Source organism: Anoxybacillus sp. ST70 (genome assembly GCF_019553625.1).
GTDB lineage: Bacteria > Bacillota > Bacilli > Bacillales > Anoxybacillaceae > Anoxybacillus > Anoxybacillus gonensis.
Genome location: NZ_JAHZOF010000002.1, coordinates 230,687 through 288,357 on the forward strand (window position 1 = coordinate 230,687; position 57,671 = coordinate 288,357).

Annotated in this window: 62 protein-coding genes and 2 other annotated features (2 of these 64 running past the window's edge); of the genes, 54 read left to right on the forward strand and 8 right to left on the reverse strand. The window is 42.0% G+C overall.

Annotation, left to right across the window (positions count from 1 at the left end):
* Nucleotides 1–595: the 3' portion of a LysM peptidoglycan-binding domain-containing protein gene (locus K1I43_RS04275; RefSeq protein WP_136260283.1), read on the forward strand. The gene continues 311 nt to the left of window position 1, outside the view; the window shows 595 of its 906 coding nt (coding positions 312–906); the start codon falls outside the window, past its left edge; its stop codon occupies nucleotides 593–595.
* A 15-nt stretch (nucleotides 596–610) separates the two neighbouring features.
* Nucleotides 611–1,519: a protein kinase family protein gene (locus tag K1I43_RS04280; RefSeq protein WP_020424504.1), complete on the forward strand. Its 909-nt coding sequence runs from the start codon at nucleotides 611–613 to the stop codon at nucleotides 1,517–1,519.
* Here K1I43_RS04280 and K1I43_RS04285 read toward each other — a convergent pair.
* A complete protein-coding gene (locus tag K1I43_RS04285) occupies nucleotides 1,504–1,695 on the reverse strand; it encodes a hypothetical protein (RefSeq protein WP_009361757.1) in 192 nt (63 codons plus the stop codon). The genes K1I43_RS04280 and K1I43_RS04285 overlap by 16 nt on opposite strands.
* 133 nt (nucleotides 1,696–1,828) lie before the next feature.
* Nucleotides 1,829–2,051, forward strand: a binding site (T-box leader).
* Between the two features lie 41 nt (nucleotides 2,052–2,092).
* Between K1I43_RS04285 and K1I43_RS04290 the strand changes: the two genes are divergently transcribed.
* The 4 genes from K1I43_RS04290 to K1I43_RS04305 all read left to right on the forward strand — a co-directional run bounded on the left by K1I43_RS04290 (nucleotide 2,093) and on the right by K1I43_RS04305 (nucleotide 10,424).
* Nucleotides 2,093–4,717, forward strand: a complete 2,625-nt coding sequence (locus K1I43_RS04290; RefSeq protein WP_019416767.1) for a valine--tRNA ligase — start codon at nucleotides 2,093–2,095, stop codon at nucleotides 4,715–4,717.
* Between the two features lie 62 nt (nucleotides 4,718–4,779).
* Nucleotides 4,780–6,084, forward strand: coding sequence for a bifunctional folylpolyglutamate synthase/dihydrofolate synthase (locus K1I43_RS04295; RefSeq protein WP_019416768.1), 1,305 nt, complete (start codon nucleotides 4,780–4,782; stop codon nucleotides 6,082–6,084).
* A gap of 59 nt (nucleotides 6,085–6,143) precedes the next feature.
* Nucleotides 6,144–9,557, forward strand: a complete 3,414-nt coding sequence (locus K1I43_RS04300) for an Ig-like domain-containing protein (protein WP_019416769.1) — start codon at nucleotides 6,144–6,146, stop codon at nucleotides 9,555–9,557.
* A gap of 18 nt (nucleotides 9,558–9,575) precedes the next feature.
* On the forward strand, nucleotides 9,576–10,424 hold the full coding sequence (locus K1I43_RS04305; protein WP_019416770.1) for an ankyrin repeat domain-containing protein: 849 nt from the start codon (nucleotides 9,576–9,578) through the stop codon (nucleotides 10,422–10,424).
* Between the two features lie 9 nt (nucleotides 10,425–10,433).
* On the opposite strand, the gene K1I43_RS04310 is transcribed toward K1I43_RS04305, so the two are convergent.
* The 3 genes from K1I43_RS04310 to K1I43_RS04320 are packed head-to-tail and all read right to left on the reverse strand — an operon-like array spanning nucleotide 10,434 to nucleotide 13,227.
* Entirely contained in the window at nucleotides 10,434–12,071 is a 1,638-nt protein-coding gene (locus K1I43_RS04310) for a hypothetical protein (protein WP_019416771.1), read from the reverse strand.
* Nucleotides 12,072–12,083: 12 nt separating this feature from the next.
* Nucleotides 12,084–12,653 carry a PulJ/GspJ family protein gene (locus K1I43_RS04315; RefSeq protein ID WP_019416772.1) on the reverse strand — a complete coding sequence of 190 codons (570 nt, stop codon included), beginning with the start codon at nucleotides 12,651–12,653 and terminating at the stop codon, nucleotides 12,084–12,086.
* A complete protein-coding gene (locus K1I43_RS04320; RefSeq protein WP_019416773.1) occupies nucleotides 12,637–13,227 on the reverse strand; it encodes a type IV pilus modification PilV family protein in 591 nt (196 codons plus the stop codon). Before K1I43_RS04320 ends, K1I43_RS04315 begins: the two co-directional genes overlap by 17 nt.
* 87 nt (nucleotides 13,228–13,314) lie before the next feature.
* Between K1I43_RS04320 and K1I43_RS04325 the strand changes: the two genes are divergently transcribed.
* The 29 genes from K1I43_RS04325 (at nucleotide 13,315) to pheA (ending at nucleotide 36,828) form a co-directional block, all read left to right on the forward strand.
* Nucleotides 13,315–14,511: a hypothetical protein gene (locus K1I43_RS04325; RefSeq protein ID WP_019416774.1), complete on the forward strand. Its 1,197-nt coding sequence runs from the start codon at nucleotides 13,315–13,317 to the stop codon at nucleotides 14,509–14,511.
* A complete protein-coding gene (locus tag K1I43_RS04330; RefSeq protein ID WP_026011517.1) occupies nucleotides 14,508–15,254 on the forward strand; it encodes a PRC-barrel domain-containing protein in 747 nt (248 codons plus the stop codon). The genes K1I43_RS04325 and K1I43_RS04330 overlap by 4 nt, the downstream gene beginning before the upstream one ends.
* A 13-nt stretch (nucleotides 15,255–15,267) precedes the next feature.
* Nucleotides 15,268–16,509: a VanW family protein gene (locus K1I43_RS04335; protein ID WP_019416776.1), complete on the forward strand. Its 1,242-nt coding sequence runs from the start codon at nucleotides 15,268–15,270 to the stop codon at nucleotides 16,507–16,509.
* Nucleotides 16,506–18,167, forward strand: coding sequence for a GspE/PulE family protein (locus K1I43_RS04340; protein ID WP_019416777.1), 1,662 nt, complete (start codon nucleotides 16,506–16,508; stop codon nucleotides 18,165–18,167). The genes K1I43_RS04335 and K1I43_RS04340 overlap by 4 nt, the downstream gene beginning before the upstream one ends.
* A 10-nt stretch (nucleotides 18,168–18,177) precedes the next feature.
* Nucleotides 18,178–19,212, forward strand: a complete 1,035-nt coding sequence (locus tag K1I43_RS04345; RefSeq protein ID WP_026011518.1) for a type IV pilus twitching motility protein PilT — start codon at nucleotides 18,178–18,180, stop codon at nucleotides 19,210–19,212.
* A gap of 5 nt (nucleotides 19,213–19,217) precedes the next feature.
* Entirely contained in the window at nucleotides 19,218–20,429 is a 1,212-nt protein-coding gene (locus tag K1I43_RS04350) for a type II secretion system F family protein (protein WP_019416779.1), read from the forward strand.
* A gap of 75 nt (nucleotides 20,430–20,504) precedes the next feature.
* Entirely contained in the window at nucleotides 20,505–21,020 is a 516-nt protein-coding gene (locus K1I43_RS04355) for a prepilin-type N-terminal cleavage/methylation domain-containing protein (RefSeq protein WP_019416780.1), read from the forward strand.
* A gap of 56 nt (nucleotides 21,021–21,076) precedes the next feature.
* The gene (locus K1I43_RS04360) at nucleotides 21,077–21,826 is read left to right on the forward strand and encodes a prepilin peptidase (RefSeq protein ID WP_019416781.1); all 750 of its coding nucleotides are present in this window, start codon (nucleotides 21,077–21,079) and stop codon (nucleotides 21,824–21,826) included.
* A 12-nt stretch (nucleotides 21,827–21,838) separates the two neighbouring features.
* Nucleotides 21,839–22,807, forward strand: coding sequence for a type IV pilus biogenesis protein PilM (pilM, locus tag K1I43_RS04365; protein ID WP_019416782.1), 969 nt, complete (start codon nucleotides 21,839–21,841; stop codon nucleotides 22,805–22,807).
* A complete protein-coding gene (locus tag K1I43_RS04370; RefSeq protein ID WP_019416783.1) occupies nucleotides 22,791–23,372 on the forward strand; it encodes a PilN domain-containing protein in 582 nt (193 codons plus the stop codon). Before pilM ends, K1I43_RS04370 begins: the two co-directional genes overlap by 17 nt.
* Nucleotides 23,369–23,995 (forward strand): type 4a pilus biogenesis protein PilO, encoded by a 627-nt coding sequence (locus K1I43_RS04375; protein WP_019416784.1) that lies wholly within the window; start codon nucleotides 23,369–23,371, stop codon nucleotides 23,993–23,995. The genes K1I43_RS04370 and K1I43_RS04375 overlap by 4 nt, the downstream gene beginning before the upstream one ends.
* A 13-nt stretch (nucleotides 23,996–24,008) precedes the next feature.
* A complete protein-coding gene (locus K1I43_RS04380; protein ID WP_009361738.1) occupies nucleotides 24,009–24,449 on the forward strand; it encodes a type II secretion system protein in 441 nt (146 codons plus the stop codon).
* Between the two features lie 106 nt (nucleotides 24,450–24,555).
* A complete protein-coding gene (locus tag K1I43_RS04385) occupies nucleotides 24,556–25,329 on the forward strand; it encodes an SPOR domain-containing protein (protein WP_019416785.1) in 774 nt (257 codons plus the stop codon).
* A 114-nt stretch (nucleotides 25,330–25,443) separates the two neighbouring features.
* Nucleotides 25,444–26,013, forward strand: a complete 570-nt coding sequence (locus K1I43_RS04390; protein WP_033383219.1) for a Maf family protein — start codon at nucleotides 25,444–25,446, stop codon at nucleotides 26,011–26,013.
* 28 nt (nucleotides 26,014–26,041) lie between these two features.
* Nucleotides 26,042–26,716, forward strand: coding sequence for a RadC family protein (gene radC, locus K1I43_RS04395; RefSeq protein WP_009361735.1), 675 nt, complete (start codon nucleotides 26,042–26,044; stop codon nucleotides 26,714–26,716).
* 85 nt (nucleotides 26,717–26,801) lie between these two features.
* The gene (locus K1I43_RS04400) at nucleotides 26,802–27,824 is read left to right on the forward strand and encodes a rod shape-determining protein (RefSeq protein ID WP_006320433.1); all 1,023 of its coding nucleotides are present in this window, start codon (nucleotides 26,802–26,804) and stop codon (nucleotides 27,822–27,824) included.
* Between the two features lie 19 nt (nucleotides 27,825–27,843).
* A complete protein-coding gene (mreC, locus tag K1I43_RS04405) occupies nucleotides 27,844–28,704 on the forward strand; it encodes a rod shape-determining protein MreC (protein ID WP_019416787.1) in 861 nt (286 codons plus the stop codon).
* The gene (mreD, locus tag K1I43_RS04410; protein WP_019416788.1) at nucleotides 28,701–29,225 is read left to right on the forward strand and encodes a rod shape-determining protein MreD; all 525 of its coding nucleotides are present in this window, start codon (nucleotides 28,701–28,703) and stop codon (nucleotides 29,223–29,225) included. Before mreC ends, mreD begins: the two co-directional genes overlap by 4 nt.
* 79 nt (nucleotides 29,226–29,304) lie before the next feature.
* A complete protein-coding gene (minC, locus tag K1I43_RS04415; RefSeq protein WP_218610409.1) occupies nucleotides 29,305–29,955 on the forward strand; it encodes a septum site-determining protein MinC in 651 nt (216 codons plus the stop codon).
* A gap of 2 nt (nucleotides 29,956–29,957) precedes the next feature.
* Nucleotides 29,958–30,764, forward strand: a complete 807-nt coding sequence (gene minD / locus K1I43_RS04420; RefSeq protein WP_009361731.1) for a septum site-determining protein MinD — start codon at nucleotides 29,958–29,960, stop codon at nucleotides 30,762–30,764.
* 88 nt (nucleotides 30,765–30,852) lie between these two features.
* Entirely contained in the window at nucleotides 30,853–31,584 is a 732-nt protein-coding gene (locus tag K1I43_RS04425; protein ID WP_136260281.1) for a M23 family metallopeptidase, read from the forward strand.
* Entirely contained in the window at nucleotides 31,577–32,440 is an 864-nt protein-coding gene (locus K1I43_RS04430) for a M50 family metallopeptidase (protein WP_136260280.1), read from the forward strand. The genes K1I43_RS04425 and K1I43_RS04430 overlap by 8 nt, the downstream gene beginning before the upstream one ends.
* A 44-nt stretch (nucleotides 32,441–32,484) precedes the next feature.
* Nucleotides 32,485–32,563 (forward strand) — a sequence feature (ribosomal protein L21 leader region).
* A 14-nt stretch (nucleotides 32,564–32,577) separates the two neighbouring features.
* Entirely contained in the window at nucleotides 32,578–32,886 is a 309-nt protein-coding gene (rplU, locus tag K1I43_RS04435; protein WP_009361728.1) for a 50S ribosomal protein L21, read from the forward strand.
* A 10-nt stretch (nucleotides 32,887–32,896) separates the two neighbouring features.
* Entirely contained in the window at nucleotides 32,897–33,232 is a 336-nt protein-coding gene (locus K1I43_RS04440; protein WP_009361727.1) for a ribosomal-processing cysteine protease Prp, read from the forward strand.
* Nucleotides 33,233–33,245: 13 nt separating this feature from the next.
* Nucleotides 33,246–33,536 carry a 50S ribosomal protein L27 gene (rpmA, locus tag K1I43_RS04445; RefSeq protein WP_003396301.1) on the forward strand — a complete coding sequence of 97 codons (291 nt, stop codon included), beginning with the start codon at nucleotides 33,246–33,248 and terminating at the stop codon, nucleotides 33,534–33,536.
* 89 nt (nucleotides 33,537–33,625) lie between these two features.
* Nucleotides 33,626–34,174, forward strand: coding sequence for a Spo0B C-terminal domain-containing protein (locus tag K1I43_RS04450; protein WP_009361726.1), 549 nt, complete (start codon nucleotides 33,626–33,628; stop codon nucleotides 34,172–34,174).
* A 25-nt stretch (nucleotides 34,175–34,199) separates the two neighbouring features.
* Nucleotides 34,200–35,486 carry a GTPase ObgE gene (gene obgE / locus K1I43_RS04455; RefSeq protein ID WP_009361725.1) on the forward strand — a complete coding sequence of 429 codons (1,287 nt, stop codon included), beginning with the start codon at nucleotides 34,200–34,202 and terminating at the stop codon, nucleotides 35,484–35,486.
* Nucleotides 35,487–35,509: 23 nt separating this feature from the next.
* The gene (locus K1I43_RS04460) at nucleotides 35,510–35,950 is read left to right on the forward strand and encodes an ACT domain-containing protein (RefSeq protein ID WP_009361724.1); all 441 of its coding nucleotides are present in this window, start codon (nucleotides 35,510–35,512) and stop codon (nucleotides 35,948–35,950) included.
* Nucleotides 35,951–35,964: 14 nt separating this feature from the next.
* Nucleotides 35,965–36,828: a prephenate dehydratase gene (pheA, locus tag K1I43_RS04465; RefSeq protein WP_136260279.1), complete on the forward strand. Its 864-nt coding sequence runs from the start codon at nucleotides 35,965–35,967 to the stop codon at nucleotides 36,826–36,828.
* A 10-nt stretch (nucleotides 36,829–36,838) separates the two neighbouring features.
* Here pheA and K1I43_RS04470 read toward each other — a convergent pair whose 3' ends face one another.
* Nucleotides 36,839–37,372, reverse strand: a complete 534-nt coding sequence (locus K1I43_RS04470; RefSeq protein WP_019416793.1) for a transcription repressor NadR — start codon at nucleotides 37,370–37,372, stop codon at nucleotides 36,839–36,841.
* Complete coding sequence (locus tag K1I43_RS04475; protein WP_136260278.1) at nucleotides 37,369–38,505, reverse strand: IscS subfamily cysteine desulfurase; 1,137 nt, start codon at nucleotides 38,503–38,505, stop codon at nucleotides 37,369–37,371. The genes K1I43_RS04470 and K1I43_RS04475 overlap by 4 nt, the downstream gene beginning before the upstream one ends.
* A gap of 92 nt (nucleotides 38,506–38,597) precedes the next feature.
* Here K1I43_RS04475 and nadB point away from each other — a divergent pair, with 92 nt between their 5' ends.
* The 14 genes from nadB to yajC all read left to right on the forward strand — a co-directional run bounded on the left by nadB (nucleotide 38,598) and on the right by yajC (nucleotide 50,476).
* Complete coding sequence (gene nadB, locus K1I43_RS04480; RefSeq protein ID WP_035065559.1) at nucleotides 38,598–40,130, forward strand: L-aspartate oxidase; 1,533 nt, start codon at nucleotides 38,598–38,600, stop codon at nucleotides 40,128–40,130.
* The gene (gene nadC / locus K1I43_RS04485; RefSeq protein ID WP_136260277.1) at nucleotides 40,127–40,957 is read left to right on the forward strand and encodes a carboxylating nicotinate-nucleotide diphosphorylase; all 831 of its coding nucleotides are present in this window, start codon (nucleotides 40,127–40,129) and stop codon (nucleotides 40,955–40,957) included. Before nadB ends, nadC begins: the two co-directional genes overlap by 4 nt.
* 12 nt (nucleotides 40,958–40,969) lie before the next feature.
* Nucleotides 40,970–42,073 (forward strand): quinolinate synthase NadA, encoded by a 1,104-nt coding sequence (gene nadA, locus K1I43_RS04490; RefSeq protein ID WP_136260276.1) that lies wholly within the window; start codon nucleotides 40,970–40,972, stop codon nucleotides 42,071–42,073.
* A 138-nt stretch (nucleotides 42,074–42,211) separates the two neighbouring features.
* Nucleotides 42,212–43,132 carry a LysM peptidoglycan-binding domain-containing protein gene (locus K1I43_RS04495; RefSeq protein WP_136260275.1) on the forward strand — a complete coding sequence of 307 codons (921 nt, stop codon included), beginning with the start codon at nucleotides 42,212–42,214 and terminating at the stop codon, nucleotides 43,130–43,132.
* Nucleotides 43,133–43,207: 75 nt separating this feature from the next.
* Complete coding sequence (gene nadE, locus K1I43_RS04500; protein ID WP_009361716.1) at nucleotides 43,208–43,948, forward strand: NAD(+) synthase; 741 nt, start codon at nucleotides 43,208–43,210, stop codon at nucleotides 43,946–43,948.
* Between the two features lie 78 nt (nucleotides 43,949–44,026).
* Nucleotides 44,027–44,722, forward strand: coding sequence for a YhcN/YlaJ family sporulation lipoprotein (locus K1I43_RS04505; protein WP_009361715.1), 696 nt, complete (start codon nucleotides 44,027–44,029; stop codon nucleotides 44,720–44,722).
* 84 nt (nucleotides 44,723–44,806) lie between these two features.
* The gene (locus tag K1I43_RS04510; protein ID WP_009361714.1) at nucleotides 44,807–45,544 is read left to right on the forward strand and encodes a YebC/PmpR family DNA-binding transcriptional regulator; all 738 of its coding nucleotides are present in this window, start codon (nucleotides 44,807–44,809) and stop codon (nucleotides 45,542–45,544) included.
* A gap of 64 nt (nucleotides 45,545–45,608) precedes the next feature.
* Nucleotides 45,609–46,064, forward strand: coding sequence for an intercompartmental signaling factor BofC (locus K1I43_RS04515; protein WP_240688421.1), 456 nt, complete (start codon nucleotides 45,609–45,611; stop codon nucleotides 46,062–46,064).
* A gap of 109 nt (nucleotides 46,065–46,173) precedes the next feature.
* Nucleotides 46,174–46,767: a Holliday junction branch migration protein RuvA gene (ruvA, locus tag K1I43_RS04520; protein WP_009361712.1), complete on the forward strand. Its 594-nt coding sequence runs from the start codon at nucleotides 46,174–46,176 to the stop codon at nucleotides 46,765–46,767.
* 13 nt (nucleotides 46,768–46,780) lie between these two features.
* Nucleotides 46,781–47,779: a Holliday junction branch migration DNA helicase RuvB gene (ruvB, locus tag K1I43_RS04525; RefSeq protein WP_021093895.1), complete on the forward strand. Its 999-nt coding sequence runs from the start codon at nucleotides 46,781–46,783 to the stop codon at nucleotides 47,777–47,779.
* Nucleotides 47,776–47,982, forward strand: coding sequence for a DUF2905 domain-containing protein (locus K1I43_RS04530; protein WP_009361710.1), 207 nt, complete (start codon nucleotides 47,776–47,778; stop codon nucleotides 47,980–47,982). The genes ruvB and K1I43_RS04530 overlap by 4 nt, the downstream gene beginning before the upstream one ends.
* 24 nt (nucleotides 47,983–48,006) lie before the next feature.
* Nucleotides 48,007–49,038 carry a tRNA preQ1(34) S-adenosylmethionine ribosyltransferase-isomerase QueA gene (gene queA / locus K1I43_RS04535; RefSeq protein ID WP_136260273.1) on the forward strand — a complete coding sequence of 344 codons (1,032 nt, stop codon included), beginning with the start codon at nucleotides 48,007–48,009 and terminating at the stop codon, nucleotides 49,036–49,038.
* Nucleotides 49,039–49,058: 20 nt separating this feature from the next.
* A complete protein-coding gene (gene tgt, locus K1I43_RS04540; protein WP_009361708.1) occupies nucleotides 49,059–50,198 on the forward strand; it encodes a tRNA guanosine(34) transglycosylase Tgt in 1,140 nt (379 codons plus the stop codon).
* A gap of 14 nt (nucleotides 50,199–50,212) precedes the next feature.
* Nucleotides 50,213–50,476, forward strand: coding sequence for a preprotein translocase subunit YajC (gene yajC / locus K1I43_RS04545; RefSeq protein ID WP_009361707.1), 264 nt, complete (start codon nucleotides 50,213–50,215; stop codon nucleotides 50,474–50,476).
* Between the two features lie 24 nt (nucleotides 50,477–50,500).
* Here yajC and K1I43_RS04550 read toward each other — a convergent pair whose 3' ends face one another.
* Complete coding sequence (locus K1I43_RS04550; RefSeq protein ID WP_009361706.1) at nucleotides 50,501–50,875, reverse strand: TIGR04086 family membrane protein; 375 nt, start codon at nucleotides 50,873–50,875, stop codon at nucleotides 50,501–50,503.
* An 84-nt stretch (nucleotides 50,876–50,959) separates the two neighbouring features.
* Between K1I43_RS04550 and K1I43_RS04555 the strand changes: the two genes are divergently transcribed.
* The gene (locus tag K1I43_RS04555) at nucleotides 50,960–51,613 is read left to right on the forward strand and encodes a DUF421 domain-containing protein (RefSeq protein WP_420806292.1); all 654 of its coding nucleotides are present in this window, start codon (nucleotides 50,960–50,962) and stop codon (nucleotides 51,611–51,613) included.
* Here the strand turns inward: K1I43_RS04555 and spoVB are convergent, their stop codons facing one another.
* Nucleotides 51,614–53,137: a stage V sporulation protein B gene (gene spoVB, locus K1I43_RS04560; protein ID WP_009361704.1), complete on the reverse strand. Its 1,524-nt coding sequence runs from the start codon at nucleotides 53,135–53,137 to the stop codon at nucleotides 51,614–51,616.
* Nucleotides 53,138–53,228: 91 nt separating this feature from the next.
* Here spoVB and K1I43_RS04565 point away from each other — a divergent pair, with 91 nt between their 5' ends.
* From K1I43_RS04565 to recJ, 4 genes are all read left to right on the forward strand, one after another.
* Complete coding sequence (locus K1I43_RS04565) at nucleotides 53,229–53,501, forward strand: post-transcriptional regulator (protein WP_035067187.1); 273 nt, start codon at nucleotides 53,229–53,231, stop codon at nucleotides 53,499–53,501.
* A 95-nt stretch (nucleotides 53,502–53,596) separates the two neighbouring features.
* Nucleotides 53,597–55,843, forward strand: a complete 2,247-nt coding sequence (gene secDF, locus K1I43_RS04570; RefSeq protein ID WP_009361702.1) for a protein translocase subunit SecDF — start codon at nucleotides 53,597–53,599, stop codon at nucleotides 55,841–55,843.
* An 83-nt stretch (nucleotides 55,844–55,926) separates the two neighbouring features.
* Nucleotides 55,927–56,820 carry a cation diffusion facilitator family transporter gene (locus tag K1I43_RS04575; protein WP_136260272.1) on the forward strand — a complete coding sequence of 298 codons (894 nt, stop codon included), beginning with the start codon at nucleotides 55,927–55,929 and terminating at the stop codon, nucleotides 56,818–56,820.
* 53 nt (nucleotides 56,821–56,873) lie between these two features.
* Nucleotides 56,874–57,671 carry the 5' end (the start) of a single-stranded-DNA-specific exonuclease RecJ gene (gene recJ, locus K1I43_RS04580; protein WP_136260271.1) on the forward strand. Its footprint extends 1,563 nt past the window's final position, so 798 of the gene's 2,361 nt are visible here — the first part of the coding sequence; the start codon lies at nucleotides 56,874–56,876; its stop codon lies off the right edge, out of view.

A 57,671-nucleotide genomic window follows, 5' to 3' on the forward strand; every position in this document is an offset into this window, starting at 1 on the left:
GTATGTGATGATTGAATCGTTCGACTATGATTTAAGAAAAGATGAATTACGTTTAATTGCAGAAGTGGCGATTCATGGTATTCAAATGGATAATGATCGCGAAGATGACGAATGGGAGCCATACAACGTAGACGATTTCGAGCTGTTTGAAGCAGTTGCTCGGGAAGAAGTGTATCAACAGGAAGAAACAGAAGAAGAACAAGGGAGTATCGTCAACGTCCCAACGTTTTATATGTTTCATGAAGAAAATGAACAAGTAGAAGAACCATCTTTTCAACATGAGCAAGTAGAAGATGAACGAGCAGAAGAACAAAAAGAAGAAAAACAATCGTTTCAACTTGAAATGAAAGGGAGAGATACGAACGAAAAACGAAATGAAAACGCCTTGTACTTAACAAAGCTATTCGGCAAAAATGAAGAACAGGCGTTTGCACGTTTGAAAATTTGTATTGTCCAACAAGGTGATTCGTTGGACAAGATTGCCGAGCGATACGATGTCTCTGTTCAACAATTGTTGCGTACAAACCATTTAGAGAGCGGTGCGGATATACACGAAGGCCAGTTGTTATACATTCCAACGCCAAGCAAAGTGTAAAAGGGTTGCATGGCGATGAAAACGGTGCAAAAAGAGAAGAATGTGAAAAAATGGAAAACAATAAAAGGAACATATGCGCTTAAACGAATGAAATCTTTAGCACATTGGCAGGCGATCGATCAAGCTCATCGCTTACGCATCCCGCTTGCCATCCCTATTTATGAAACGAAAAAGAGAGATGGACAATGGTACTATATTATGCCATGGTTAAAAGAAAAAACGAATCCAGCGGCATCGTTTTTTCATGATTTGGCACGATGGCATAAACATTCGTTAAAAGAAATACAAACGACAGAAACAGAAATCGAGCGGTATTACGAAGAACGCAAACTTTCCCTTGAGAACGCTAAAAAAACATTGACTCATTATATAGAAACATGTGAAAAACAATGGTATATGTCTCCGTTTCAACTACAATGCTGCACCCATTTTCTTGACGTCATGCGTGCCATTGCATTTTCTGAACATACGTTAAATGAGTGGCGCGAGCGAATGCGGGAGAAAAAGACGGTTCGCATTTGTTATATTCACGGTCGCCCGTCGTTTCAACATTATGTCGAACGAGACGACGGAACATCGTATTTTATTAGCTTTGAACAAGCGCGCTGGGCGCCTCCATTTCATGATTTACTTTTATTTTTCCGACAATATTTGCATACGTATCCGATGATATGTGATGACGCTGTACATTGGCTTTCACAATATGAACAAACATTAGCGCTTGAAGAAGATGAACGACTTTTATTTTTTCATTTACTTGTGGATCCACATCGGTTTGTTCATCTCATTCATCAGTACGAACAACAGCGACATCATCGACAAATGACAGCTACTTGGCAACGAGCGTATTGGCAAATGAAAAACATTGAATATGTCATCGGAAAGTGGGAAGAAAAGAAAGAAACAAATCAAATCCAATCGTAATGTAAAGCGAATGAAAGAAAAATGAAAATAGCGAGTAAAATGACGTCGATTGTTGTTGGAAATAAAATGGTACGGATCGCTTGAACAACAGTAATCGGAATGATGCATTGTTCAGCAATAAAGCGAAGCTTTCTGAGCCACGGTGGCCAAGCGTACGGATTGTAACGTTTACGCATATGCTCACATCCTTTTTACATGTTTCGCTCCTTCGAGGAGCTTTTCTTTTTTATCATATGTATAAAGGAGTGAAAATGTGGCAAACCTTATTGACGATTCGTATGATTTTTATATAGTATTATGTATGAATAGAAAAAAGCGAAGATAGGGAAGAGTACGGCGTAACCCGCCTTGCAGAGAGGGGAATCAATAGCTGCGAGATTTCCTAGGTTTGTGGTCGTCGGAAGGTCGCCCTAGAGCTGCTTCTTTGAACGACAGTAGAAGAAGCCGGTGCATCGCCGTTATCGATTTGAGTGCTTAAGCATTGCTTAAGAAAAAAGGTGGTACCGCGAAAGAGTCTCCTTTCGTCCTTTTCGGATGAAGGGAGTTTTTTATTTTAGTGAAGGAGGGATTTTTATGTTACCGCCAAAATATGACCACCGTGCTGTCGAGGCAAACCGTTATGAATGGTGGTTAAAAGGGAAGTTTTTTGAAGCAACAAGCGATGAATCGAAAAAGCCATTTACGATCGTCATTCCACCGCCAAATGTGACAGGAAAACTTCATTTAGGACATGCATGGGATACGACGTTGCAAGACATTATTACACGCATGAAGCGCATGCAAGGGTACGACGTCTTATGGCTTCCGGGCATGGACCATGCGGGAATTGCGACGCAAGCGAAAGTAGAAGAAAAGCTTCGTCACGAAGGAAAAACACGCTACGATTTAGGGCGTGAACGATTTGTAGAAGAAACATGGAAGTGGAAAGAAGAATATGCGGGACATATTCGTTCGCAATGGGCGAAGCTCGGTCTTGGGCTCGATTATACGCGCGAGCGCTTCACGCTTGATGAAGGGCTATCAAAAGCAGTGCGGGAAGTATTCGTTTCGTTATATAAAAAAGGGCTCATTTACCGCGGCGAATATATTATTAACTGGGATCCGGTGACGAAAACAGCGCTATCGGACATTGAAGTAGTATACAAAGATGTGCAAGGTGCGCTATACCATATGCGTTATCCGCTTGCGGACGGTTCTGGCTATATTGAAGTGGCAACGACGCGTCCGGAAACGATGCTTGGCGATACAGCAGTTGCAGTTCATCCAGAAGATGAGCGTTACAAACACCTTATCGGAAAAACAGTCATTTTACCGATCGTTGGTCGCGAAATTCCGATTGTTGGCGATGAATACGTCGATATGTCGTTCGGTTCAGGGGCGGTCAAAATTACGCCAGCACACGATCCAAACGACTTCGAAATCGGCAACCGTCACAACTTGCCGCGCATTCTTGTGATGAACGAAGACGGTACAATGAACGACAACGCCCTTCAATATAAGGGACTTGATCGTTTCGAATGCCGTAAACAAATTGTGAAAGATTTACAAGAACAAGGCGTGCTATTTAAAATTGAAGAACATATGCATGCAGTCGGTCATAGTGAGCGTAGCGGTGCAGTCGTCGAACCGTATTTATCGACGCAATGGTTTGTGAAAATGAAGCCGCTTGCTGAAGCTGCCATCGAACTACAAAAAACAGAAGGAAAAGTAAATTTCGTTCCGGAACGATTCGAAAAAACATACTTACATTGGATGGAAAATATTCGTGACTGGTGCATTTCTCGTCAGCTTTGGTGGGGACATCGCATTCCAGCGTGGTACCATAAAGAAACGGGCGAAGTGTATGTAGACCACGAGCCACCAGCAGATATCGAAAATTGGGAGCAAGATCCAGATGTATTAGATACGTGGTTCAGCTCTGCGCTTTGGCCGTTTTCGACGATGGGTTGGCCAGATGAAACATCGGCAGATTATCATCGCTATTACCCAACAGATGTGCTCGTGACAGGCTATGACATTATTTTCTTCTGGGTATCGCGCATGATTTTCCAAGCGTTAGAGTTTACTGGAAAACGTCCATTTAAAGATGTACTTATTCACGGATTAGTGCGTGATGCGCAAGGACGAAAAATGAGTAAATCGCTTGGCAATGGCGTCGATCCGATGGATGTGATCGATCAGTACGGTGCGGATTCGCTTCGCTATTTCTTAGCGACAGGAAGCGCGCCTGGTCAAGACTTGCGCTTTAGCACAGAAAAAGTCGAAGCGACATGGAACTTCGTCAATAAAATTTGGAATGCGTCTCGTTTTGCGCTTATGAATATGGAAGGATTCACGTATGATGACATCGATTTAAACGGTGAAAAAACGGTTGCCGATCATTGGATTTTAACGCGCTTAAACGAAACGATCGAGACGGTGACAAAACTTGCAGATAAATACGAGTTTGGCGAAGTCGGCCGCGTGTTATATAACTTTATTTGGGATGATTTATGCGATTGGTATATTGAGATGGCGAAATTACCGTTATACGGTGAAGATGAACAAGCGAAAAAGACGACGCGCTCAGTGCTCGCTTATGTGCTTGATCAAACAATGCGCCTCCTTCATCCGTTTATGCCGTTTGTGACGGAAGAAATTTGGCAACAGCTTCCGCATGAAGGAGAGTCGATTACAGTTGCTTCGTGGCCGCAAGTTCGTCCTAAACTAAGCAATCATGAAGCAGCTGAACAAATGCGTTTGCTTGTTGATATCATTCGCGCGGTGCGTAACATTCGCGCTGAAGTGAACACACCGTTAAGCAAGCCAATTACGTTGCACATTAAAGCGAAAGATGAGCAAATTGCAGCAACGCTTGAGAAAAATCGCTCATATATTGAGCGTTTCTGCAATCCAAGTGAACTTGTGATTGGCACAGCGATTCCAACTGTTGAAAAAGCGATGACGGCAGTTGTGACAGGTGCGGAACTCAGTTTGCCGCTTGAAGGATTAATTAATATTGAAGAAGAAGTGAAACGCCTCGAAAAAGAGTTACAAAAACTCGATCAAGAAGTCGAGCGTGTGCAAAAGAAATTAAGCAATGAAGGCTTTTTAGCGAAAGCGCCAGCGCACGTTGTCGAAGAGGAGCGGAAAAAAGAGCGCGACTATATAGAAAAACGTGAAGCTGTTCGCGCCCGTCTTGCACAATTAAAGCAATAGTTTTATGATAAAGACGAATCCACTTTGGATTCGTCTTTCATTTTGCACAGGAGGGATTTTTCATGGTTCGTACATATAAAGAGGCAGTCGATTGGATTCATAATCGTTTATCATTAGGTGTAAAGCCGGGGTTGAAACGAATGGAATGGATGATGGAAAAGCTCGGTCATCCACAACGCCGCATAAAAGCAATACATGTTGGTGGAACGAATGGAAAAGGTTCAACCGTTTGTTTTTTACGTCATATATTACAAGAAGCAGGGTATCGTGTCGGAACGTTTACATCGCCTTATGTTGAACAATTTAATGAACGCATTAGCATCAATGGGCAACCGATTCGTGACGTTGATTTAATGAAACTCGTTCAAGTGATTCGGCCTTTAGCAGAAGAGCTAGAACAGACGGAATTAGGTGGTCCGACCGAATTTGAAGTCATTACGGCTATGGCGCTCTATTATTTTGGAAAAATGAACGTACAAGACGTCGTCATTTTTGAAGTAGGACTTGGTGGTCGTTTAGATTCGACGAACGTCATTTATCCGCTTTTATCAGTGATTACAAATGTCGGTTACGATCATATACATATATTAGGGAATACACTTGAACAAATTGCGTTTGAAAAAGCGGGAATTATAAAAGCGGGCATCCCGGTCGTCACCGCCATCGACCAGCCTGAAGCTGTACGGGTTGTAGAGGAAAAAGCAGCATCTGTACGTTCGAAAGTATATGCGCTCGGTCGCGATTTTACCGTTTTTGCTCATGAACCAACGACGAATGGGGAACGGTTTTCATTACAAACACCGTTTACGACATATCATGATGTAACGACGGAGATGTTTGGCGGGCATCAAGTGAAAAACGCAGCACTTGCGCTAATGGCGGCTGATTATTTACGCACGTATTATTCGTTTTTGATTGAGCGAGAACATATGTATAACGGCATTCGGAAAGCCGAGTGGCTCGGACGATTTGAGAAGATGAACGATCGCCCGCTTATTATTATTGATGGGGCGCATAACGAAGAAGGAATCGATAGCCTTGTGGCGACAATGAACGCTCATTATCCGAACCGTCGCGTTCATGTCCTTTTTACAGCGTTAGGCGATAAACCAGTCACAGCGATGATTCGAAAACTAGAAACGAATGCACAAACGATGACGTTTACAACATTTGATTTTCCACGTGCTCTTTCCGCCGAACAACTAGTCGAACAAGCAACACATCCAAACGTTCAATGCACGAACGATTGGAAACAATGGCTAAAAGAAAAGCGAAAACAAGTGGGAAAAGACGACATCATTTTAATTACAGGTTCGCTTTATTTCATCTCAAACGTACGAAATTTTATAAAAAATAAATATAAATAATGGCAAGAGTACTGGTATAATAGATAAAAAAATAGGACTTTTGAAAGGGGGAGAGGTAGGTGAAAAGAGCTGTTTCGGTGTTTTTAACACTTCTTTTGCTTGTTCCGTTGTTTACTCCTGTTATGACTGTGCGTGCGACGGACAACATCACATACAATGTACTTGAAATTGTTAGCCATGCTGATCAATTATCTTCGTCACCATTAAAAAAAGAACTCGGAAGCACATCGAATATAAATGTGACGACAATGACGATGAAGCGCTTTGTTGCATTACGGGACGAATTAGACGGGAAATACGATGCGATCGTTATTTCGAGTGGAGACTATAATCCGACGAAGCTAGGGAAAATGTCTGGAAATACTCAAGCACATAATACGGCAAATGTCTTAAATGATATTACAGATTTAAAAGCAAGACAAATAAAAACATTTTATATTGACAAAGGGTTACCTGTTTTTCTTCATGACGGTAGTGTAAAAAAATATTCAACGAGTAAATTGTATAGCTACTCTCAATCTGCTGCATGGAAAACAAAAACAAATGTCATTTTCTTTACAACGAATACGAACATAAAAAACTACTTTGCGACAAATGGTACGAAACGTCCTCATTTCGTGTTAACAAATGCCCCCTCTCCTACAAAAACGTATAAAAAAGGGGACACATTGTCGTTCGTATATCAAATCACGAATTATACGCAATTTCAAAATAAATGGCTAACTGTAAACTTATATATTGACTCTGATTTTAACGACAAATATACAAGTGAAGAAATTGTCGCATCCAAACAAGTGCAAGGAGCGACAGGAACGATTTCATACACGCTTCCAGCTGGTTATTCAGGTCCGCGCTATTGGAAAGTAGAAATTGTTGATGAAACGAGTGCATTAAAAGATTATGTGAAAGGGTTTGTGAAGTTTCAAGATGTTGTCGCAAACATTAAAGTGTTACAAATTCGTAAAGGGAACGATGCCAGTTCATTATTGAATACGAAAAATATGAATCCAAACTTTTTAAGTCGTACGAACGAATATAACATTCATATTGACGTAACAACATTAGATCATTTCCAAAGAAGCAAAACGTACGAACCGAATTACTCACATGAAGTGATTAATGGAAAATATGATATGATCATTTTTGGATTTGCTGATTGTTATAACGGATGTGGATCTACTACTCTAAATCCAAATGCAGTCCAATCCGTTAAAAACTTTATCCAATCCGGTCAAAGCGTGATGTTTACACACGATGTCATGTTCGGAGAAAATAACATATGGGTCAATGAATTTGGTTCAATCGTTGGACAAATTCAGCCATGGACAGATTTAGGAAATGGGGCTCCAAATCCGTCAACAAGTACAAAACAAGTAAATAGCGGTTTAATGACAAACTATCCTTTTCAGTTAGGAGAAAACATCTCGATTGCATTAACACATAACCAATATTATACACTTAACTTAGAAGATGAAAACATTATTTCATGGTATAACATTGTCGGCTCTTCACGTGACGTATATGATAGCTGGAACCATTACTATACGTATTCCAATGGAAACGTCACATATTCTGGAACCGGACATGTCGGAACAACATCAGCCTTTCCAGAAGAAGAACAAAAACTATTCGTCAATACGATGTATCGTGCGTTTTTCGGTTCGAACCATGCACCGCAGTTGACAGTCGTCACACCACAAGAAAACGAAAAAATTCCGAGCAACCAGCCGATTGAGCTATCGTACAAAGTAAAAGATTTAGATTTAGTTGACCGAACGGTTTCTACGAAAGTATGGTTAAACGGTCAAGAAATGTATGCGGAAAATAATGTGCCAAACGGCAAGATGATCATTCAATCCATTCCGCACAATATGCCAGATGGCGGGATGGCAACGATCAAAATTGAAGCAACAGATGCGCGCGGAGCAAAAGTAACAAAAGAATTTCAAGTGGTGATTGAAAAAGTATCGGCAAATATCGAAGTCAATCGGGCGATTTCAACAACGCTTACACCGGTTAACGAACCGATCGCGATGCAATATACGGTAACGCCAAAACCGTTGTCTTTATTAACGAATACGTTGTTAAAAGTAACGAACATCGCGTTTGAAGAAAAATTGCCAGCAGGGATCGAAGTGGTTTCATTGCCAAATGGATTTACAAAACAAGGAACGGTGACAGAAGGCTATACAATTAAAGGAACGTTGCCAGATATTTCATTTGTTAAGTCGGGAACAACATATATCGCTGAACCGCAAACGTTTACGATTCAAGTGAAACCGACGGCGAAAGGAACGTTTTCGCTCTCACAAGCTAAACTGACGTACAAAGATATAAATACGCAAGTCGTCAATGTATCGTTTAACGTCGTATCTTTCGTTTCAGATTACAAAATAACAGATGCCACGCTACCAAGCACAATTTTTGTGAACCGTGGCGTGCCGAAAAATGCGCGGTTATTGTTAAACGTCTTGCCGCAAGAAGCGACGATCGCATCAGTAGAATGGAGCGAAAATAGTCATGGGCAAGTTATTTCGATTGACCAAAACGGCGTCATTACCGCAATACAAGAAGGAACAGCACAAGTGACAGCAAAAGTAAAAGATATGTTCGGTAACGTCAAAACAACAACAATGACGGTCATTGTACGCATTCCAGTCGATTCGATAACGATTCAAAACTTTACTGTTTATGTCGGTGAAACGATTCCAATTCCAATAAACGTATCACCTGCAGATGCGAAAAAAGCCGTATCTTATTCGCTAGGAAATAGCTTGTATGCTGAAGTGAATGGTGCAACCGGAACGATTACAGGATTAAAAGAAGGAGTAACGACGTTAACTGTTCAAGCGTTCAATAGAAATGATGAACTCATTGAAAAAACAGTGACCGTCACTATTGAAGCGATTCCAGTCACTGCTGTTGTCGTATCTCCAACGGTTGTAAATATGAACATTGGAGAAACGGCTACGCTTGCCGCAACCGTTGCACCAAATAACGCGACGTACAAAACGATTGAATGGAGATCGTCCAATCCGAATATCGCTTCTGTCGATGAAAATGGACGTGTCACAGGGCTAAGCACAGGGCAAGTGACAATAACAGCGCAAGCACACAACGGTGTGATCGGAACAGCAATCGTTCATGTTGGTTCGCCGTTGACAGGTATTTCACTTCCATCTACATTGCTTGTTCAAAAAGGGAAAACGATCAATGTATTGCCATACATTGCACCAATCCCAGCAAATGCGACGACAAAAATTGTAAGCCGTTCATTTGCTGTTGGAAATAGTTACTATGCTGTTGTCGATCAAAATGGAGAAGTCACTGCGAAACGTCTCGGTGAAACGCCACTGACGGTGAAACTCGTTGATGAAACAGGGAAAACGTGGACGGCATCAACAGTTATTCGCATTGTTGAACAAGCGACAGATCCAACGAAAGGCGGAAATAAAAACGGTTGGCTGTACTAACAAAGGATGTGAACACGTATGAAAAAATTGATGATGCTATTTGTCATCATCAGCTTATTAAGCGGATGTTTTCCGTCGAAAGAAGAAAAACAAAAAAAATTCATCAAAGCGATCGAACAAGGAAATGTAGAAGCGGTTCGCGACTATATGAAACAAGAAAAAAATATTAACTTTAAAATGAACAATGAAACACCGCTTGATGTAGCCATGCGGAACGGTCAGCGTGAAATTGCGGTTCAACTATTAAAAGCTGGAGGGAAGTCGGCTGTTATGCCACTTCCTCCCCTCCATTTTGCGCTCGCTTCTTCTTTGGCTCAAGGAGATGAAGAAAATATTGAAATTGTGAAACAAATGGTGAACGAACAGACGGTGCGTGAAAAAGATAAGGAAAACAATACCCCATTGCATATCGCAGCAGGGAGTGGAGATCTTTCCCTCGTTCAACTCGTTTGCCAATACGATGTTGATATGAATGCGGAAAATAAACAAGGGGAAACGCCATTATTGCTTGCGGTGCAGGCAGGGAATGTGGATGTTGTCCGCTTTTTATATGAACGTGGGGCAAATGTGGAAATTGCCAATAAATCTGGTGAAACGCCGTTATATAAAGCTGTTGAACGAAATTTTATGGATGTAGCAAAATATTTATTAGCAAACAAGGCGAATGTCAACGCCAAAACGAATATTGGAAAAACACCGTTAATGGTTGCAGCTGAATACGGATATGATGAGTTAGTAACCATTTTGCTTCGCTATGGGGCCGATGTACACATAAAAGATCAGACGGGTAACACGGCGCTTTCTCTTGCGCAATATTGGAAACATGAAAATATAATCAAACAGCTAAAAGAAAAAGGAGCGAGGTAGCTCCTTTTCTTATTGTACTCGCAGTTCGTCAACGATGACAGCAAGCTGTTTAACAAGCGGTAAGCCGAGACCGCGGTTAATAAATACATCTTTATTATGTTTAACGACAAAGCGAGCATATTGTTTTTGATCTTCTTCTGACGATATAGGAGTTTGAAACGAGAGGTTCGTTCCGCTCTCGTTCGTTTCACCGCGATACGTATTAATAATTAACCCGTTTTCATCTGTGTACGGAATAATTGAGCCATTGCCGCGCGCAAATAGCCCTCCTTCGATATTGATATATGACCCGACGGCATAAATGACTGCATTGCTATCCGTGTAGAAAAATCCTTTTAAATTCGGTGTGGTGAGTGAAAAGTTGTTCGTAAATTCATTGACACGAGCGATTTCGAGCTCCTCTTTTGTTAATAATACGACTTCTTTCCCGTTTAATCCGCTAATCGTCGTATTGTAAATTGATGTATTTCCGTTGACGTAAATGGTAGAATCGAACGCCACTTGCCCTGTAATCGTTAAGTTACCGAGTACAATGATGTTTCCTGAAATTTGTAAAAGAGAACTTCCCGCATTTTCTAACGTCAAGTCGCCATTTACAATCAACCATTGTCCATCATTTAAAGTGAACGAAGTAATATCGAAATACGGAACTGTACTTGTATCAAGGAAAATGGATTTCCCGCTAGCAATCGCAACGTCTAACGCAGTTGGTAAATTAGTGGCATCATCCACAGTCACAAATGCAAACGATGGTTTTAATTGTTCTACAAGCTCTGACAATGGTAAAGAAATGAGATTTTGATATTGCGTTTGTTTACTTTGATCAAATGCATCAATGCCAGCTGCGGAGAGCAGTTTATCTTTTAATGTGAAATCGAAGTTTACGTCAATAAACTCCTCTTGTTCTTTTTGAATGCTCGGTCCTTGATATTGAAACGACAGGGAGCTAGATGAAAAATCGTTCATGTTTTTTGTAAATTCGTTTGATATCGTGTAACAGCTTTTTGCTCCGTTTTCGTGATCGCATGCATAGCGATTGCCATCAACGAACAATATACTTTTTTCGCTTGTCGTCGGAAATGATGTTTGCACAGAATAAAGCGTTGAGTTGTAAATATAGTTGGCAACATTAGTGACGTATATATCTTTCCCTGCATATATATTGCCATCAATATATGCTCCGCCATTTAATGTGACATTTTCACGCGAGCCAAGGGCATATTTTAAAAAGCTTGGCGCATTCGTGATAATCACTTCGCGAGTGACTGCTTTGTTTCCGTATGGGGCAGATATACGAAAGACGCGTGTAAATAAGTGATTGCGCACAATTCCTTTTTCATCGGTTATGTCTTCGATCGTGACGCCATGGCGGTTCATGAGCTCATTCAAAAAACCTACCTGTGCATTTCCTAAGTCAACATCAAGTTGCGCAGGAGTTGATAACGTTAACTGTTCGACTTTTACTTTTAGTTCAGCGACTGTTTCTTCTACAGCTTTCACCGCGTCGTGGAGCGATGTGACATCTTCGACTCGCACTTGTGTAAATTTTGCTTGATATATGCTAACGGATAAAATCGTAAGCCCGATGATAAAAAAGACAGTGACCGTTAACATCACAAGCACAAGACTATATCCTCTTTCATTCACATCGATCCCCCCTTAAAATCCGAATTCTGACTGTAATGTAAACGGTTCGATATATAACGGGTCGTCTGGATTTCGGTGGTCGTTATCTTGAACAGATAAACGAATCGAAATGATTCCGCTTTTACATACGTTTTGTTGTTTTCGCATGCACGTATAGGTGAATGTAGATTGTTCAGGAATAATGCGTAAATTTGATGTCGTGATTTTTTTTTCATTTATTTGTAACGTTTCGTTAGACGTGTCAATAATGATTTTTAGCGTTTCATTTCCTTTTTCTTTTTCTTCCACGAGCCCTGTATTTGTGTCAATTTCTTTTTTTACTTGATTGACAAACGTTAGCGTATAGTTATTTGATTCGTCCTCTTTTAAACCGTCTGGCGCAAATGCATATAATTCGTTAAAAATCATTGTCATGATTACATCTGCTTCGCTCCGTAGTTGATTTTCAATGCCTATTCGTTTATATGCTTTCGTTCCTGCTGTAAATACGCCGTATGCAGAAGCGGCAATAACGGATGTGATCGCTAGCCCAACAAGCAGTTCGATCAGCGTTAATCCTCGTTCGTTAGCGAATACTTTCATTGGCGATCACTCCTTTTAATACGATCACTTCGTTATTCGAGCGAACAGTCACATATAAACGAAGTAAATAATTGCTTACGTCCTCAACCGGCTCTTTTTCTTGTTGAATGGCTTGTGTTAAAGAGTCTGGAAATTCAGTTGGTGGGTTTGTTTTTATTTGCGACCATATCGTTTGATCGTATGGAATGAGCCAAGCTTGTACGTCTTCTTCATCGTATGTGACATTGTTAACCGTCGGTGAAAAAACAGCTTTACATACATGTTCGTCAGGGAATAAAGACGAATTTGCACACGATGAAGCGTCCAAACGAATAAAAGGTGTTTGTTGTGTGATATGATTGGTTGTATATTCGGATATGGTTTGAAAATCAAGTCGTTCCATATAATGAATCACACCGCGTGCGATATTTATAGCGATCGTTTTTGATTGGTTATACGTTGTATATGTCATTGCATTTGTGAAAAACATAAACATGCCGCTCACAACAAACGACAAAATGACGATCGATAAGAGCACTTCAATTAACGTAAACCCACGTTTGTTATAAAAAATATTTATTTTCTTTTGACACATTTTCCTTCCCCTTCTTTTAAAATACATAACTTTATTATACAATATGTTAGAGTTAGTGTTTGCATCATTTTGAATGGGGGGAGCGATTTGTCGTATTTATTTTTTGTCATTTTTTTTCTCATATTAATCCCCATCTATATTCGATTACCTTTTGGATGGACAAAAAAAGGACTTGCTCTTTTATTAACGATCGCTTGTTTATTAAGTGCTTTTGGTATGATTGCGATCGAACAATTTCCACTTTGGCAAGCTGCATTATTTCTTTTTCTTTTAGTGATCGCGAGTACATATTTACTTGAACAAAAGCTCGGCCATTTATTTTATGCACGCATTTATGAGCATGATATCATTGTTGAAGATGACGGAGAAGATGAGCGAAAAGATGAACAGCCGCTTGTGATGAAAGAAGTGACAGAAGAACATTCGGAAAATGAGCTGCAACAAGTCGATGATATCGATGTCGAATGGAGCGAGGGGGACTGGCAAGAAGTTGAGCAACATGTTTCGATCGAGCCGTTAACCGATGCATATGATGATGTTATTGAACCGAACGCGAATATGGACGATGTCATTGAGCCGTTACACAACGATGACATAGATGTAGACGAAGCATTTATCATCCAAGAACGGTGGGACGATTTGCTTAGCGATATAAGTGATGAAACGTCACGTGATGAATCATTTGAGAATGAAATAAAAGAAGAGCTTGATATAGAAACGCTTGCTATCGTAGAACAACCGATCGAACAAATGGCTAACGAACGACATGAAAGCGAAACGACGTTACAAAGTGTTGTCGTACATACAGTGAGCGAGCAAGAAATGGACATCATCCCGGTTATCGATCATGCTTTACAACAGCAAGAAGAAGAGGCAAACATTCCGATGCTCGAAGAAGCAGTTGTTTATGATGAACAACCGTTTCAAAGTGCATCGAATGAGATGGAAACAATAGCAGAAGAAAAAGAAACGGAACTTTTGCGTATGCTTCCAAAGCCGTTGCTGAAAAATTTACTCGCTTCGTTATATGCGATGCGTTCACAGTTGTCAGATCATGAATATGAACAGCTTATTCATAAACATTTACATCCCCGTTTACACGAACAAGATTATTATACATTTGCAAATGTATTAATGGAACATTATGTAGCTTCAAAACAATATGAAAAGCTATATCGCTTTGCAACACAACTGTATGCACAATATGAGTGTTATCCAATCATTCAACAACAATTAACACATATGATACATTACGCTGAACAAAAAATGAGGTGGGAAAAATGAAAAGTAGCACACAAGTTATCGGTCTTCCGGTCATTAGCATCCAAAACGGAGTTCAACTTGGACAAGTGAAGTCGCTTGTCGTGAACCCAGAAAAAGGAACAATTGACTTTTTAATTGTTGATCAAGAAAATTGGGAAATTAGCATGAAAGCGATTCCGTTTCGCAACGTCATTGGAATTGGTGAATTTGCCGTAACGGTTGAAGAAGAACGAGCTGTACTTGATTTAAACGTCATTCCGATTGCCAATGAGCTCGTCAATAAAAAAATTGGGATTAAACAAGCAAAAGTAATGACGAGAAAAGGTCAATTGCTCGGTGAAGCAACGGAGTTTTATATTGACGAAGAAACAGGACAAATTATCGGTATTGAAGTGCAAATCGGAAATGAGTCTCGCATCGTTCGCGCTGATCACGTCATTACGTACGGAAAAGAGCTACTTATTGTTCACGAAGACGCGCAGCAAACGGTGGCTTCGGACGTGAGTGAGTTGTTGTCACTAAGAGGGACACAAGTAGAGCCCCTTGTTGAACAAATGACACCAAAAACAGTTGAAACGGAACTCGATGAGTTGCGTCGAAAACAAATTGATATGTTAACAGGAAAACGGGTGTTAAAAGATATTGTTGATTCAAACGGTCAAACATTGATTGCGAAAGATACAATTTTAACGAAAGAACATATTATTCGTGCCCAAGAAGAAGGACCAGACGTTGTTATTGAATTGTCGATAAATGTCGAGTAAGGAGGCGTATGCCGTGCGCCAAATCGCTTCGCTTAAGTTGTTTTTCACGTTGCTTCTTACCGTTTCATATTTACTTGCAAGTACGAAAGTGGCGACATGGGCGTACGAGTCGTTCGTTAGTGGCGATACATTTGCTAAAGGAACGAGCATCGGGCCAGTCGATATATCGAATCGTTCATACGAAGAAGCATATGAACGAATCAATCAAAAAGTAAATGAATGGAAAAAAACAACGCAAATTACGCTCGAAATAGAGGAAAAGAAATCCACTATACCGACAAATATGTTTACATTTCATATTGAAGAGAGCATAAAACGAGCGGAGAGTGGGAAGAGCACCCCTCTCCTCGTTTCCGTTGACGGACAAGCTTTACAAGATGTGATTTCTTCGCTTGGCGTATCAAGTGATTGGATCGATGTTGAAAAAGTAAGAGCACAAGTAGAACAAACGGCGGCTTTGCTTACATCTGCTCAACTGTCTCTTAGCCAATATATTCGAGAAGAGATGCAAAAAGAGACGATATTGTCGCAAGCAATCGTTCCTTCGTCAGAAGAACTTCGTGCGATGACGCCAACAACAATCGTCATTGAGCCAAAACAAGTATTTTCTGTTTCGGACTTTTTCAAACAGCAAGGAATAAATTTATCAAAAGAAGCGATGACGTTATTTGCATCAGCATTGTATGAGGCCGTTGTACCGACAAATTTTGAAATTGTTGAACGGCATACGAGCCCTGTATTGCCAAATGGGATCAAGGCAGGATTTGAAGCGGCCGTTGAACGAAATAAAAAAGATTTTATATTTTTTAATCCAAACGATCAGCCATATACGGTTGAATGTGAAACAGAAGGCGGTCAAATGAAAGTTGCGCTAATCGGCATGCCGTTTATTTATCAATACGTATTAAAAACGGATCCGATCGAGTATTACGATCCGAAAACGATTGTCCAATATAGCGCATTGCTGAAGCCGAATGAAAAGCGAATAAAGGAAGAAGGAAAAAAAGGAATGCTCATTCGCTTGTACAAAGAAGTGTACGATCGCAATCGAACAATGATTGAAACGGTACCCGTTTCGGAAGACTTTTATCCGCCTGTTCATCACGTTGAATTGCGTGGATTGCAAGCAGGAGTAAGTAACGGAACGGAGACACCGACTCCAAATGAATCACCTTCAACACAGTTACCACAACAAGACGACATATGGGGAAATGAAAACGAGCAAATAAAAGGAAATGAGGATGAGACCTCATGAAAAAGCAAGAGCGAAAACGACTAGGTGATTTGCTTGTTGAAGCGGGATTAATTACGAAAGAACAACTCGAAGAAACGTTAAAAGAAAAAGCACCCGGTCAAAAATTAGGAGATGCGTTGTTGCAACGAGGATATATTACGGAGCAACAATTAATCGAAGTGTTAGAGTTTCAACTTGGTATTCCACACGTCAGCTTATATCGCTATCCAATTGATCCGAAATTAATGAATCTCGTACCGAAAGAATTTGCGAAACGAAATATGCTCATTCCTTTAAAACAAGACGGGGATCGGCTGTTTGTCGCCATGGCAGATCCGATGGATTTTTTTGCGATTGATGATTTGCGTCTATCGACAGGCTTTCACATTGAAGTTGCCATTGCATCAAAAGACGATATTTTACGGGCAATTAATAAATATTACGATATTGATGATTCAGTGGAAGAATTTTTAAACATCGCTCCTCCGCAAGAAGTGCGTGAGCAAGAAAAGCTTGTGGAAGATGACTCGCCGATTGTTCGACTCGTCAATCAAATTTTACAAATGGCAGTAGAACAACGAGCGAGCGATATTCACATTGATCCACATGAAACGAAAGTCGTCATTCGTTATCGCATCGACGGCATTTTGCGCACAGAGCGGGCGTTGCCGAAACATATGCAAGGAATGTTAACGGCGCGCATAAAAATTTTAGCGAATATGGATATTACAGAACATCGCGTTCCGCAAGATGGACGGATTAAAATGAACATCGATTTTCATCCTGTCGATTTGCGCGTATCGACGTTGCCGACTATTTACGGTGAAAAAATCGTTATGCGCGTGCTTGATTTAGGAGCAGCATTAAACGATTTAAACAAACTCGGATTTAATAAATTGAATTTACAACGGTTTATTCAACTGATCGAACAACCAACAGGCATCGTGTTAATTACAGGACCGACGGGTTCAGGAAAATCGTCAACGCTTTATGCGGCATTAAATCGATTAAATGGGGAACATGTGAATATTATTACAATTGAAGATCCGGTCGAATATCAGCTTGAAGGAGTAAACCAAATTCAAGTAAATCCGAATGTTGGGATGACATTTGCTGAAGGGTTGCGTTCGATTTTGCGCCAAGATCCAAACATCATTATGGTTGGAGAAATTCGTGATCGTGAAACAGCGGAAGTAGCGATTCGCGCCTCTTTAACAGGGCATCTTGTGTTAAGTACGTTGCATACGAATGATGCATTAAGCACTGTTGCTCGTTTAATTGATATGGGAGTCGAGCCGTTTTTAGTTGCCACATCGCTTTCAGGAGTCGTTTCGCAGCGTCTCGTGCGACGCGTTTGTCGCGATTGTCAAGAAGAGCACGAACCGACGAAGCGGGAAATCGACATTTTCGCTCGTCGTGGCTTGAAAATTGAAAAAGTGATGCGCGGTCGTGGTTGCCCGACATGCAATATGACAGGATATAAAGGGCGTATTGCGCTACATGAATTAATGGTGATGTCTGATGAAATGAGAAAAGTCATTTTAAATGGCGAGCCGCTTTCGAAACTGCGCGAAATTGCGATAAAAAATAAAATGATTTTTTTAATTGATGACGGCTTATTAAAAGTGAAGCAAGGGCTTACGACAACAGAAGAAGTGTTGCGTGTAAGCATTGGGTAAGGTGATGAAGATGAGACAAAAAGTAGATGCGATGTTGCGAGCTGCATTTGAGTTAAAAGCATCTGATATTCATTTAACGGTCGGCGTTCCCCCGATTTTTCGCGTGAACGGAGATTTAAAACGATACGGTCAAGGTGTGTTATCGCCAACCGATACAGAACAAATGGCAAGAGCGATCGTTCCAGAGCATATGTGGGCGCGCTTTGAAACAGATGGCGAGTTAGATTTGTCGTATAGCCTTTCCGGTGTTTCACGTTTCCGTGTGAATGTGTTTAAACAACGTGGATGCATATCGCTTGCCATTCGTATCGTACCGACAAAAATTCCGACGCTTGAAGAATTGCAATTGCCAGATGTATTAAAAAAAATGGTAACAAAACCACAAGGGCTTATTCTTGTTACCGGACCGACAGGAAGCGGAAAATCGACGACGTTAGCTGCGATGATCGATTATATGAATAAAACGATGCGCAAACATATTATTACGCTTGAAGATCCGATTGAATACGTGCATAAGCATGGAGGATGTATTATTGACCAGCGCGAGATCGGGACGGATACAAACAATTTCGCAAATGGACTTCGAGCGGCGCTTCGACAAGATCCAGACGTCATTTTAGTTGGAGAGATGCGCGATCTAGAAACGATTCAAACAGCCATTACCGCCGCGGAAACAGGGCATCTTGTATTCGGGACGCTTCATACGTCCAGCGCACCGGCGACAATTGATCGTATCATTGATGTATTTCAACCTGAGCAACAAACACAAATTCGCATTCAATTGGCTACTGTGTTAGTTGCGATTATTTCGCAACGATTATTTCCGCGCGCTCAACAAAACGGACGCATTGCAGCGACAGAAATATTAATTAACAATGCGGCAATTGCAAATTTAATTCGCAACGGAAAAATACATCAAATTCCGAGCATTATGCAAACGAACCGCGCGCTCGGTATGCATACGCTTGAAGCGAACATTAAAGAACTCGTCCAACAAGGATTCATTGCAAAAGAATCGGTTGAGCCGTATTTGCAGGAAGGGTGAAATAGATGGCGCAATTTCGCTATGAAGCGCGCGATGTGCGCGGGCGAGTGAAAAAAGGTACGATCGTTGCTTCGTCGCGTCGAGATGTCATCATGAAACTGCGAGAACAACGATTAAAAGTCATTGACGTACGCGAAGTACCACAGACGTTATTAACAAAAGAAATTACGTTCGGAAATCCCGTAAAACTGCAGCATTTCGTCATTTATTTACGCCAATTTGCTACGCTTTTAAAAGCAGGGGTAACGATCGTTGACGCCACTCGCATTTTAGCGGAACAAACGGAAAGTAAAGCGTTAAAAAAAGCGCTCGTGCACGTTGAGGAGCAGTTGAGAAGCGGTAAACCGTTGTCTACGGCGATGACAGATCATCCGAACATTTTTCCTTCGCTCGTCGTCAATATGATTCATGCGGGGGAAGCGAGCGGAAGCATTGACGAAACGCTCGAAAGGCTTGCCGATCATTTTGAAAAAGTACATCGCACAAGGCAAAAAATTGTTTCCGCTCTTGCATATCCGATCGTTGTTGGAATGATTGCTGTCGTCGTTGTCATCTTTTTGCTCGTGAGCGTCGTTCCGACATTCGTTTCGATGTTTGCTGATTTTGGCGCAGAACTGCCAACCATTACGAAGTTTGTTTTACGTGCAAGCGAAGTGATGCAAACGTATTGGTGGGGCGTCATTTTGTTGTTCATCGCTCTATATATTTTATTAATCATGTTAAGGAAACAAAAAGTAACGAAATATTATTTAGACGTTTTCATGCTTCGCATGCCGATTTTTGGTGGGATGATGCAAAAAGCGGTGCTAGCGCGTATGACGCGCACATTAAGTTCTCTTTTTTCAAGCGCTGTCCCTATTTTACAAGCGCTTGCCATCGTAGAAACGGTCGTTGAAAACGAAGTCGTTGCTCGCGTCATTCGCACATCGCGGGATGCGCTTGAACGCGGAGAATCATTAACAGAGCCGATGAAGAGACATTGGGCATTTCCGCCACTTGTCACACAAATGATTGCGATCGGAGAACAAACCGGCTCACTAGATGCGATGCTTGCAAAAGTTGCTGATTTTTACGAAGCGGAAGTCGAAGCAGCGACGGATCGTTTAAAATCGTTAATTGAGCCGCTCATGATCGTATTGCTTGCAAGCGTCGTCGGGACGATCGTCACATCCATTTTAGTGCCGATGTTTGATATATTTAATCATATTCAACAATAAAACTAGTACTTTTCAACTAGACTGTTATCGTGTAAAATGATGAGAGAAAACAAAAAAATGCAAAGGAGAGGAATTATGTTAAAACGATTCATTCGTAACGAAAAAGGTTTAACGTTAATTGAGTTGTTAGCAGTCATCGTTATTTTAGGGATTATTGCTGCCATTGCGATTCCTAGTATTGGAGGATTAATCGACAACTCGAAAAAAGACGCTCATGTAGCAAACGCACAACAAATGATTAACGCAGCAAAAATTGCTGTGACGGCGGATAAAGATTTGATTCCTGCTAATGGAAAATATACAGTTCTTCCTCTTGCTTATTTAGAAAGCAAAGGGTATCTAGAAACCGTAAAAGATCCGGATGGGAATACTACGTCATATAAGAAGGCACCATCTGGTTACGACAACAAACCACTTACATCCGAAGACGATCCAAAAAAAGCGTATTCATATGTGCTTATAAAAAATACAGACACAAAATTAACATATTTTGTAAAGTTGATTAATGACTCACGTGGTGTTTTTGGAAAAGATGGGGTTGCTGTAGAAGAAAAAGATTTAAAACGTGATGCGGTAAACGAGATTGAGTAAAAAAATAAATATAAAATTTTTTGGAAAACTAAACGTATAAATAAGAGTGATCGTATATGTTGCTTTCTATTTCTTTCCTCCTCGGTCTTTTTCTCGGCTCTTTTTATAATGTTGTTGGGTTAAGGGTACCGAAAGGGGAGTCGATTGTTGCGCCGCGTTCGCATTGTCCACATTGTAAGCGGACGTTGACGGCGTTAGAGTTAATGCCGGTTGTTTCGTATGTGTTGCAAAAAGGGAAATGTCGCGCGTGTTCGGCGCGCATTTCCTTTGTTTATCCGTTGATTGAGCTGTCCACGGCTATATTGTTTACGCTTGCCCCGCTTTTTGTCGGTTGGTCAGCAGAAGTAGCTGTTAGTTGGACGCTCATTTCTTTATTCGTTATTATTTTTGTGTCTGACGTGTATTATATGGTTATCCCAAACCGTGTTTTATTATTTTTTACTCCACTTCTTCTTGCTGAACGTTTATGGGTTGCTCCGCTTACTCCTTGGTGGAATAGTTTACTCGGTAGTGTTGTTGGATTTATGATATTGTTTGTCATAGCGGTTGTGAGTAAAGGTGGCATGGGTGGTGGAGATATTAAACTATTTTCGTTAATCGGTTTAGCGCTTGGTGCAAAGCTTACCGTTCTAGCTTTCTTTTTATCGACGCTCGTCGGGACAATATTCGGACTGATTGGTATGGCAATTGGCCGTGTGAAACGAGGCGAACCGATGCCGTTCGGACCAGCGATCGTCGTTGGGACGTTAATCGCTTATTTTTTCGGAGATACGATCATCGATGCGTACGTAAAGGTTATGATGTAAGGAGAACGAACTATGCGGCTTTTTTCGTTGAAACATAAAGTGGGCAACATTGTTATAAAAGATCACGTCATTCGCTATGTCGAATTAAAACAACAGCAACCGCTCGTTTTGCATACGTGCGAGGAATGGCCGCTTCCAGAAGGAATTGTGCGAGACGGGAAAATTGTCGATGAAGAACAGTTCGCTCATATTATGGAGCAATGTGTCGATATGTGGAAGATGAAACATCGCCGCATTCGCTTTCTCGTTCCGGATCCACTCATCGTTATTCGTAAAGTTCCGTTACCGAAAGAAATCGATGTAGAAGATGTACGTAGTTATTTATTTATGGAAATTGGTTCAACTATTCTGCTTCCGTTTGAAGAGGCGGTATTTGACTATGCTTTGCTTGAAAAAACGAAAGAGGCGTTTCACATTTTATTGTTTGCCGCACCGGAAGCGAACGTGATGCAATATGCGCAATTGTTTGAGGAAGTGAAATTAAAACCGATCGTGGCAGATATTTCTCCGCTTAGCTTATATCGCTTATTTTACACATTTCATTTAGCGAACGATGTTGATCACTTTTTATTCGTTCAATTTGATTTATCGTCGTTGAACGTCAGCGTATTTTATCAACATCGTCCAATATTCACGCGCCAGTTAGCGTTTGATGCTCAATGGACGTATTGGGAAAAAACGAATGAAGGATGGACGTGGTTAAAAGAAGGTGAACCAGAGCGACAGCTTGAAGACTTATATAAAGAGCTTGAGCGCGTCATGAGCTTTTACCGTTTTTCATTACAACAAGGCAAGGCGCAAATTACCCGCATCGTCATTACTGGGGACCACCCGCTAATCAATACGTTTGCTAACTTGTTACAAGAGCGTCTGGATATCGCGGTCGAAACGTTGACGTTGCCACTTTCGGTCGATCCAGCTTATTATTTACCAATTGGACTCGGACTAAAAGAGGGTAGTGCACATGCTAGTCGAAATTAACTTATTGACGAAACGTGAACGAAAATCCCGTCTCATCCCGCTTTTATCCATTGTGGCCGCTGTTTTATTCATCGTTGGTGCGACGACGTTTTATTTCGTCGTACAACGCATGGAACAACAAATCGCCCAATTAAAAACGGAGCTTGATCAAACGAAAGCGTTACGAATAGCAGAAGAAGAAAAACAAAAAACAGCTGCGAACACATCTGTCGGAGTCCAGTTACAAGAAGCGATTCAATGGGCGGAGCAATATCCGATTCATACGGTCGCGCTTTTACATGAATTGATTGAACGATTGCCAGAGCGAGGGTTTTTAATGAACGTTTCGTATGCGCGAGATGGCGCCATTCAACTGACCGCTCAATTTGATACAACGCGTGAAAGTGCCGCATATTTACAATCATTAAAAGACGCATCGTTTATCGCAGACGTGAAACTGACGAGTTTAACTGCATCAGAAGGAAAGGCGGAAGAAGAAGGAATCATGCCGCGGTATATCGGACAATTTTCTATTCAGCTAAATATGGAGGAATGGAAAAAACAGCAACAAGGAGGGGGAAAATGAGAAAAGGACTTATCGTGATGATTTCCCTCTTGTTGCTTACGCTACTATCATTTGCGCTATATATATATGTGTACAAACCGCTTGATGAACGAAGAGAGCAATTGAAAACAGAATTACAGATGGAAAAAAAGTTGCTGCAAACGTTACAAAGCAAGCCACCGTCAGACGATTTGCGTATCAGTTTAATCGAGTTGCAAAAACGCGTCCCTGTTCAACCGTTTGTCGAGCAGTTTTTATTAGATATTGAAAAAGCAGAAGTCGTATCAAATAGTGAAGTATTGTCGCTCACCTTTCAAGAAGGAGAAAACGTTGAAGGGCCTCCTACTCCGATTCAAAAATTAACGGTCAATATATCTGTTCGCTCTCCTTCCTATTTTGCGCTCGAACAATTTATTGATGTGTTGGAGCGATCGAAGCGCATCGTGTCAGTCGATTCGCTATCGTTTACAGGATATGAAGAATGGACGACAGTGATGGATGAAGTACCGGAGCTGTCTTATTCCCTTACTGTTTCAACGTTTTATGCGCCAGAGTTGCGCCAATGGATTGAGCAATTGCCACCGCTTGATTTACCGCAACCGAGCGAAAAGCGCAATCCGTTTCCTTCACTAACGGAGCAATAAAGGAGTCGGTCGGATGCAAAATGAGCGCGGAATGACGTTAATCGAACTGTTAGCCGTCATTGTTATTTTAAGTATTTTAGTCATGATTGCGACCGTGTCTGTCGTTGAAGTCATTAAAAAGTCACGTGATCGAGCGTTTGTCGCGACAGCGTATTCGCTATACGAGGCGGCACGACTTCACGTTGGTGCACAAAAAGTAGAGTTTTTAACGCCAAATGAAAGTGAGATATTAACGTACAAACAATTAGTTGACGATGGCGTTCTTGAGGGAATCATTGATCCGTACACATCGAAACGGTTGCCCCCAAATGATGATTCGTATGTCATTGTGACGAAACAACATGACGGTACGATTGCGTATGCGGTTTGTTTAAAAGGGGAAACGAAGCAAATTTGTAAAGAAAATGGCGTACCTGTCGATCAGTTGTCGATAAATGACATTCAAGATCGGTAGTGCGAAATTTGACGAAAACCTTCCGCGACGAGACGACAAATGTCTCGTTTTTTTTTTCTTCTTTTATGTTACGATGACCGAAGAATGACAGCGGGAGGGAGAAAAAATGGACAAGCCAGCGAAAAAAGCAATTGTGATTAAAGTGAATGGAAAAGAACAACCGTATACGACAGCGACGAACGTATTACCGCAATGGACAAGTGATGAGAGCGATGAAAGGCATGAAAAACAAGATGATTCGATCCAATTTGATAGTAAACGATATAAAAAACGATCACCTTGGCGTTCGTTTTTGCTAGCGATTGCTTTAGCTGTCGTTCTTGGGACAAGCTTTGGTTTATTTGTATTAACGATCATTCCGACAACCGAAACTCCTTCGACCCCCACATTGCAGCAAGAACAAAAGGAAGAAGAGCCAATGATGAAACCGACAGCAACCGTTTTTGTCGTTCAAGGTGGGGTGTTTCAAGATACGGAAGCGGCGAAAGCGTACGTACAAAAAATAAAAGGGCAACATCGTCCAAGCGTCATGGTAGGAAAACAACCGATTTACGTCTTTTTAGGCATGGCATTGACGAAAGAGGAGGCAAAGAAAATCGCGAGCTTATACGAACTGCTTGGAGTTGACACATACGTAAAAACATGGAACATATCGGTAGGAGAAAAAGAAAAGGAGCCGTTTATGACGATCGTTTCAGCAATTAGCTTATTGTTGAATGGACAACCGTTTTCAAATGAACAATGGAAGCAACTCGAGTCGTATTCGTTTCAAGATGAACATATGAAAAAAGCGTATGAAGCGCTTTTCGCTTTTCGCCAAACAAACGATCAATCACAATTATGGATCGCACAACAACATTTATTAAATGTTTTACAATAAGAAGCGCGCAGCTTCTTTTTTTCTTTGTCGAACCATTGTATATTGTGTATAAATTTGGTACGATACAATTGTATCTTCCTTGAAACAAACGCTCATGACAGAAAGGTGATGACGATGCAACTTGTTTTAGCTTCTAGTTCTCCTCGTCGAAAACAACTTCTTCGTATGCTTGGACTTCCGTTTGACATCCTCGTCAGCGATGTCGATGAATCATTTGATGCCGATTTATCCCCAAGTGAAATTGTACAGCAGCTCGCACATAAAAAAGCAAATGCAGTATGGCAACAAAAAAGCGACGCGTGCGTCATCGGTGCTGATACGATCGTTGTATGTGAAAATGAGGTGCTTGGAAAGCCGACAAGCGAACAAGACGCCTTTCGGATGTTAAAACGTTTATCAGGAACGACACATGAAGTATGGACAGGTGTCGCCATTTGTACGGAAAAAGAGTGTGTCACTTTCGCAGAAAAAACAGACGTCACGTTTTGGCCACTTACAGATGAAGATATTTGGGCATATATTGCAACGAAAGAACCGCTCGATAAAGCGGGCGCATACGGCATTCAACAACGTGGGGCGCTTTTTGTGAAAAAGATTGACGGCGACTATTTTTCCGTTGTTGGTTTGCCGATTGCAAGGCTCGCTCGCGAATTAAAAAAATTCGGATTTTATCCATTTCGTTAAAAAAAGGTTAAAATAGAGGGGGGAACGTATGCTTATTCGTCATGTTCCGCCCGATGAGCGCCCGCGTGAACGCTTGCTTTCTGAAGGACCGCAAAGTTTATCCAATCAAGAATTGTTAGCTATTTTGCTTCGCACGGGGACGAAACAATATTCCGTTCTTACGCTTGCGCAACATTTACTTACCCATTTTGAAGGACTTCGTCAGCTAAAAGATGCAACGATTGAAGAAATGACAAGCATTAAAGGGATCGGAAAAACAAAAGCGATCCAAATTATTGCAGCGCTTGAACTTGGCCGACGCGTGCATCAACTTCAATACGATGATCGTTACGTCATTCGTTCTCCGGAAGACGGTGCGCGTTACGTCATGGAAGATATGCGTTTTTTAAGCCAAGAACATTTCGTTGTGCTATATTTAAATACGAAAAATCAAGTGATGCATAAAAAGACAGTATTTATCGGCAGTTTAAATGCATCGATCGTCCATCCGCGCGAAGTGTATAAAGAAGCGATTAAACGTTCTGCTGCTTCGATCATTTGCATTCACAATCATCCATCAGGGGATCCGACGCCGAGCCGCGAAGATATTGAAGTGACGCGCAGGCTCGCAGAATGCGGCCGTCTCGTTGGCATTGAGTTGCTTGACCATTTAATTATTGGTGATAAAACATATGTGAGTTTAAAAGAAAAAGGATATGTGTAAAATCATTCTCTTTTCATTGTAATTGCGTTATAATAAATGTCATGAGTTTTTGAAAGCATTTTGTTTCAGAAAGGAAGATACGAACATGTTTGGAATTGGATCAAGAGATCTCGGAATAGATTTGGGCACTGCCAATACGCTTGTATACGTGAAAGGAAAAGGAATCGTTTTGCGCGAGCCTTCTGTCGTTGCGCTACAAAAAGATACGAAACAAATTGTTGCCGTTGGAAATGAAGCGAAACAAATGATCGGACGTACGCCAGGAAACGTTGTGGCGCTTCGTCCAATGAAAGATGGAGTGATCGCTGATTACGAAACGACAGCCATTATGATGAAGTACTATATTAAACAAGCGACGAAAAATAGCGGATTGTTTGCTGGAAAGCCATACGTGATGGTGTGCGTGCCGTCAGGTATTACGGCAGTCGAGGAGCGTGCTGTCATTGACGCAACGAGACAAGCAGGGGCTCGCGACGCTTACACGATCGAAGAACCGTTTGCGGCGGCAATTGGTGCGAATTTGCCTGTATGGGAGCCAACAGGAAGCATGGTTGTCGATATCGGGGGTGGCACAACGGAAGTCGCTGTCATTTCTTTAGGCGGCATCGTTACGAGCCAGTCGATTCGTGTCGCTGGTGATGAAATGGATGAAGCCATTATTCAATATATTCGCAAAACGTACAATTTAATGATTGGGGAGCGCACAGCGGAAGCGATTAAAGTCGAAATTGGGTCGGCAGGCAATCCGGAAGGGATCGGAAGCATGGAAATTCGCGGTCGCGACTTATTAACAGGCTTACCGAAAACGATTGAAATTCATGCGGAAGAAATCGCTGAAGCGTTGCGCGATACGGTATATGCCATTGTTGATTCCGTAAAAAATACGCTTGAAAAAACGCCGCCAGAACTTGCTGCAGATATTATGGATCGTGGAATTGTGTTAACGGGTGGAGGAGCGTTATTGCGCAATTTAGATAAAGTCATTAGCCAAGAAACGAACATGCCAGTTATTATTGCTGAAAATCCGCTCGATTGCGTCGCGATCGGTACAGGAAAAGCGCTCGACCATATTCATTTATTTAAAAATAAAGCGCGAGACCATCGCTAATGCGTAAGAAGGTGTCGTTATGCCGAAATTTTTCTTAAATAAACGGCTAATTATATTGCTTGTTAGCATCATGGTACTCGTGGCTCTCATTGGTTTTTCGTTAAAAGAACGAAATGAATTAACGTGGATGGAAAAATTCGCGAAAGACACCGTTGTTTTTATGCAATCTATCGTGCACAAGCCCGCACAGCTCGTTGCGGGCTTCTTTGAAAATGTGAACGATTTGCGCCATACATATGAAGAAAACAAGCAGTTAAAAGCGCACTTAGAGCAATACGTTCTTTTGCAATCCGAGGTGGAATCGCTCAAAAAAGAAAACGAACGTTTACGTGAGCTGCTTGATAAAAAAGAAAGTTTACGTGATTTTGTCGCCATTCAAGCGACGGTGATCGGGCGCAATCCAGATCGTTGGGAAGAGACGTTAATTGTAAATAAAGGATCTCAACACGGTGTGAAAAAAGATATGGCAGTCATTACGCCTCAAGGGCTCATTGGTAAAGTGCGCAGCGTCTCACCATTTAGCGCAACGGTGCAACTTTTGAGTGCAAACGATCGACAAAATCGCATCTCTGCATTTATTCAAGGAGATGAAAACGTATTCGGTTTAATCGAAGGATACGACGAAGAACGGGAAGCATTGCTGCTCAAACGCATTCCATATGATGCGAAAATAAATAAAGGGCAGCGTGTATTTACATCAGGACTTGGCGGGATTTTTCCAAAAGGATTATTTATCGGAGAAGTGGGAGAAGTCGTTGCGGATGAGTACGGGCTGACACAAATTGCCTATATCAAGCCAGCAGCGAATTTTTATGACATTGATGATGTGATGATCGTGAAACGAAAAATTGAAATGTCACAAGAGGAGGAAGGACAATGAGACGTTTTTTTCTCCCTTCTCTTGTGACCGTTATGTTTTTATTGGAAAGCATTATTGTGCAATTTTTTCCGTATCCGTTATTTGATGTTTATTTGCTCGTTCCGCGTATTTTGCTTATTTTAATTGTGTTTATTACGATTTTTATTGGACAAGCAGAAGGAATGACGTACGGATTTATCTTTGGGCTGTTGTATGATGTGGCATATACGGAATTATTAGGCGCTTATGCGTTTGCCTTTGCGCTCCTTGCTTATTTAATTGCGAAAGCGATGAACGTTTTTCATAAAAATGCATGGACAGCCTCCTTTTTTGCGATTGTTGCCATTGCGTGTGTGGAATGGTACGCATATGTCATTCAACTCGTTATTAGCCGGACGACGATGCCTGTTCCAACATTTTTGCAGTCGCGCTTTTTACCAACGCTATTTATTCATACGATTGTTATTTTAGTTATTGCTTATCCGTTAAAGCAATTGCTGCTTAAGTGGTGTGAGAAGCGGGACGAATCGTCGCCAGTATGAAGGAATACAAGAAAAATGCGGAGAACTATTCATTGAGGTGAAAGTCGTGGCTGGCAAGGAAAAAAGACCATATGTGTCGATGAAAGGGACGAAAGAAGGGCTGACGTTGCATCTTGATGATACGTGTGCCTATGATGAATTGTTAAAACAAGTGGATGAGTTATTGACGACAACAACACGCGACGAAGAAGGGCCGCTTGTTGCTGTGCACGTTCATGTTGGTAACAGATATTTGACGCGTGAACAAGAAGAACGATTGCGCGATGTGATTCGAGCAAAGAAACATTTAATTGTCCACTCGATTGTAAGCAATGTCATGACGAAGCAAGAAGCGTTGGAATGGAAAAAGAAAAGTGAAATTGTATCGGTCGCGAAAATCATTCGTTCTGGACAAGTGCTACACGTCGATGGAGACTTACTTTTAATCGGTGATGTAAATCCTGGTGGGACGGTCATTGCAACAGGAAATATTTTTATATTAGGAGCATTGCGCGGCATTGCGCATGCTGGGTATGAAGGAAACCGTCAAGCCATTATCGCTGCATCAGTGATGAAACCGACACAGTTGCGCATTAGTGATGTGATGAACCGAGCACCAGACTATCGTAGCGATGAAGGAAATGAAATGGAGTGCGCTTATATTGATGAACATGATCAAATTGTTGTCGATCGACTCCAGCTATTGACGCATTTACGTCCGAATTTAACCCGGTTAGAAAGGAGTTTTTGACAGTGGGAGAAGCGATTGTTATTACTTCTGGAAAAGGCGGCGTTGGCAAAACGACAACGACGGCAAATCTCGGAACAGCGCTAGCGCTATTAGGAAAGCGTGTCTGTCTCGTTGACACCGATATCGGTTTGCGCAACCTTGATGTCATTATGGGGCTTGAAAATCGCATTATTTACGATCTTGTCGATGTCGTCGAAGGACGTTGCACGATTCAAAAAGCGCTTGTGAAAGATAAACGATTTGAAGATCGTTTATATTTATTGCCAGCTGCCCAAACGAGTGACAAATCGGCTGTCACACCAGAGCAAATGAAACAGCTCATTGACGATTTAAGACAAGATTACGATTACATTTTAATTGATTGTCCAGCAGGCATTGAACAAGGATATAAAAATGCTGTTGCTGGAGCTGATGAAGCGATCGTTGTGACGACGCCGGACATTTCAGCTGTGCGCGATGCTGATCGAATTATTGGTTTACTTGAAAAAGAAGAGCATATGAAACGACCGCGTTTAATTATTAATCGTATTCGTAGCCATATGTTAAAAAATCATGATATGTTAGATATTGATGAAATTGTGATGCACTTATCCATTGATTTACTTGGGATTATAGTTGATGACGAACATGTCATTAAAGCGTCAAATAACGGTGAACCGATCGTGCTTGATCCGAACAGTAAAGCGTCTTTAGCATATCGCAACATCGCCCGTCGTCTTCTCGGTGAATCCGTACCGCTGATGTCGCTCGATGATGAAGAACAAAAAGGCTTTTTCTCGAAAATAAAAAAGCTATTTAGCGCGCGTTAGCACTTCCGTTTGGAGGTGCTTTTTTCATTCATATCTTCTCCATTTCCCCATACATATAATACAAATCGGACGAGAGGGGTGTGGGAATGTGAGCGATCGAATTGAACATATTCGAAAGCGAATCGCCAAGCGAAAAAAGGAGCGTGAACGTTACGTTCAAACGATGATGACAAATTGGAGTGAAGAAGAAAAATATGGGAATCCGACAGTTGTGACGTACGATGGGGAGCGAGAACCGCCACTTTTTCGCAAAGATATATTTTTATTGAAAAGTTTTCTGTCAGCTCTTTTGTTTTTTGGCGTTGCGATTTTATTTCAATATGACTCTCCGAAAGTTGAAGGTGCGCGTACGTTTGTGAAACAAGCGATGGCAAAAGATTTTCAATTTGCGACAGTTGCACAATGGTACGAAAAAACATTTGGTAAGCCACTTGCGTTTTTTAACGTAAACAAACAACAAGAGACAACAATAGCCGCATATGCCTTTCCAGCTTCAGCGCGCGTCGTGGAAACGTTTGAACATAATGGACAAGGCATTGTCATTGAAACCGATCAAGCCATTGAAGCAGTCGAAGAAGGAATTGTCGTATTTGCAGGAGTGAAAGAACCGTACGGAAAAACAGTCATTATTCAACATGCGGATGGAAGTGAAACGTGGTACGGAAAGTTATCCGCTATTTCGGTGAAGTTGTATGACTTTATTGAGGCAGGAAAAGAAGTGGGGAGAGCGGAAACGAACGATCATAAAGGTTTGTTTTATTTTGCTGTGAAGCAAGGGGATCATTTTATTGATCCAGTTCAGGTGATTTCCTTTGAATAAATGGTTATCTATTTTTATAAACATTCATATTCATCCGCTTTTTTGGGTTGTTGCGCTTATTGCCGTTATGACTGCACAATTTCAGACACTTCTTTTATTGTTTTGGATAGTGCTTTGGCACGAACTAGGACACGTTGTCGCAGCGCATATGTTTTCATGGCGCGTAAAACGCATTTTACTTTTGCCGTTTGGCGGAGTGGCTGAAATGGATGAACACGGCAATCGGCCGTTTCATGAAGAATTGATCGTGACATTAGCGGGACCGTTTCAGCATATACTTATTTTTTTCATTGCGTATATCGCTCATGGGGCAAACATGTTATCTAATGAATGGTACCAACAACTAATGGAATATAATATATCTATTTTACTTATTAACTTATTGCCTATTTGGCCGCTTGATGGAGGGAAGCTCTTTTTTTTGTATCGTACGGCGCGCACATCGTTTCGCCGGGCGCACGAACAAACGCTTTATGCTTCCGTCTTTTTTTTAGTCATTTGTTTCGCCGCTTTATTGATCCATGCTCCATTGCACATCAATTTATGGATCATCGCCTGCTTTTTAGCGCATGCCATTTGGATGGAATGGAAGCAACGTCCGTATGTATGGATGCGTTTTTTGTTGGAACGATATTACGGAAAACGGGTCGAATATCGAGCGTTAAAGCGACTTGTCGTGGATGCAAATGATTCGTTATTTCACGTTCTTCTCTTATTTCATCGCGGAAAAAAACATGCGATTATCGTAAAGAAAAACCAAATGGAAATGGAACTTGATGAAAACGAATTGTTGTACGCTTATTTTCATGAGAAACGAACGAATGAACCGATCGGCCATTTGCTTTATACGTATTGACAATTGTTTTCTTTTTATGCTATCATCTTCTATGTTGTGTAGCACCCGTGCTACAACCGCTCAGCTAAGGCTATTTAAGCGTTCGCTTGAACCGCCTCACAGCTGGCGAGTCTGAGTCTAATTTAGGAGGTGCAAATATGTACGCGATTATTGAAACTGGTGGAAAACAAATTAAAGTAGAAGAAGGCCAAGCGATTTACATCGAGAAAATTGATGCAGCAGAAGGCGAAACAGTAACATTTGACAAAGTGTTATTTGTAGGTGGCGAAAATGTCAAAGTTGGCAATCCTACAGTCGCTGGCGCAACAGTAACGGCGAAAGTTGAAAAACATGGTCGTCAAAAGAAGATCATCGTTTTCAAATATAAGCCAAAGAAAAACTATCGTCGTAAACAAGGTCATCGCCAACCATACACAAAAGTTGTGATCGAAAAAATTAACGCATAAGGCGTAAGCGATGATTCGTATAACGATTAATCGAACGGTGGAAGGGACGATTCGTTCCTTTACGATTAGCGGACACGCTCAGTTTGCGAAGCGTGGCCAAGATATTGTATGTGCCGGTGTATCAGCCATTTCGTTTGGTGCGGTTAATGCAATCGTTGCGTTGACGAATGTGAAACCGATCATTCAACAAGGAAAAGACGGCTATCTTCATTGTGAACTTCCGACAATTGAAGATGCAAAAGTATTAGCCGATGTGCAGCTTCTTCTTGAAGGGATGATCGTGTCGCTCCAAACGATTGAGCGTGATTACGGGAAATACGTCAAAATAACGACGAAAACGTTGTAGGAGGTGACACGGCATGTTACGTTTAGATCTTCAGTTTTTCGCATCGAAAAAAGGGGTAGGTTCAACAAAGAACGGTCGTGATTCGATCGCAAAACGTCTTGGCGCGAAGCGTGCAGACGGTCAATTCGTTACAGGCGGTTCTATTCTTTATCGTCAACGCGGAACAAAAATTTACCCAGGATTAAACGTGGGACGCGGTGGCGACGACACACTTTATGCGAAAGTTGACGGCATCGTTCGTTTTGAGCGCATGGGTCGCGATCGTAAAAAAGTGAGCGTATATCCTGTTGTGAAAGAAGCATAAGGAAGTGGAAAACTCTAACCGACTTGGTTAGGGTTTTCTTTTTGTTGGCGTATGTTATAATTATAGTCAAACTGTTTATGGGAGAATGAATGATGGAGAAGCGGTGGACGATTGTAGAGGCATTGCGTCATTCCCGACACGATTGGCTCAATAAAATCCAATTAATTAAAGGAAATTTATCTTTACGGCGCATCGATCGCGTCAATGAAATCATTCAACAAATTATCATTGAAGCAGAAAATGAAGCGAAGCTCACGAATTTACAAACAGAACGGTTCGCTGAACTGCTGATGACGTACCATTGGCAAGCACGCCACATTCAACTAGAGTATGAAGTGTTAGGAGAGCCACGTTCATTACATGCATACGATCATATGCTCGCTACGTGGTGTCAACGATTTTTACATATGCTTGAGGAATGTTCTTCTCCACATGTCGAAAACTATGTAACGATTACAATTGATTTAACAGAAAACGATGTGCGGCTCTTTTTTGATTATCGTGGTATGCTTCATGAGCTTGAGATGGTAAAACAATGGATTCAAAAGCATAATCAATATGATGCGTTTACGCTTTGTGAACATGCCATTCATGAACATGAACTAACAATATGTGCAATCATTCATCTTGTTGAGTAGATGAAAAGATCGGAGGAGAAAAACGATGTTTGTTGATCAAGTGAAAATATATGTGAAAGGTGGCGACGGTGGAAACGGAATGGTCGCGTTTCGGCGCGAAAAATACGTACCAAAAGGCGGACCGGCTGGAGGAGATGGCGGAAAAGGGGGAGATGTCGTATTTGTTGTTGATGAAGGGTTGCGTACGTTAATGGATTTTCGCTACCAACGCCATTTTAAAGCACCGCGCGGCGAACATGGCATGTCGAAAAATCAACACGGAAAAAACGCAGAAGATTTAATTGTGAAAGTGCCACCAGGAACGGTTGTCATTGACGATGAAACGAAAGAAGTCATTGCGGATTTAACAGAGCATGGCCAACGATTTGTCGTAGCGAAAGGCGGACGAGGTGGACGCGGAAACACTCGCTTTGCGACCGCATCGAATCCGGCTCCAGAAATTGCTGAAAATGGTGAACCAGGTCAAGAACGATACGTGACGCTGGAATTAAAATTGCTCGCGGACGTTGGACTTGTCGGCTTTCCGAGCGTTGGCAAATCGACGTTATTGTCCGTCGTTTCAGCGGCAAAACCGAAAATTGCAGACTATCATTTTACAACGATCGTTCCGAATTTAGGTGTCGTTGAAACAGAAGACGGCCGCAGTTTTGTGATGGCCGATTTGCCGGGGCTTATCGAAGGAGCGCATCAAGGGGTTGGACTTGGGCATCAATTTTTACGTCATATTGAGCGGACGCGCGTCATCGTTCACGTCATTGATATGGCTGCCATAGAAGGACGAGACCCGTACGAAGATTATTTAGTCATTAACGAAGAATTAAAACAATATAATTTGCGTCTCACAGAGCGACCGCAAATTATTGTTGCGAATAAAATGGATATGCCAAACGCGGAACAACATTTGCGTGAATTTAAAGAAAAGCTAAAAGACGATGTGCCGATTTTCCCGATTTCAGCAGTGACACGCCAAGGGTTGCGCGAACTGTTATTTGCGATTGCTGATCTGCTTGAAACGACGCCAGAATTTCCGCTTTATCCACAAGAAGAAGAAGCGATTCATCGCGTCGTTTACAAATTGGAAAAAGAAGAAGCACCGTTTCATATTACGCGTGATGATGATGGAACGTTTATTTTATCGGGAGAAAAAATTGAAAAGCTGTTTAAAATGACCGATTTTTCAAGAGAAGAGTCGGTGCGTCGCTTTGCACGGCAATTGCGTTCGCTTGGCGTCGATGATGCGTTGCGTGCTCGCGGAGCAAAAGATGGGGATATTGTCAAACTGTTGAATTACGAATTTGAATTTGTCGACTAATGCGAAAGGGGGAAGCTTGTGCGGTGGATAAAAAATTTTATTTAGTGCGAGAAGATGTATTGCCTGAAGCCATGAAAAAAGTGTTGGCGGCAAAAGAATTAATTGAACGAAAAAAAGTTGATTCTGTTGCTGACGCTGTACAGCTTGTCGATGTCAGCCGAAGCGTTTTTTATAAATATCGTGACGCTGTTTTTCCGTTTCATACGATGGTTCGGGAACAGATTATTACGCTTTTTTTCCATTTAGAAGACCGCTCAGGCACCCTTTCGAAGCTATTAAGCGTCGTTGCCGCGGCAAATTGCAACGTTCTTACGATTCACCAAACGATTCCGCTTCAAGGGCGGGCAAACGTCACGTTGTCCGTTAGTACGAGCGAGATGGCGATAACAATCGATGAGTTACTTTCGCAATTAAAACAGTTGCCTTTTGTTGAAAAAGTAGAAATTCTCGGTTCAGGGGCGTAGAGAGGGGAAGGATTGTGAAAATAGGATATTTAGGACCAGAAGGGACGTTTACGCATGCAGCTGTTGAAGCGGTTTTTCCTCATATACGAAACGTTCCATATCATACGATTCCACAATGTATGGACGCTGTGCGTGACGGAGAAGTTGAACTAGCTGTTGTTCCGCTTGAAAATGCGCTGGAAGGTTCTGTGAACTTGACGATCGATTATTTAATTCATGAATGCAATTTGCTAATTGTTGGGGAAATTATTGCGCCGATTGAGCAACATTTGCTCGTACATCCATCTCAATTGGAGCATTGGATGCATGTTGAACGCATTTATTCTCATTCGCATGCGATCGCCCAATGTCATAAGTTTTTACATCGTCATTTAAAGCACGCCACATATGAATACGTCACATCAACAAGTGCAGCAGCAAAATACGTAAGTGAGCATCCAGAAGGAAAGATGGCGGCGATTGGCAATCGTCTCGCCGCGAAACAATACGGTTTAGCGATTGCGAAAGAAAACATTCATGACTATGACTACAACCATACGCGCTTCATTGTTTTGCATCGCGAGCGTTATTTGTTGCCTGTGACAGATAAAGAAGATGGGTTTAAAACGACGTTAATGGTCATGTTGCCAAAAGATCAGGCCGGGGCGCTTCATCAAGTGTTATCAGCGTTCGCATGGCGAAAACTGAACTTGACAAAAATTGAATCCCGCCCAGCGAAGACAGGGTTAGGAAACTATTTTTTCATTATTGATATTGATCAAAAAATGGACGACGTTTTAATCCCTGGGGCGATTGCTGAACTGGAAGCGCTTGGCTGTACAGTGCAAATATTAGGTAGTTATCCATATTATATGGTAAAAAAAACATCCCTCGTGTGAAGGGATGTTTTTATTCAATCAAAAACCGCGCTTGTTTTAATGCGGCACATGCTTCATCAAGTTTTTCTATGGAATCTGCTTCAAGTGTGTGCAAATGAACACCATCGGTCAGTTGAGATAAATAGGCGGATTTCGTTTCGTTAATTTTTCGAATAAATTCATCGACTTCTAACCGATTGCTAACCATAATGGATGCTGTTAAATCCCCATATACCGGATGCTCAATTTTTACGTCTTTGACCGTGACGCCATAGTCGACAATTGTATATAGTTCGTCTTTGGCCTGTTCTGGCGTGTGACAACAAGCGATGACGCGCGTATACATGTTGGTGGAGGAAGGCGATAAATATAAGTACCCTTGGCTTGTCGCAATAATCGGTTCGTTTTTTGCTTTTAATAGCGAAATATCTTGAACGATCACTTGGCGGCTTACGTTCGTTTTATTAGCCAATTCCGTTCCTGTCATCGGGCGTTTCGTTTCTTTTAACCATTGCAAAATAAGTGTTCGTCGTTCTTCCCCTAGCAGTTTTCTCTCTTTTTTCATCGTGACATCCTTTCTTTTTGAAGCTGTTCAAGTACGGAAACAACCTCTTCGACCTCGCTTTTTGTCGTATGCATCCCAAATGATAGACGAATGAATTGTTTTGCTTCGTCTTCTTCTTTCCCGATGGCAATCATCGTTTTTGATGGTGCTTGCTTTCCAACTTGACATGCGCTTCCGGTAGAAATCGCAATACCGTGACGATTGCAATGTAACATCACATATTGTCCTTCAAATCCGTGAACGAGACAGCCAACAATATGTGGTAATTGATCTGTTGGATGTTCAAAAACGGTGATGGACAGTTGTTTTTTCGCAATTTGTTCAACAAAATAACGCCGCAATTCGTTCATGTTTTGTTGAACCGTTTCTCGCTTTTTTTCCGCTTCGATCGCTGCGGTTGTAAAGGAAGCGATGCCAGGGACGTTTACTGTTCCGGGACGAAATCCGCCTTCATGTGTGGTGTTTGGCAACCACATATGCCAACGTACGCGCGGGTTTATATATACAGCCCCGACCCCTTTCGGACCATAAATTTTATGGCTAGCGATCGATATGCTATCGAGGTGAAGTTGTTTCACATCTATCGGTATTTTACCAAAAGTTTGTACACAATCGCTATGAAAGATAATTTGTTTTTCTTTTAATAATTCACCGATTTGTTGCAACGGTTGAATTGTACCAATTTCAGAATTTGCATGTTGAATAGAAACGAGAATAGTTTCGTCCGTTAATGCCCGTTCAAGTGCCCCGATATCCACTTGTCCGAAGCGGTCGACTGGCACGTATGTCACGGTAAATCCTTCTTGTTCAAGTTGCGCGCATACAGCGTGAACGGAAGCGTGCTCGACGCTTGATGTAATGATATGTTTCCCTTTATGGCGATGGGCGTAAGCGAGCGAACGAATAGCGAGAACGTTTGCTTCTGTTCCGCCACTTGTAAAATATATTCCTTTTTCTTCGCCACGAGTGAGTTGAGCGAGTTGTTTGCGACAAATCGTAAGCAATTCGTTTGCAGCTGTTCCGACATCATGGAGGCTGCTTGCATTTCCAAAATATGTTCTCGCACTTTGTACATAAACGGCTAAAGCTTCTTCACTCATTGGTGTTGTTGCTGCGTAATCTAAATAAATCATCTCGTTCACCACTTCCAAAAACAAAAGTCTTGTCATCAGTTTAAATATATGTCAATATAGGTGTCAAGACAGTATGAAATGGAGGAACATCCATGCGTGAAGCGGATGTGATTATCGTCGGTAGCGGCCTTGCAGCGTTAATGGTTGCTTACCATTTATGCGAGCATAAAAATGTGATTATTTTCACGAAGTCAAAAAAAGAAACGAGCAACTCTTGGCTTGCTCAAGGGGGAGTCGCGGCTGCCATTCATCCTGACGATCATTGGTTATCTCATTATACAGATACGATGATTGCTGGATGTGAGCATAATGACGAGGAAGCGGTACGCATTTTAGTTCAAGAAGGACGCGAGGCCATTCAACAGTTTATAAACCTCGGTTTTTCATTTGATGTAGATGAGCATGGCCAATTGCTTTTCGGGCAAGAAGGGGCGCACCGCATGAGGCGCATTTTACATGCGGGAGGCGATGCGACAGGAAAAAACATGGTTTCATTTTTATTTGAAAAGCTTTCTAACCGCGTGACGTTTATTGAAAACGATCCTGTCATTGATTTGCTCGTTTCCGATGGACGTTGTGTGGGCGTACAGACGAAAAATGGAACGTATACAGCGAGCGCGATCGTGATCGCAACAGGTGGAATTGGACAGTTGTATGCGTTTACATCAAACGCAGAAACGGCAACGGGCGATGGCATTGCGATGGCATATCGAGCTGGCGCGGCTGTGGCGGATATGGAATTTGTGCAATTCCATCCAACAATGCTCTATGTGGACGGAAAAGCTGTCGGCCTCATTTCGGAAGCGGTTCGTGGAGAAGGAGCGATGTTAGTGACTGATGACGGTCGGCGCGTTATGGACGGAGTGCATCCACAAAAAGATTTAGCGCCGCGCGACGTCGTATCTCGAGCGATTGAGCGAGAAATGAAAAACGGTCATTTTGTTTTTTTAGATGTTTCGATGATTCCGCATTTTTCATCCCGTTTTCCGACGATTACATCGCTTTGTGAACGCTATCAAATCGATTGGCGCAACGGTCTCCTTCCTGTCGTCCCAGGTGCTCATTTTTTAATGGGCGGCATCGTTGTGAATGTGGATGGTGAAACGACATTGCCGGGACTATATGCGGTTGGAGAGGCAGCATGTACAGGTGTGCACGGAGCGAACCGTTTAGCAAGCAACTCGTTGCTTGAAGCGCTCGTCTTTAGTCGACGCGTTGCTTTCCAATTGTTAAACAAAACCGAGCAGCGTTTGACGTTAAAGAAAAGCGAAAGAAAAGAAAATAACGTGCGCGTTGCGTTGCCGACAAAAGAGGACATTCAGCGTATGATGACGCAATATGTCGGCATCGTGCGCGAGTATGACCAATTGTTTTACGCGAAGCAATGGTTTGAACAATATTCGATTGATGAGCTTGTCAACATGGCACCGGAGCATGATGATGAAAAGCGGACGATTATATACATGTTAATCGTTGGCTGGCTTATGACGACTTCAGCTTTACAAAGAAGAGAAAGCCGAGGGGCTCATTATCGAAGTGATGAGCCGTTTGAAAGAACGTATTGGGAAAAGCGGCGCATCGTCCGCACGAAAGAAGAACATCTCATGAAGGAGGGATCCCGTTGAATGAGCTAAAGTTAAAAGAGCTACTTAAGCAGTTTTTTTTAGAAGATATCGGAGAACGGGATATAACGAGCGAAACGATCTTTTCTCCTGCGGATGAAGGAAGAGCGATATTTGTTGCAAAAGAAGATGGAATGATCGCAGGTGTATCGGTGATTGACATCGGATATAAGCTATTACACCCATCGATCACATGTCAATTATATAAAAGAGATGGGGAAAGCGTAAAAAAAGGAGAAGTCATCGCAGTCGTTTCAGGTCCGATCATCCCGATTTTATCAGGTGAGCGCGTCATTTTAAATATACTTCAGCGCATGAGCGGCATTGCTACGTTGACAAATCGAGCTGTTCGAGCATTAAACAGCAATCATACACGCATTTGTGATACGCGAAAAACGACGCCGGGGCTTCGGATGTTAGAGAAATATGCTGTAACGTGTGGCGGCGGATACAACCATCGTTTCGGCTTATATGATGGAGTGATGATTAAAGATAACCATATTGCGTTTTGTGGTTCGATTACAAAAGCAGTGAAACGCGTCCGTTCGCAACTAGGTCATATGGTGAAAATTGAAGTGGAAACAGAAACGAAACAGCAAGTGATCGAGGCGGTTGAGGCGGGAGCGGATGTCATTATGTTTGATAACCGTACGCCTGAAGAAATTCGTGAATTTGTTCAGCTTGTCCCATCCTCGATCATTACGGAAGCTTCAGGCGGAATTACTCTTGAAAACATCGCGCAATATCGGGATACAGGTGTCGACTATATTTCGTTAGGCATGTTGACGCATTCAGCAAAAGCGTTAGATATTAGTTTAAACGTGCAGTAGGAGGAATGAGCGATGAACGTATTACAACTCATGCAGCAACACGATGCGATGCCGGAGACGTATAAACAGTTGTCAGTCGAAGAAATGGAAACACGCGTAGCTCGTGTCAAACGAGAGCTTGGCACACGTTTATTTATTCCAGGACATCACTATCAAAAAGATGAAGTCATCCAATTTGCAGATGCGACAGGTGATTCATTGCAACTCGCACAAGTAGCAGCGAAAAATAAAGAAGCTGAATATATTGTATTTTGCGGCGTGCATTTTATGGCGGAAACAGCTGATATTTTAACAAGCGATGAACAAGTCGTCATTTTGCCAGATATGCGTGCTGGATGTTCGATGGCAGATATGGCAGAAATTGAACAAGTAGAGCGAGCATGGCCAATATTACAACAAATGTTTGGAGATACGATTTTACCGTTAACGTATGTTAACTCGACTGCTGCGATTAAAGCGTTTGTCGGTTTGCATGGCGGAGCGACAGTGACATCATCAAACGCAAAAAAAATGGTCGCTTGGGCGTTGACACAAAAAGAACGTATTTTCTTTTTGCCTGATCAACATTTAGGAAGAAATACAGCTTATGATCTTGGCGTTCCACTTGAACAAATGGCTGTATGGGATCCAGCGACAAATACACTTCTATACGACGGTGACGTTCAACAAATTAAAGTGATTTTATGGAAAGGACATTGTTCTGTTCATGAAAATTTTACAGTAAAACATATTGAACATATCCGAAAAACAAAGCCGGATATGAAAATTATTGTTCATCCAGAATGTAGCTGGGAAGTTGTTCAACAAGCAGATGATGCAGGTTCAACAAAATATATCATTGAAACGATCGCTCGAGCACCGTCAGGAAGTAAATGGGCCATCGGAACAGAAATGAATTTAGTTAATCGGATGATTCAGCAACATCCAGATAAAGAAATTGTGTCGTTAAACCCGTATATGTGTCCATGTTTAACGATGAATCGCATTGATTTACCACATTTGCTTTGGGCGCTTGAATCGTTGCTTGAAGGGAAAGTTGTCAATCACATTACTGTTCCGAAAGATGTAGCGGAAGGAGCGATGCTCGCGCTTGAGCGCATGTTAGCGCGGGCATAAACGGATCGGCATTTTTTTGCCGGTCTTTTTTATTTTTATCATAAAAAAAGCTTTCCGCTCATAAGTTATGTTGAAGCCTAGTAGCGACAAGCTGAACATGACATACACGTCACGTCTGAGTATAGGAGGGGGAAACACGTGAAAATTCATATCGTTCAAAAAGGAGATACCCTTTGGAAAATTGCGCAAAAATATGGGGTTGATTTTGAAGAGCTAAAAAAAATGAATGCCCATTTAAGTGATCCAAACTACATTATGCCAGGTATGAAAATTAAAGTACCGACGCCAGTAGCTCCAGTAAAACCTGTCAAAAAAGAAACGCAAAATATTTCTGTTGATGTGGACATTCACGTAAACAAAAAGGAGCAACCGTTGCAACAGCCGGTGAATGTTGAACCAATTGCAAAAGAAATTCCAATCGCAAAAGAACAACCGAAACAAGATATGCCGCTTTTACCGCCAAAACCACCAAATATTATGCCAAATATGATGGAACCTGAAGAAGAGATGCCGATGCCGCCGTTTCCAGACATCCCACCGATTCCAACGACACAGGCACCAATTATGGAAGAACAACCGCAACAACCGATGCAGCCACAGCCTGTTCCAATGCCTATGCCGATGCCAATGCCGTGCATACCTGTTTCACCGATTATGCCGGGATACGGTTTTTACCCATGGTTTCCACCGATGTATCCTGTTATGCCATGGACGTATCCACAAGGGGCTATGAATAACGATGATTGCGGATGCGGTGAGCAGTTACAACCGACACCATACATGCCACAAATGCCAACAGGTGAATATGCTCAACAGTCGCAACCGATGATGCCGCAAATGCCAACAGGTGCAGGGGAGTATTCACAACAACCGCAACAAGCACCGTATCCACAACAAATGTATGGTGAAAACGTGCCGATGATGCCACAGCCAATATATATGCCACAGCCAGCTATGCCGTACAGTCCGTACGGATGGCAACAAGGATGGCAGGGGCAACCGTATGGGATGAATCCGTATTTTTCGGTTCCTTATCGTGAGGAAGAAGAGGGGCAATAATGTCGCCTCTTTTTCTTTTTGCTTTTTGTGTGATAAAATGAACATGATGATGTAAAAAGAAAGGGATGTACATATATGGAACAAAAAATTGAAAAATTAATTGCATGGCTTCGTGAACGAGTACAAGAAGCTGGAATGAATGGAGCGATCGTCGGTATTAGTGGCGGCATTGATTCTGCGGTCGTTGCCCATTTAATTAAGCGGGCATTTCCTAACAACTCGTTAGGACTAATTATGCCATGTAAAAGCAATCCGAAAGATAAAGAAGATGCATTAAAAGTTGTCCAAAGCTGTGGGATTGATTACCATGTCATTGACTTAACAGAAACGCATCGCGTACTATTTGGCGAAATTGAAAAGCAATTAAAAGAAAAAGGGCAATGGAACGAGCAAGCTGCTCGCCTTGGCGATGCAAATACACGTGCTCGTTTGCGCATGACGACGTTGTATGCTGTGGCGAATAATTACGGTTATCTCGTTGTCGGAACAGATAATGCGGCAGAATGGCATACAGGTTACTTTACTAAATACGGTGATGGTGGCGTCGATTTAGTGCCGCTCGTTCATTTTACGAAAGGCGAAGTGCGCGAAATGGCACGCATTCTCGGTGTACCTGAAGAAATTATTACAAAAGCGCCAAGCGCTGGTCTTTGGGAAGGACAAACAGACGAAAATGAAATGGGTACAACGTATGATATGATTGACAAATATTTAAAAGGCGAGCCGATTCCAGAACGCGACCGCGAAATTATTGAGCGGCTTCATGAACGTTCACACCATAAACGGCAGTTAGCGATCGCTCCGCCAAAATTTTAACAGCAATAAAACCCCTTTTTTGCATCAAGCTAATGATGTAGGCGCATCGTCTACAAAAGCAAAAAGGGGGTTTTTCCTTTGCGGAAACGAATGATCGCTCTCGGTGCAGTCATTGCGCTCAGTGGATTGGCAGCTTGTAATAACCAAGCGTTTGATACACGTTATACCGATCGTACACGTCCGATCGGATATTACTCAAATGAAAATGATATGACCGGTTTTCAATACGGTCGTTACGGAACAGAGCGTTTAAACGGAAACGTTCGTCCAGTGCGGGATAACGACGGACCGATTACAGAAATGCTTGATCGCGGCATGGATCGAACAACGCGAACACCGCAAGTCGATCGCAATTTTAGTCGTGCTGATCGCAACTATCATGGACATTTAAATGCGATGGATGAACGAACACGCCCATCGTATTACCGCAACTATAACGGGGCGTTAGCTGAAAAAATTGCGAAACGTGCAGCGAACGTTGCGAACGTAAAAGATGCACGTGCCGTTGTCTCAGGAGATCGTGTCGTTGTTGCTATATCGACGACAGAGAAAAATACAACGCGCATAGAGCGTCTCGTTCGGCAAGCCATCGCTCCGTATACAGCGGGAAAAACAGTTCGTGTAGTGGCCAATGAAAGCATGTATAACCGCATCCGCACGCTCGATAACGATATTCGTGATGGTGGTCCGATGGATCAACTAGAGCGTGATATTCGCGACATATTTAACGATATGGGCGATATGATTGAACGTCCGTTTATGAATCGCGGCTAAAGAACAGGGGCTCACCCCTGTTCTTTTTCATTTATTTTTGTTATAGTTTTTATGGACATTTTTCACATATGAGAGGGGATCCAAATGGCAGGACATTCCAAGTGGAAAAATATTCAGCGGCGCAAAAATGCACAAGATGCGAAACGTGGAAAATTGTTTATGAAGCTTGCGAAAGAAATTTACGTGGCGGCAAAAATGGGTGGAGGAGATCCAACGACAAACGCTACGTTGCGACTTGCGATTGAAAAAGCAAAATCAGCGAACATGCCGAATGAAAATATTGAACGTGCAATTAAAAAGGCAACAGGTAACCAAGAACATACACATTACGAAGAAATTCGTTACGAAGGATATGGACCAGGTGGCGTAGCGGTCATGGTCATTTGTTTAACAGATAATAAAAACCGTACTGCCTCAAATGTTCGTGTCGCGTTTTCGAAAAACGGTGGAAACTTAGGAGAAACGGGATGCGTGTCGTATTTATTTGATCGGAAAGGGCTCATTGTCATCGCCCGTGAAGATTTAAACATCGATGAAGATGACATGTTGTTACAAGCAATCGAAGCAGGGGCGGATGAAATGGAGACGACGGAAGATTCGTTTGAAATTTACACGTCTCCTGAACAGTTTGAACAAGTAAAAAATACGTTAGCTGCGCAAGGATTTACGTTTGCGACAGCTGAAATAACGATGATTCCGCAAACGTACACGACATTAACTGGCGACGATTTAACGAAAATGTTAAAGCTTATTGATATGCTTGAAGATGATGACGATGTACAAGAAATTTACCATAATTTAGATGAATCTATGTTAGAATAACGGTCTTGCGATGGCAAGACCGTTTATTTTTAGGAAAAATGGTCAATATATGAATGAGGTGAGAATGATGAATATAATCCTTACACTATGGATGAGTTTATTTTTAACACAACACGCATCTCCTGTACAGATGACAGTCATTTTAGAAACGGTATATATGGATGGGGAAGTTAGTGAGGAAATAAGGGAAGAAACCGTAACGTCGATGAAAGACATTTGGAACAAATATAAAGATTGGCAGCTCATCAATATGGATGACGAACAAATTGTTTTCCAACGTTACGTTGATGACCTTTCGCCATTAACGAAAGCAGGGTATTTCGGTCTTACTGAAGATGGCACACTCTCTATTTTTGAAGGAAAACCGGGCGAATCATCTCGCGTCATTCAATCCTTTTTTCAAATTGATGTAAAAAAACTTGAAAGCCATGAACGAGAAAAACTGAAAAAAGGCATTTCCGTTCGTTCGAAAAAAAATTATGAACGCGTCATCGAAGCGTATGAACCGTTTGGAAAATAAGTCCGCGCATAATAGCGGGCTTTTTTCATATCGTTTCCCTATGCCTTGCGCTTTCCGCTTTTCTCATCTTATGCTAAAATGAGAGGCGTGAGAAAAGGAGGACGGGGTTTTGATTGAATTTATTCGTGGCTATGTTGATTACGTTTGTCCGGAATATATCGTCGTTGAACATAACGGAGTAGGGTATCAAATTTTTACCCCAAATCCGTTTTCATTTCAAATGAATAAACAAAAGCAAATCGTTGTATATACATATCAATACGTACGAGAAGATGTCCTCGCCCTTTATGGATTTCATACGCGCCAAGAGCGAGCGTTATTTGCTAAATTATTACAAGTGTCAGGCATCGGACCAAAAGGAGCGCTAGCTATTTTAGCTGCTGGTCAATTGGAACAGCTTGTTGAAGCGATCGAAGCGGAGGATGATAAGTTTTTATGTAAGTTTCCAGGAGTAGGAAAGAAAACAGCACGACAAATGATTTTAGATTTAAAAGGAAAATTGCAAGCTGTTGTCCCAGACGCTTTTCCGAATTTATTTACTGAGCCGATGGAAGAAACGAACGCGCTTTCTGAAGCACTTGAAGCGTTAAAGGCGCTCGGCTATGCTGAAAAAGAAATTCAAAAAGTCGTGCCTATATTAAAACAAGAGCGATTATCGACAGAAGGATATATTAAGCTCGCTTTACAAAAACTATTGAAATGAGGGAGGATGTATGATGGAGGAGCGTCTCATTTCAAGCGCGGCCGATTACGACGATGCCTCGCTTGAATACAGTCTTCGCCCAAAGCAGTTGCGAGAATATATCGGGCAACAAAAAGTAAAGGAAAACTTAACTGTATTTATTGAAGCGGCGAAAATGCGTGGGGAGACGCTTGATCACGTATTGTTGTATGGGCCACCGGGGCTTGGAAAAACGACGCTTGCTGCTATTATCGCCAACGAGATGGGGGTTCAATTGCGCACGACAGCTGGACCAGCAATTGAACGTCCGGGGGATTTGGCAGCAATTTTAACAACGCTAGAACCGGGTGATGTCCTATTCATTGATGAAATACATCGCTTGCCACGAGCAGTGGAAGAAGTGTTGTATCCGGCAATGGAAGACTTTTGTTTAGATATTGTCATCGGCAAAGGACCGGCTGCACGTTCTGTCCGCCTCGATTTGCCGCCATTTACGCTCGTAGGAGCAACAACAAGATCCGGAGCACTCTCTGCCCCGCTTCGCGACCGTTTCGGTGTATTAAGCCGTTTAGAATATTATACCCCTGAAGAGCTCGCTCATATTGTGAAGCGAACCGCCCACATTTTTGCTGTCGAAATCGAAGAAGAAGCAGCGTTTGAAATTGCGCGTCGTTCGCGTGGTACACCGCGCATCGCCAACCGATTGTTGCGCCGCGTGCGCGACTTTGCTCAAGTGCGCGGGAATGGGACGATTACGTTTATTTTAGCGAATGAAGCGCTAGAACAATTACAAGTCGATCGTTTAGGGTTAGATCATCTAGATCATAAACTATTAAAAAGCATGATGGAAAAATTCCGTGGTGGACCAGTTGGATTAGAGACGATTGCTGCAACGATCGGTGAAGAAGCGCAAACGATTGAAGATGTATATGAACCGTATTTGTTGCAAATCGGCTTTTTACAGCGAACACCGCGCGGACGAATCGTTACCCCGCTTGCGTACAACCATTTCGGTTTGGAGGTGCCGCGATGATGAATGTGCCAAAAACAATTATGCTTCTTGGTGTCGTTCTTATCGTTGTCGGTTTTTTGATGCAATTTATTAAACTTGGTCGTTTACCGGGAGATATTGTTATTAAAAAAGAAAATGCCACTTTTTATTTTCCGATTATGACGTCAATCATTTTAAGTGTCGTTTTATCGCTTATTTTTTATATAATTGGTCGTTTTCGTTAATGAAATAAAGAAAGGGATGTGGACATGAAAGTAGATTTATTTGATTTTCATTTACCAGAAGAGCTCATTGCACAAACCCCATTGCCTAATCGAGAAGCATCACGCTTAATGGTACTTCATAAGCAAACAGGGGAAGTGACTCATGAACCAACGTTTCGTTCCATTTTATCGTACTTGAAAAAAGGGGACTGCCTCGTTTTAAACGATACGCGCGTACTGCCAGCCCGATTGTACGGGGAGAAAGAAGGGACGGGGGCGCACATTGAAGTACTTTTATTAAAACAGCTTGATGGCGATCGATGGGAAACGCTTGTTAAGCCTGCTAAACGTGTGAAAATAGGAACGACGATTTCATTCGGTGATGGGCGTTTACGCGCGGAATGTGTAGCTGAGCTAGAGCACGGTGGGCGCATTCTTTCGTTTTCATATGATGGTATTTTTCTTGAAGTGCTTGAGTCGCTTGGGGAGATGCCGCTTCCTCCATACATTAAAGCACAGCTCGATGACCGAGAACGATATCAAACCGTCTATGCCCGCGAAGCTGGCTCAGCTGCTGCACCGACAGCTGGGTTACATTTTACACAACAACTTCTTGAGGATGTGCAAAAAAAAGGAGTGCATCTTGCCTTTATTACGTTGCATGTCGGTTTAGGTACGTTTCGCCCTGTGAACGTAGAACATATTGAAGAACATGATATGCATGCCGAGTTTTACCAAATGACAGAAGAAACAGCGAACTTGCTAAACGATGTCAAAGCAAAAGGAGGGCGCATTATTGCTGTCGGGACGACATCGACACGCACGCTTGAGACGATCGCATCTCGCCACGATGGCACATTTGTCGCTGAAAGCGGTTGGACAGATATTTTTATTTATCCTGGCTATACGTTTCGCGCCATTGATGGAATGATTACAAATTTCCATTTGCCAAAGTCCACGCTCATTATGCTCGTGAGCGCGCTAGCTGGTCGGGAGAATGTATTGCGCGCTTATGAAGAAGCAGTCAAAGAGCGTTACCGATTTTTTAGCTTCGGCGATGCCATGCTTATTATATAAGTGGAGAAAGGGGACTATACGTGACACCAATTCGTTACGAACTCATTAAAACATGTAAACAAACGGGGGCGCGCCTCGGTATTCTTCATACGCCGCACGGGTCTTTTGAAACACCAATGTTTATGCCTGTCGGTACACTTGCGACAGTAAAGACGCTTTCGCCTGAAGAATTAAAAGAAATGGGAGCGGGCGTCATTTTAAGCAACACATATCATTTATGGCTCCGTCCAGGACATGACATCGTCAAAGAAGCGGGTGGTCTTCATTCATTTATGAATTGGGATCGCGGCATTTTAACGGATTCTGGCGGATTCCAAGTGTTTAGTTTAAGCGAATTTCGTCGCATTGAAGAAGAAGGCGTATATTTCCGAAACCATTTAAATGGAGATAAATTATTTTTATCGCCAGAAAAAGCGATGGAAATTCAAAATGCGCTCGGGTCTGATATTATGATGGCGTTTGATGAATGTCCACCATATCCTGCGACGTATGAGTATATGAAGCAATCTGTCGAGCGGACAAGCCGATGGGCAGAGCGATGCTTAAAAGCGCATCAGCGACCAAATGAGCAAGGCTTATTTGGCATCGTGCAAGGCGGAGAGTTTGAAGATTTGCGCAAACAAAGTGCGCAAGATTTAGTGTCGCTCGATTTTCCAGGATATGCAGTCGGCGGCTTGTCTGTTGGCGAGCCGAAAGAAGTGATGAATCGCGTATTAGAATTTACAACGCCGTTATTGCCAGCGAATAAACCGCGTTATTTAATGGGTGTCGGTTCACCAGACTCGCTCATTGACGGAGCGATTCGTGGCATTGACATGTTTGACTGTGTATTGCCGACGCGCATCGGTCGCAACGGAACGGTGATGACAAGCCAAGGTCGCGTTGTCATTAAAAATGCAAAATATGCGCGCGATTTTTCACCGCTTGATCCGAACTGTGACTGTTATACGTGCCGAAATTACACGCGCGCGTACATTCGCCATTTAATTAAATGCGATGAAACGTTTGGTATTCGCCTAACATCTTACCATAACGTCTACTTTTTGATAAAATTAATGGAGCAAGTTCGACAAGCCATTCGCGAAGATCGTCTTGGTGATTTCCGCGAGCAGTTTTTTGAACAATACGGCTTTTATGCGCCGGATGCAAAAAACTTTTAGAAAGGGGTGAAAAGATGGAAACGTTAGCAAGTTTACTACCGCTTATTTTATTCTTTGCGATTTTTTACTTTTTGCTTATTCGCCCGCAACAAAAACGTCAAAAAGCTGTTCAACAAATGCAGGCGAACTTGCAAAAAGGAGATAAAGTCATTACGATTGGCGGATTGCACGGCATTATTGATTCACTTGATGAAAATACGGTCGTCATTCGCGCGGGTGATGGTTCGCGCCTTACATACGACCGTGCGGCCGTTCGTGAAGTCGTGAATGAAAAATAAGACAGGTTGCTGCCTGTCTTATTTTTATGCGCTTCGTGAACGAGATGTGGCAACATTGACACCAATCATTCCACCGATCATGGCAGTAATGAGAAAACCAACGTGGTATCCCCACTGCTCAATCGAAAACGTTCGGTCCATTCCGAGAAATTGAAATAAAAAAATGATTGTTGTAAAGATAATCCCCGTTGCCCCACCAAGCATCCAACCGCGCTCTTTCCCTTTTCCCCCTGCAATAAACCCACCGAAAAATAATGATAAAAATGCAAAACCGTGCATGACCCATTGCAATGACGTTTCATCATAACTTGTCAACTTCAATAAAAGGGCAAATATAAAACTGCATATGATGGCGCTTATAAAAATTGTTATGACCCCATGCAAAATGGCGCGAATCATCCTTATCCCTCCTTACTACATTTAGTACAAACATATTCCATCGTCCATTTGTTTAGAATAAAAACGTAGAACAAACGAGGAGGAATAAAGGTGGAGTACGTTACAATTATTTTGCGAACGTTACTGTTGTACGGAGTTATTTTATTTATTTTTCGCATGATGGGGAAAAGGGAAATTGGAGAGTTAAGTATTTTAGACTTAGTTGTTTTTATTATGATTGGGGAAATGGCAGTTATTGCGATTGAGCAACCGGAAGATCCGATTTTCCATACGCTCGTTCCGATGATTGTGCTAACGATCGCCCAAATTGCCTTTGCCTTTTTTTCTTTAAAAAGCGAAACGTTTCGACGTCTCGTTGATGGGTCGCCGACCGTTATTATTAACAATGGGAAAATTGATGAAAAGGCGATGCGGAAACAACGATACAATTTTGACGATTTGCTTATTCAATTGCGTGAAAAAAATATTAAAAACATTGCGGACGTTGAATTTGCCATTTTAGAGCCGTCTGGCAAACTGTCTGTATTTGAAAAAGAAAAAGGAAAAAAGAAAACACCGTCTTTAGCCTTGCCTCTTATTAAAGACGGTGTCATTCAAGAAGAACATTTAACATTGATCGATCAAACGCCCACATGGTTAATCAAGCAACTAAAAAAGCGCGGATATGAACGAATTGAAAATATTTCTTATTGTACATATGAAAATGGAACGTTCTATATTGATGAAAAAGATGAATGATTAACGAAACAATTGGCGAAATTCATCTTTTTTAATTAAGCGAAACGACTGCGCGAGAACGAGATAGATGAACGTCATGATGACGATGACAACAATCGTTTTCACAAGCAAGGAAAACGGCAAAATCGGAACGAGCATATGGCCAATTGCTGCAACGGAAACGATAACGACGAAATGAGCGACATATTGTTTCACATATAAAGTAAGCGAAATCGCTTTAACGATTGTAGCGGCGTGTAATAACGTGACAATCATGATGCCGACCGTAATGGCTAGCGCCGCTCCCATAATGCCGAGCGACGGTTGTGAAGCGAGCCAAAAAATAAGTGCTGTTTTTACGACGGCACCGATCAGGCTATTTGTCATCGCTTCTTTTGCTAGATCAAGCGCTTGCAATACAGCTTGCAACGGCCCTTGCAAGTAGTAAAAGATAAAAAACGGCGCCATAACTTTAACAAAGATTGCTGCTTGATTAGCTCCATACATCAAATACATCATTTCTTCTGCTAATACGTACAACACGACAATGGACAATCCCCCAGCGAAAAGCGATAACCGTACAGCTTGATGTAACCGATATTCAATTAAACGATGCTGCTTTTGGGCGGCGGCTTCGCTAATTGCTGGGACGAGCGAAGTGGCGAGCGCGTATGTAATAAACGATGGAAGCATTAAAAGGGGCAGTGCGTATCCAGTCAGCTCCCCATATTGTTTTGTCGCATGGGTTGCCGTAATGCCAGCGAGCGCTAAACTTTGTGCGACGACGATTGGTTCAAAAAACCATGCGATCGATCCAATCATCCGGCTTCCGAGAGTTGGAACGGCGATGCGCATCAGCGAAATAAACGTATCTTTCCCTTGTTTGACGTATGCAAAAAAACGGTAGCGAATGCGAATCGGCTTTTTTTGTTTAAACGTAATAAACAAATAAATAAGAGATACAAGCTCGCCAACGACGGCAGAAATCATCGCTCCCGCTGCGGCATATTCGATACCATACGGTAAAAAAGCGGTTGTAAAAGCAGCGATGAGCGTAATGCGTACCGCCTGTTCAAGCAATTGAGAATACGCATACGGTTTCATTTGTTGTCTCCCTTGAAAATAACCACGTAAAACGGAAGACAGAGCGACAATTGGAACGACTGGCGCAATCGCAACAAGCGGATAATATACGCGCGCATCCGTAAATAACGTTTTAGAAAGAATCGGTGCAATGGCTAATAAAGCTGGGAAAAAGATGAAACTTAAAATCGTAGTAATAGACAAAGATACGACTAATATTTTTTTCACTTTTCTTTTATCGCCTACCGCTTCCGCTTCAGCGACGAGCTTTGAGATGGCGACAGGGAGGCCGAACTGCGTAATTGTAATCGCTAATACGAGCGTCGGCACAGCCATCATATATAAACCTACCCCTTCTTCACCGATGAGACGAGCAACGACGATACGATTAATAAAGCCGAGTATGCGCGTCAACAATCCAGCAACAATTAAAATCATCGTCCCTTTCAAAAATTTGGACATGTTCCTCCCTACCTTCTCAAATGAGGTCATCTTTTATACAATGAAATATATGCACATGTTGGCCAAGCATGACAAAATGGGGGAGACGAATATGGATCGCGAACAATTAATGCCAGCGTTACAAAGTAAAGTAGATGAGTTGAAGTTGCTCGGTTATGAACAAGCGACGATTGAAGACGTATGGAATTGTTTAATGATGAAAAAATGGAAAAAAAACAAAGAAGAAAAGCGGTTATTTGAGCTCGTGAACGACGTCTTATCATTGCGGGCAAGTGACTATATGGCGTATATTGTCACAAAGGAACAAAAGCACGATCGATGGTTTACGGAAGAAGGGCTTTCGGAGTTAGAACAATTGTTTTAATTGTTCGTTTGGAAATTGACAGAAAGTGTACTGTCATTCATAATTTGTTTTGTTGGTAAAAATTCTGGCAGCAGCCAGAATAGAGGAGGATTTTTATGGTAAAACGTAGTCGCATCATTGCTTTTTTCCTTCTTGTCGTTTTACTAGGCGGCATGATGGGAACGACAGCAGAGAAAATTGTCAAAAATATTAAACTCGGCTTAGACTTGCAAGGTGGTTTTGAAATTTTATACGAAGTGAAGCCGACAAAAGAAGGAGAAAAAATTACAAAAGATGTATTGCTTAGCACGGTAAGCGCATTAAATAAACGCATTAACGTGCTTGGTGTAAGCGAACCGCGCATTGATGTAGAAGGAAATGATCGCATTCGCGTTCAGCTAGCAGGGGTAAAAGATCAAAATAAAGCGCGCGAAATTTTATCTACAGAGGCGAAATTAACGTTTCGCGACGTACATGATAACGTATTGATGGATGGAAGCGACCTCGTTGAAGGAGGCGCAAAACAAACGTTTGATGATAAAGGAAAGCCAAGCGTTGCGATTCAATTAAAAGATGCGAACAAGTTTAAAGAAGTGACACAAAAAGTGTTGAGCATGGCACCAAATAATGTGCTCGTCATTTGGCTTGATTTTGAAGAAGGTGTTGACTCATACGCGAAAGAAGTAGGAAAAGAGCATCCAAAATTTATTTCGGCAGCTCAAGTCAATGAAGTGTTCAATCAGACGGACGTTTCTATCGTTGGAAACTTTACCGTTGAAGAAGCGAAACAATTAGCCGACTTGTTGAATGCGGGAGCGCTCCCTGTGGAATTAAAAGAAATTTATTCCACATCGGTAGGTGCACAGTTTGGAGAACAAGCACTGCAAAAAACGATTTTTGCTGGAATCATTGGAATTGCGCTCGTCTTTTTATTTATGCTCGTTTTTTATCGCTTGCCTGGGATTGTTGCAGTCGTTACATTAAGCGTATATATTTACCTTATTTTGCTCGTCTTTGATTGGATGAACGGCGTGCTAACGCTACCGGGAATTGCTGCACTCATTCTTGGGGTTGGGATGGCAGTTGACGCAAATATTATTACATACGAGCGAATAAAAGATGAGTTAAAGCTCGGAAAATCGCTTATGTCAGCGTACCGTATCGGAAATCGCGGTTCTTTTGGCACGATTTTAGATGCGAATATTACAACGATCATTGCTGGCGTTGTCTTGTTTGTATACGGGACGAGCTCTGTTAAAGGATTTGCAACGATGCTCATCATTAGCATTTTAGCGAGTTTTATTACAGCGGTATATGGTACGCGTCTTTTGCTCGGTTTGCTTGTGAAAAGTCGCTTATTCGATAAAAAACCGCATTATTTTGGCGTCAATCCGAAAGATATATTAGATATTGCGAAAGTAACAGATGATACAGACGTTCCAACAAAGTTTGCACGTCTCGATTTTGTTAAACGAAGCAAGCTATTTTTCACTATTTCTGGAGCGATGGTTGTTATTGGACTCGCGTTACTGCTGACCGCTAAATTAAATTTAGGCATTGATTTTTCAAGCGGAACGCGCGTGGATTTAATGAGTGAAAAGCCGCTCACAACAGAAGAAGTGAAGCAAGAATTAAATGAATTGCGTCTTAAGCCGAAAGATGTCGTCTTATCAGGCAATAACAACGAGATGGCGATTGTACGTTTTCTCGGCGTACTTGACCAAAAAGAAATTTCACAGTTGAAGTCGCATTTTAAAGAAAAATATGGCATTGAACCAAACGTAAGCACGGTATCGCCAACGGTCGGAAAAGAGCTAGCGCGCAATGCGTTTATTTCTGTACTCATTGCGTCAATCGGGATCATTATTTACGTCACCGTTCGCTTTGAAATGTATATGGCGATTGCCGCTATTGTGGCGCTATTACACGATGCGTTTTTCATTATCGCTTTCTTTAGTTTGACGCGCTTAGAAGTCGACTTAACGTTTATTGCTGCTGTATTAACAATCGTCGGTTATTCGATTAATGATACAATCGTCACGTTTGACCGCATTCGTTATTTAATGAAAAAGCGGACAGTAAAAACGGTCGATGATTTAAAAGATGTCGTCAACAAAGCATTACAACAAACATTTGGTCGCTCTGTAAATACGGTATTAACCGTTGTGTTTACTGTTGTCGCACTTTTATTGTTCGGTAGTGAAGCGATTCGCAATTTCTCATTTGCGTTGCTTGCTGGCTTAATTTCCGGCACATATTCTTCGCTCTTTATCGCAGCACAATTATGGCTCATTTGGAAATCGAAACAATTGAAAAAAGGAAAGCAAAAACGCGAACAGTGGGAAGCAGAACCAGAAGTATAAACGTCGTGGCGCATGCCGCGACGTTTTTTCATGAAGTGAATAGGATACACTAAAAAAAACAAAAGAGAAAGGAAGCGAATGGGGTGAATGAACAAACACGCTTTCGACAAGCTCAATTTGCTGCCATGGTTGGTGTTGTCGGCAACATTGTTTTAGCAGGGATAAAAGGGTGGATCGGAATGATCGCAAACAGTAAGGCACTTATTGCCGATGCGGTACATTCTGCTTCTGACGTGGCAGGATCATTTGCCGTATGGATTGGATTGCGTGCGGCGAAACAGCCGCCGGATGACGATCATCCGTATGGACACGGGAAAGCTGAATCGATTGCTGCCATTATTGTCGCAGTTTTGCTTTTTCTCGTCGGAATCGAAATTGGAACATCTTCTTTTTCTTCATTTTTTCATCCGATTGAACCGCCCAAAATGATAGCTGTATATGCTGTTATTTTATCGATCGTTGTGAAAGAAGCGATGTTTCGTTACAAGTATGCGTTAGGGAAAAAAATTAAAAGCGATGCCATTATCGTGAATGCGTATGAACATCGTTCAGACGTTTTTTCATCGCTTGCAGCTCTCATCGGTATCGTCGCAGCGATCGTTGGACAAAAAACGAACATCGATTGGCTTATTTACGCTGACCCTGTTGCTGGATTGTTTGTTTCACTTCTCGTCTTAAAAATGGCGTGGAAGTTAGGGGCGGAATCGATTCATCATGCGCTTGATCACGTATGGCATGAAGAAGAGACAGTGAACTTGCGCGAAGCGGTTTTGTCATTTTCCGAAGTGAAACGCATTGACTCACTTTATGCTCGTCAACATGGATATTATGTTGTTGTCGATTTAAAAATTGCTGTGTCACCACATTTAACGGTTTTAGAGGCGCATGATATCGGAAAAAAAGTGAAAGAAAAGTTATTGTCGTTTCCGCAAGTGCATAATGTGATGGTGCATATTAATCCATACGATGAACAATAAATTGCCCCTTAGCCTATTGTTTTGTATAATAAAAAGGTTGAGGGGTGAATGACATGTTAGCATCGAAAACCCGCTGGAACATGAAACAAGTAAACGAACAACAAGTGCAAATGATTGCGCAAGCGTTACATATAGCTCCGCTCGTTGCTACATTGCTCGTCAGCCGCGGCTACGATACCGTTGAAGCCGCTCGTTCTTTTTTTGAGCAAAAGCAATCGTTTCACTCGCCATTTTTGTTAAACGATATGGAAAAAGCGGTTGAGCGAATAGAGAAAGCGATTACAAAAGGTGAACATATTCTCGTTTTTGGCGATTATGATGCCGACGGAGTAAGTAGTACAGTCGTGATGGTGAGTGCGTTACGAGAAAAAGGAGCGAATGTATCCTTCTACATTCCAAACCGCTTTTTAGAAGGATACGGTCCGAACGAACAAGCATTTCGGCTTGCGAAAGAACAAGGTGTTTCACTAATTATTACAGTCGATACAGGCATTTCCGCTTTGCATGAAGCAACCGTAGCAAAACAGCTTGGCATCGATTTAATTATTACCGATCATCACGAACCAGGTCCTGTGCTGCCTGAAGCGTATGCGACGATCCATCCGAAAATTAGTCCAAATTATCCGTTTAAACATTTAGCCGGCGTCGGTGTAGCATTTAAACTCGCTCATGCGCTTATCGGGCGCGTGCCGTATGAATGGCTGGACGTCGTCGCAATTGGAACGATTGCTGATCTCGTTCCACTTCAAGATGAAAACCATTTACTTGCTCGGTTAGGCATTGAACAATTTCGACAAACGAACCGTCTCGGCTTACAGGCGCTTTGTAAACAATGTGGCGTATCTCATACG

Excerpts from the sequence above, each read along its gene's own strand:
- secDF (WP_009361702.1), top strand. The coding sequence starts at position 53,597 with ATGGTAAAACGTAGTCGCATCATTGCTTTTTTCCTTCTTGTCGTTTTA.
- K1I43_RS04320 (WP_019416773.1), bottom strand. The coding sequence starts at position 13,227 with ATGTGTCAAAAGAAAATAAATATTTTTTATAACAAACGTGGGTTTACG.
- nadB (WP_035065559.1), top strand. The coding sequence starts at position 38,598 with ATGCGTGAAGCGGATGTGATTATCGTCGGTAGCGGCCTTGCAGCGTTA.
- K1I43_RS04510 (WP_009361714.1), top strand. The coding sequence starts at position 44,807 with ATGGCAGGACATTCCAAGTGGAAAAATATTCAGCGGCGCAAAAATGCA.
- K1I43_RS04530 (WP_009361710.1), top strand. The coding sequence starts at position 47,776 with ATGATGAATGTGCCAAAAACAATTATGCTTCTTGGTGTCGTTCTTATC.
- K1I43_RS04280 (WP_020424504.1), top strand. The coding sequence starts at position 611 with ATGAAAACGGTGCAAAAAGAGAAGAATGTGAAAAAATGGAAAACAATA.
- pilM (WP_019416782.1), top strand. The coding sequence starts at position 21,839 with ATGCGGCTTTTTTCGTTGAAACATAAAGTGGGCAACATTGTTATAAAA.
- K1I43_RS04285 (WP_009361757.1), bottom strand. The coding sequence starts at position 1,695 with ATGCGTAAACGTTACAATCCGTACGCTTGGCCACCGTGGCTCAGAAAG.
- spoVB (WP_009361704.1), bottom strand. The coding sequence starts at position 53,137 with ATGTCCAAATTTTTGAAAGGGACGATGATTTTAATTGTTGCTGGATTG.
- K1I43_RS04355 (WP_019416780.1), top strand. The coding sequence starts at position 20,505 with ATGTTAAAACGATTCATTCGTAACGAAAAAGGTTTAACGTTAATTGAG.
- K1I43_RS04440 (WP_009361727.1), top strand. The coding sequence starts at position 32,897 with ATGATTCGTATAACGATTAATCGAACGGTGGAAGGGACGATTCGTTCC.
- mreD (WP_019416788.1), top strand. The coding sequence starts at position 28,701 with ATGAGACGTTTTTTTCTCCCTTCTCTTGTGACCGTTATGTTTTTATTG.
- K1I43_RS04515 (WP_240688421.1), top strand. The coding sequence starts at position 45,609 with ATGATGAATATAATCCTTACACTATGGATGAGTTTATTTTTAACACAA.
- K1I43_RS04475 (WP_136260278.1), bottom strand. The coding sequence starts at position 38,505 with ATGATTTATTTAGATTACGCAGCAACAACACCAATGAGTGAAGAAGCT.
- nadE (WP_009361716.1), top strand. The coding sequence starts at position 43,208 with ATGGAACAAAAAATTGAAAAATTAATTGCATGGCTTCGTGAACGAGTA.
- ruvB (WP_021093895.1), top strand. The coding sequence starts at position 46,781 with ATGGAGGAGCGTCTCATTTCAAGCGCGGCCGATTACGACGATGCCTCG.
- K1I43_RS04550 (WP_009361706.1), bottom strand. The coding sequence starts at position 50,875 with ATGATTCGCGCCATTTTGCATGGGGTCATAACAATTTTTATAAGCGCC.
- K1I43_RS04370 (WP_019416783.1), top strand. The coding sequence starts at position 22,791 with ATGCTAGTCGAAATTAACTTATTGACGAAACGTGAACGAAAATCCCGT.
- K1I43_RS04360 (WP_019416781.1), top strand. The coding sequence starts at position 21,077 with ATGTTGCTTTCTATTTCTTTCCTCCTCGGTCTTTTTCTCGGCTCTTTT.
- K1I43_RS04330 (WP_026011517.1), top strand. The coding sequence starts at position 14,508 with ATGAAAAGTAGCACACAAGTTATCGGTCTTCCGGTCATTAGCATCCAA.
- K1I43_RS04350 (WP_019416779.1), top strand. The coding sequence starts at position 19,218 with ATGGCGCAATTTCGCTATGAAGCGCGCGATGTGCGCGGGCGAGTGAAA.
- K1I43_RS04450 (WP_009361726.1), top strand. The coding sequence starts at position 33,626 with ATGATGGAGAAGCGGTGGACGATTGTAGAGGCATTGCGTCATTCCCGA.
- yajC (WP_009361707.1), top strand. The coding sequence starts at position 50,213 with ATGGAAACGTTAGCAAGTTTACTACCGCTTATTTTATTCTTTGCGATT.
- K1I43_RS04295 (WP_019416768.1), top strand. The coding sequence starts at position 4,780 with ATGGTTCGTACATATAAAGAGGCAGTCGATTGGATTCATAATCGTTTA.
- K1I43_RS04305 (WP_019416770.1), top strand. The coding sequence starts at position 9,576 with ATGAAAAAATTGATGATGCTATTTGTCATCATCAGCTTATTAAGCGGA.
- queA (WP_136260273.1), top strand. The coding sequence starts at position 48,007 with ATGAAAGTAGATTTATTTGATTTTCATTTACCAGAAGAGCTCATTGCA.
- minC (WP_218610409.1), top strand. The coding sequence starts at position 29,305 with ATGAAAGGGACGAAAGAAGGGCTGACGTTGCATCTTGATGATACGTGT.
- K1I43_RS04340 (WP_019416777.1), top strand. The coding sequence starts at position 16,506 with ATGAAAAAGCAAGAGCGAAAACGACTAGGTGATTTGCTTGTTGAAGCG.
- K1I43_RS04390 (WP_033383219.1), top strand. The coding sequence starts at position 25,444 with ATGCAACTTGTTTTAGCTTCTAGTTCTCCTCGTCGAAAACAACTTCTT.
- rpmA (WP_003396301.1), top strand. The coding sequence starts at position 33,246 with ATGTTACGTTTAGATCTTCAGTTTTTCGCATCGAAAAAAGGGGTAGGT.
- nadA (WP_136260276.1), top strand. The coding sequence starts at position 40,970 with ATGAACGTATTACAACTCATGCAGCAACACGATGCGATGCCGGAGACG.
- K1I43_RS04380 (WP_009361738.1), top strand. The coding sequence starts at position 24,009 with ATGCAAAATGAGCGCGGAATGACGTTAATCGAACTGTTAGCCGTCATT.
- radC (WP_009361735.1), top strand. The coding sequence starts at position 26,042 with ATGCTTATTCGTCATGTTCCGCCCGATGAGCGCCCGCGTGAACGCTTG.
- mreC (WP_019416787.1), top strand. The coding sequence starts at position 27,844 with ATGCCGAAATTTTTCTTAAATAAACGGCTAATTATATTGCTTGTTAGC.
- K1I43_RS04400 (WP_006320433.1), top strand. The coding sequence starts at position 26,802 with ATGTTTGGAATTGGATCAAGAGATCTCGGAATAGATTTGGGCACTGCC.
- K1I43_RS04375 (WP_019416784.1), top strand. The coding sequence starts at position 23,369 with ATGAGAAAAGGACTTATCGTGATGATTTCCCTCTTGTTGCTTACGCTA.
- K1I43_RS04290 (WP_019416767.1), top strand. The coding sequence starts at position 2,093 with ATGTTACCGCCAAAATATGACCACCGTGCTGTCGAGGCAAACCGTTAT.
- obgE (WP_009361725.1), top strand. The coding sequence starts at position 34,200 with ATGTTTGTTGATCAAGTGAAAATATATGTGAAAGGTGGCGACGGTGGA.
- K1I43_RS04470 (WP_019416793.1), bottom strand. The coding sequence starts at position 37,372 with ATGAAAAAAGAGAGAAAACTGCTAGGGGAAGAACGACGAACACTTATT.
- K1I43_RS04315 (WP_019416772.1), bottom strand. The coding sequence starts at position 12,653 with ATGAAAGTATTCGCTAACGAACGAGGATTAACGCTGATCGAACTGCTT.
- rplU (WP_009361728.1), top strand. The coding sequence starts at position 32,578 with ATGTACGCGATTATTGAAACTGGTGGAAAACAAATTAAAGTAGAAGAA.
- K1I43_RS04345 (WP_026011518.1), top strand. The coding sequence starts at position 18,178 with ATGAGACAAAAAGTAGATGCGATGTTGCGAGCTGCATTTGAGTTAAAA.
- K1I43_RS04385 (WP_019416785.1), top strand. The coding sequence starts at position 24,556 with ATGGACAAGCCAGCGAAAAAAGCAATTGTGATTAAAGTGAATGGAAAA.
- K1I43_RS04565 (WP_035067187.1), top strand. The coding sequence starts at position 53,229 with ATGGATCGCGAACAATTAATGCCAGCGTTACAAAGTAAAGTAGATGAG.